At 47.4% G+C, this 57,671-nt stretch carries 44 protein-coding genes, 1 pseudogene and 2 riboswitches (2 of these 47 cut by a window edge); of the genes and pseudogenes, 35 read left to right on the plus strand and 10 right to left on the minus strand.

Annotated elements, in window-relative coordinates; translation table 11 throughout:
* Both ACTHPG_RS14330 and ACTHPG_RS14335 read left to right on the plus strand, forming a co-directional pair.
* On the plus strand, window positions 1-2,063 hold the 3' portion of the coding sequence (locus tag ACTHPG_RS14330; protein ID WP_440390281.1) for a methyl-accepting chemotaxis protein. Its footprint begins 226 nt before the window's first position; 2,063 of the gene's 2,289 nt are visible here — the last part of the coding sequence; its start codon lies beyond the left edge, outside the window; the stop codon is at window positions 2,061-2,063.
* A 262-nt stretch (window positions 2,064-2,325) separates the two neighbouring features.
* The gene (locus ACTHPG_RS14335; RefSeq protein WP_440390282.1) at window positions 2,326-4,023 is read left to right on the plus strand and encodes a peptidoglycan D,D-transpeptidase FtsI family protein; all 1,698 of its coding nucleotides are present in this window, start codon (window positions 2,326-2,328) and stop codon (window positions 4,021-4,023) included.
* Here ACTHPG_RS14335 and ACTHPG_RS14340 read toward each other — a convergent pair.
* Window positions 4,002-5,198, minus strand: a complete 1,197-nt coding sequence (locus ACTHPG_RS14340) for an AI-2E family transporter (RefSeq protein WP_440390283.1) — start codon at window positions 5,196-5,198, stop codon at window positions 4,002-4,004. The genes ACTHPG_RS14335 and ACTHPG_RS14340 overlap by 22 nt on opposite strands.
* A 173-nt stretch (window positions 5,199-5,371) precedes the next feature.
* Between ACTHPG_RS14340 and ACTHPG_RS14345 the strand changes: the two genes are divergently transcribed.
* A complete protein-coding gene (locus ACTHPG_RS14345) occupies window positions 5,372-6,775 on the plus strand; it encodes a polysaccharide deacetylase family protein (RefSeq protein WP_440390284.1) in 1,404 nt (467 codons plus the stop codon).
* Between the two features lie 113 nt (window positions 6,776-6,888).
* On the opposite strand, the gene ilvD is transcribed toward ACTHPG_RS14345, so the two are convergent.
* The 3 genes and pseudogenes from ilvD to ACTHPG_RS14360 form a co-directional block, all read right to left on the minus strand.
* Entirely contained in the window at window positions 6,889-8,574 is a 1,686-nt protein-coding gene (ilvD, locus tag ACTHPG_RS14350; RefSeq protein ID WP_074096200.1) for a dihydroxy-acid dehydratase, read from the minus strand.
* Window positions 8,575-8,890: 316 nt separating this feature from the next.
* Window positions 8,891-9,133 (minus strand): annotated as a pseudogene (locus ACTHPG_RS14355) (KGG domain-containing protein); the annotation flags it as partial.
* Between the two features lie 123 nt (window positions 9,134-9,256).
* Window positions 9,257-10,297 carry an acyltransferase family protein gene (locus ACTHPG_RS14360; RefSeq protein WP_440390285.1) on the minus strand — a complete coding sequence of 347 codons (1,041 nt, stop codon included), beginning with the start codon at window positions 10,295-10,297 and terminating at the stop codon, window positions 9,257-9,259.
* Window positions 10,298-10,518: 221 nt separating this feature from the next.
* Between ACTHPG_RS14360 and ACTHPG_RS14365 the strand changes: the two genes are divergently transcribed.
* The 6 genes from ACTHPG_RS14365 (at window position 10,519) to mgrA (ending at window position 16,029) form a co-directional block, all read left to right on the plus strand.
* Complete coding sequence (locus ACTHPG_RS14365) at window positions 10,519-11,484, plus strand: sugar kinase (protein WP_440390286.1); 966 nt, start codon at window positions 10,519-10,521, stop codon at window positions 11,482-11,484.
* 89 nt (window positions 11,485-11,573) lie between these two features.
* On the plus strand, window positions 11,574-12,239 hold the full coding sequence (locus ACTHPG_RS14370; protein WP_017686833.1) for a bifunctional 2-keto-4-hydroxyglutarate aldolase/2-keto-3-deoxy-6-phosphogluconate aldolase: 666 nt from the start codon (window positions 11,574-11,576) through the stop codon (window positions 12,237-12,239).
* 92 nt (window positions 12,240-12,331) lie between these two features.
* Complete coding sequence (locus tag ACTHPG_RS14375) at window positions 12,332-13,096, plus strand: alpha/beta fold hydrolase (protein ID WP_440390287.1); 765 nt, start codon at window positions 12,332-12,334, stop codon at window positions 13,094-13,096.
* A 64-nt stretch (window positions 13,097-13,160) separates the two neighbouring features.
* On the plus strand, window positions 13,161-13,928 hold the full coding sequence (locus tag ACTHPG_RS14380) for an HAD family hydrolase (RefSeq protein ID WP_440390288.1): 768 nt from the start codon (window positions 13,161-13,163) through the stop codon (window positions 13,926-13,928).
* A 274-nt stretch (window positions 13,929-14,202) separates the two neighbouring features.
* Window positions 14,203-14,943 (plus strand): NAD-dependent protein deacylase, encoded by a 741-nt coding sequence (locus tag ACTHPG_RS14385; RefSeq protein WP_440390289.1) that lies wholly within the window; start codon window positions 14,203-14,205, stop codon window positions 14,941-14,943.
* Between the two features lie 78 nt (window positions 14,944-15,021).
* Window positions 15,022-16,029 (plus strand): L-glyceraldehyde 3-phosphate reductase, encoded by a 1,008-nt coding sequence (mgrA, locus tag ACTHPG_RS14390; RefSeq protein WP_440390290.1) that lies wholly within the window; start codon window positions 15,022-15,024, stop codon window positions 16,027-16,029.
* Window positions 16,030-16,111: 82 nt separating this feature from the next.
* Here mgrA and ACTHPG_RS14395 read toward each other — a convergent pair whose 3' ends face one another.
* Window positions 16,112-17,086, minus strand: coding sequence for an AraC family ligand binding domain-containing protein (locus ACTHPG_RS14395; protein WP_440390291.1), 975 nt, complete (start codon window positions 17,084-17,086; stop codon window positions 16,112-16,114).
* Between the two features lie 153 nt (window positions 17,087-17,239).
* On the opposite strand from ACTHPG_RS14395, the gene ACTHPG_RS14400 reads away from it, so the two are divergent.
* From ACTHPG_RS14400 to ACTHPG_RS14470, 15 genes are all read left to right on the plus strand, one after another.
* Window positions 17,240-18,421: a galactokinase gene (locus ACTHPG_RS14400; RefSeq protein ID WP_440390292.1), complete on the plus strand. Its 1,182-nt coding sequence runs from the start codon at window positions 17,240-17,242 to the stop codon at window positions 18,419-18,421.
* 1 nt (window position 18,422) lies between these two features.
* A complete protein-coding gene (gene galE / locus ACTHPG_RS14405) occupies window positions 18,423-19,412 on the plus strand; it encodes a UDP-glucose 4-epimerase GalE (RefSeq protein ID WP_091020409.1) in 990 nt (329 codons plus the stop codon).
* Between the two features lie 14 nt (window positions 19,413-19,426).
* Window positions 19,427-21,025 carry a UDP-glucose--hexose-1-phosphate uridylyltransferase gene (locus ACTHPG_RS14410; RefSeq protein WP_440390293.1) on the plus strand — a complete coding sequence of 533 codons (1,599 nt, stop codon included), beginning with the start codon at window positions 19,427-19,429 and terminating at the stop codon, window positions 21,023-21,025.
* A 161-nt stretch (window positions 21,026-21,186) separates the two neighbouring features.
* On the plus strand, window positions 21,187-21,774 hold the full coding sequence (locus ACTHPG_RS14415) for an MSMEG_1061 family FMN-dependent PPOX-type flavoprotein (RefSeq protein ID WP_440390294.1): 588 nt from the start codon (window positions 21,187-21,189) through the stop codon (window positions 21,772-21,774).
* Between the two features lie 92 nt (window positions 21,775-21,866).
* Complete coding sequence (locus ACTHPG_RS14420) at window positions 21,867-23,030, plus strand: iron-containing alcohol dehydrogenase (protein WP_440390295.1); 1,164 nt, start codon at window positions 21,867-21,869, stop codon at window positions 23,028-23,030.
* 218 nt (window positions 23,031-23,248) lie between these two features.
* Window positions 23,249-23,785 carry a protease gene (locus tag ACTHPG_RS14425; RefSeq protein WP_440390296.1) on the plus strand — a complete coding sequence of 179 codons (537 nt, stop codon included), beginning with the start codon at window positions 23,249-23,251 and terminating at the stop codon, window positions 23,783-23,785.
* Window positions 23,786-23,849: 64 nt separating this feature from the next.
* The gene (locus tag ACTHPG_RS14430) at window positions 23,850-25,406 is read left to right on the plus strand and encodes a flotillin family protein (RefSeq protein ID WP_440390297.1); all 1,557 of its coding nucleotides are present in this window, start codon (window positions 23,850-23,852) and stop codon (window positions 25,404-25,406) included.
* 166 nt (window positions 25,407-25,572) lie between these two features.
* The gene (glcT, locus tag ACTHPG_RS14435) at window positions 25,573-26,427 is read left to right on the plus strand and encodes a glucose PTS transporter transcription antiterminator GlcT (protein ID WP_440390298.1); all 855 of its coding nucleotides are present in this window, start codon (window positions 25,573-25,575) and stop codon (window positions 26,425-26,427) included.
* A gap of 287 nt (window positions 26,428-26,714) precedes the next feature.
* Complete coding sequence (ptsG, locus tag ACTHPG_RS14440) at window positions 26,715-28,766, plus strand: glucose-specific PTS transporter subunit IIBC (protein WP_440390299.1); 2,052 nt, start codon at window positions 26,715-26,717, stop codon at window positions 28,764-28,766.
* Between the two features lie 77 nt (window positions 28,767-28,843).
* Complete coding sequence (locus ACTHPG_RS14445; RefSeq protein ID WP_036617010.1) at window positions 28,844-29,119, plus strand: HPr family phosphocarrier protein; 276 nt, start codon at window positions 28,844-28,846, stop codon at window positions 29,117-29,119.
* The gene (gene ptsP, locus ACTHPG_RS14450) at window positions 29,112-30,824 is read left to right on the plus strand and encodes a phosphoenolpyruvate--protein phosphotransferase (protein ID WP_440390300.1); all 1,713 of its coding nucleotides are present in this window, start codon (window positions 29,112-29,114) and stop codon (window positions 30,822-30,824) included. The genes ACTHPG_RS14445 and ptsP overlap by 8 nt, the downstream gene beginning before the upstream one ends.
* A 242-nt stretch (window positions 30,825-31,066) precedes the next feature.
* Complete coding sequence (locus ACTHPG_RS14455) at window positions 31,067-32,638, plus strand: helix-turn-helix domain-containing protein (RefSeq protein WP_440390301.1); 1,572 nt, start codon at window positions 31,067-31,069, stop codon at window positions 32,636-32,638.
* Between the two features lie 133 nt (window positions 32,639-32,771).
* Window positions 32,772-33,929 (plus strand): alpha/beta hydrolase family protein, encoded by a 1,158-nt coding sequence (locus ACTHPG_RS14460; protein ID WP_223868805.1) that lies wholly within the window; start codon window positions 32,772-32,774, stop codon window positions 33,927-33,929.
* Window positions 33,930-33,955: 26 nt separating this feature from the next.
* Window positions 33,956-34,936 carry an ABC transporter substrate-binding protein gene (locus ACTHPG_RS14465; RefSeq protein WP_440390302.1) on the plus strand — a complete coding sequence of 327 codons (981 nt, stop codon included), beginning with the start codon at window positions 33,956-33,958 and terminating at the stop codon, window positions 34,934-34,936.
* Window positions 34,933-35,715 (plus strand): hypothetical protein, encoded by a 783-nt coding sequence (locus ACTHPG_RS14470; RefSeq protein ID WP_440390303.1) that lies wholly within the window; start codon window positions 34,933-34,935, stop codon window positions 35,713-35,715. The genes ACTHPG_RS14465 and ACTHPG_RS14470 overlap by 4 nt, the downstream gene beginning before the upstream one ends.
* A gap of 218 nt (window positions 35,716-35,933) precedes the next feature.
* Here ACTHPG_RS14470 and gcvPB read toward each other — a convergent pair whose 3' ends face one another.
* Genes gcvPB through gcvT form a run of 3 tightly spaced genes read right to left on the minus strand, consistent with a single transcriptional unit; the run spans window position 35,934 to window position 40,002 of the window.
* Window positions 35,934-37,517 (minus strand): aminomethyl-transferring glycine dehydrogenase subunit GcvPB, encoded by a 1,584-nt coding sequence (gene gcvPB, locus ACTHPG_RS14475; protein WP_440390304.1) that lies wholly within the window; start codon window positions 37,515-37,517, stop codon window positions 35,934-35,936.
* Complete coding sequence (gene gcvPA / locus ACTHPG_RS14480) at window positions 37,514-38,869, minus strand: aminomethyl-transferring glycine dehydrogenase subunit GcvPA (protein ID WP_440390305.1); 1,356 nt, start codon at window positions 38,867-38,869, stop codon at window positions 37,514-37,516. The genes gcvPB and gcvPA overlap by 4 nt, the downstream gene beginning before the upstream one ends.
* Window positions 38,866-40,002 (minus strand): glycine cleavage system aminomethyltransferase GcvT, encoded by a 1,137-nt coding sequence (gene gcvT / locus ACTHPG_RS14485; protein ID WP_440390306.1) that lies wholly within the window; start codon window positions 40,000-40,002, stop codon window positions 38,866-38,868. The genes gcvPA and gcvT overlap by 4 nt, the downstream gene beginning before the upstream one ends.
* Window positions 40,003-40,221: 219 nt before the next feature.
* Window positions 40,222-40,323, minus strand: a riboswitch (glycine riboswitch).
* A gap of 3 nt (window positions 40,324-40,326) precedes the next feature.
* A riboswitch (glycine riboswitch) is annotated at window positions 40,327-40,449 on the minus strand.
* Between the two features lie 343 nt (window positions 40,450-40,792).
* Between gcvT and gcvH the strand changes: the two genes are divergently transcribed.
* The 5 genes from gcvH to ACTHPG_RS14510 all read left to right on the plus strand — a co-directional run bounded on the left by gcvH (window position 40,793) and on the right by ACTHPG_RS14510 (window position 46,776).
* A complete protein-coding gene (gene gcvH, locus ACTHPG_RS14490; RefSeq protein ID WP_440390307.1) occupies window positions 40,793-41,185 on the plus strand; it encodes a glycine cleavage system protein GcvH in 393 nt (130 codons plus the stop codon).
* A gap of 419 nt (window positions 41,186-41,604) precedes the next feature.
* The gene (locus ACTHPG_RS14495; RefSeq protein WP_440390308.1) at window positions 41,605-43,062 is read left to right on the plus strand and encodes a PTS mannitol transporter subunit IICB; all 1,458 of its coding nucleotides are present in this window, start codon (window positions 41,605-41,607) and stop codon (window positions 43,060-43,062) included.
* Between the two features lie 38 nt (window positions 43,063-43,100).
* Window positions 43,101-45,203, plus strand: a complete 2,103-nt coding sequence (locus ACTHPG_RS14500; protein WP_440390309.1) for a BglG family transcription antiterminator — start codon at window positions 43,101-43,103, stop codon at window positions 45,201-45,203.
* Window positions 45,200-45,634: a PTS sugar transporter subunit IIA gene (locus ACTHPG_RS14505; protein ID WP_440390310.1), complete on the plus strand. Its 435-nt coding sequence runs from the start codon at window positions 45,200-45,202 to the stop codon at window positions 45,632-45,634. Before ACTHPG_RS14500 ends, ACTHPG_RS14505 begins: the two co-directional genes overlap by 4 nt.
* Window positions 45,631-46,776, plus strand: a complete 1,146-nt coding sequence (locus ACTHPG_RS14510) for a mannitol-1-phosphate 5-dehydrogenase (RefSeq protein WP_440390311.1) — start codon at window positions 45,631-45,633, stop codon at window positions 46,774-46,776. Before ACTHPG_RS14505 ends, ACTHPG_RS14510 begins: the two co-directional genes overlap by 4 nt.
* A gap of 69 nt (window positions 46,777-46,845) precedes the next feature.
* Here ACTHPG_RS14510 and ACTHPG_RS14515 read toward each other — a convergent pair whose 3' ends face one another.
* Entirely contained in the window at window positions 46,846-47,097 is a 252-nt protein-coding gene (locus tag ACTHPG_RS14515) for a cysteine-rich CWC family protein (RefSeq protein ID WP_440390312.1), read from the minus strand.
* 147 nt (window positions 47,098-47,244) lie between these two features.
* Entirely contained in the window at window positions 47,245-49,254 is a 2,010-nt protein-coding gene (locus ACTHPG_RS14520) for an endonuclease MutS2 (RefSeq protein ID WP_440390313.1), read from the minus strand.
* Window positions 49,255-49,788: 534 nt separating this feature from the next.
* On the opposite strand from ACTHPG_RS14520, the gene ACTHPG_RS14525 reads away from it, so the two are divergent.
* From ACTHPG_RS14525 to ACTHPG_RS14550, 6 genes are all read left to right on the plus strand, one after another.
* The gene (locus ACTHPG_RS14525) at window positions 49,789-52,125 is read left to right on the plus strand and encodes an AraC family transcriptional regulator (RefSeq protein ID WP_440390314.1); all 2,337 of its coding nucleotides are present in this window, start codon (window positions 49,789-49,791) and stop codon (window positions 52,123-52,125) included.
* Window positions 52,126-52,407: 282 nt separating this feature from the next.
* Complete coding sequence (locus ACTHPG_RS14530) at window positions 52,408-53,361, plus strand: ABC transporter permease (protein ID WP_017686861.1); 954 nt, start codon at window positions 52,408-52,410, stop codon at window positions 53,359-53,361.
* Window positions 53,362-53,408: 47 nt separating this feature from the next.
* Window positions 53,409-54,281, plus strand: coding sequence for a carbohydrate ABC transporter permease (locus tag ACTHPG_RS14535; protein WP_133385864.1), 873 nt, complete (start codon window positions 53,409-53,411; stop codon window positions 54,279-54,281).
* A 61-nt stretch (window positions 54,282-54,342) separates the two neighbouring features.
* Window positions 54,343-55,842: an extracellular solute-binding protein gene (locus ACTHPG_RS14540; RefSeq protein ID WP_440390315.1), complete on the plus strand. Its 1,500-nt coding sequence runs from the start codon at window positions 54,343-54,345 to the stop codon at window positions 55,840-55,842.
* Window positions 55,843-55,866: 24 nt separating this feature from the next.
* Window positions 55,867-56,970, plus strand: a complete 1,104-nt coding sequence (locus ACTHPG_RS14545) for a glycoside hydrolase family 88/105 protein (protein WP_440390316.1) — start codon at window positions 55,867-55,869, stop codon at window positions 56,968-56,970.
* Between the two features lie 108 nt (window positions 56,971-57,078).
* Window positions 57,079-57,671 carry the 5' portion of an extracellular solute-binding protein gene (locus tag ACTHPG_RS14550; RefSeq protein ID WP_440390317.1) on the plus strand. The gene runs 919 nt beyond the window's last position, so the window shows 593 of its 1,512 coding nt (coding positions 1-593); its start codon is at window positions 57,079-57,081; its stop codon lies off the right edge, out of view.

Below are 57,671 nucleotides of genomic sequence, written 5' to 3' on the forward strand. Positions count from 1 at the left end.
TTGGAGGGTCTTCTCTTCAACAGATTAAGAAGGCGAATCCGGTTAAATCCGTAGGGGTTAAACTGTTTTTGATCTTTTTTGCGGGGATTATGATTTTTGTAGTGAGTTTAGGTCTATTATCCTATTCGAAAGCCAAGGGCACGATAGAGAAAAATGCCTCACGTGCCAATCAGGAGACCATTGATCAGACCAAACAGAAGATGGACATCATTTTGGAGAGATTTGTTGATACATCCACACAGATATTCTTTGATCCAGAGATGCAGTCCTTGCTACAAAAAATGTCAGATAAGAATCTGACTGCTTATGATACATTTATAAACTCAAGTTCGATCAACAAGCAACTGTCCAATGTTGCATTTACAAATAAATCTATGGAAGCGATTTATTTGGTGCCTACGGACGATACAAAGTCTATTATGGGTACGGGCAGCAACAGTTCATCCATGGGCAACATCCGCCAGGAAGCATGGTACAGTGAGTTGATTGAGGCGGGCGGTTATCGCTGGCTTCCAACAGAGGTCAAAGAAGATGGCTCAACGCCAACGTTCAAAATTGCACGTTCCATGAAAAACTTGCAGGGGACTACTCAGTCGTATGTTCTGGTCATAGAACTGAAACTGGAAGTTTTGGAGGAGCAATTGAAATCTCTTGATCTAGGGCCAGGGGCTGTTCTTCAACTGATCGCTCCGGATAATAAGGTGGTTGCATCCTCCATTTCGGATCTTACGGGACAAGATACAGAACTTGCATTTGTCAAAGAGTTGACTGAACCAGCAGGCAGCACGAATGCCGAGTATGTGGTAGATGGCAAATCTACGGAAATGCTGGCCGTATACAGTACGATGGATACATCCAATTGGAAACTGGTCGGTATGATACCTACCTCTGTTTTGGTTCAGGATGCAAAAGGCATTCTGACCCTGACCTTGTGGATGGCGCTGGTTGATGCGGGGATTGCAGTATTGATTGGAATCTGGATGGTACGTATGATCGCTCGTCCACTCGGCAAATTGAAAGACCTGATGCAGGAAGGTGCAAAAGGTAATCTTAAAGTTCGTACACCTTATAGCTCCAAAGATGAAATTGGTCAACTCTCGACCGCCTTCAATCTGATGATGGAGCAGATCACCAAGCTGGTTGAACAAACCAATCGTTCTGCGCAGGAAGTATTGGATACCGCCTCTGAACTGAGCAGTGCATCCAAGAAAACGGCTGTATCCGCTTCGGAGATTGCCGTAGCTACAGAAGAGATCGCAGGCGGTGCAGGCAGTTTGGCAACCGAAGCGGAACGTGGCAATGAATTAACTGACAATATCTCTCGTCAGATGCAGAGTGTAATCGCTGCTAATGAACAGATGGGTGACTCTGCTCGTCATGTAGAGAAGTCCAGTCAGACAGGAACACAACATCTGAATCAGTTGATGACCAAAACCCAGAAGACAGAAGAAATGATTGGTGCACTGGTGAATAAGGTTGATTCGTTGAAAGAGAGTACGTCTTCTGTTCTGAAAGTGCTTGAAGTGCTGCAAAACATAACGAAACAAACGAATATTCTTTCCCTGAATGCGACCATTGAAGCAGCACGTGCTGGTGCAGCGGGGCGTGGATTCATGGTGGTGGCTGATGAGGTTCGTCAGCTTGCAGCTCAATCCAGACAATCCATTGAGATGGTCGGAGAGATCACAGACAAAATTATGGCTGAAATGAATGAGACCGTGGATGCTTTGTCCGCAGCCTATCCGTTATTCAAAGAACAGATGGATGCAGTTAAAGACACCAATGTCATTTTTGCTTCCGTACAGGAACAGATGGGTGCCTTTGTGGAACGTTTGGGCATGGTGACAGGTTCTATTGGAGAATTGAACAAATCTCAGGGTACATTATCTGAAGCCATGAGCAATGTCAGCGCTGTGGCTGAGGAATCTTCTGCAACGTCCCAAGAGGTAGCTTCTTTGAGCAGTGAACAGCAAAATATCAGTAACCAACTGGTCAATCTGTCTGGCAAGCTGGAGAATGTGTCCACTGAACTGAAAGATACTTTGTCACGCTTTACGGTGTAATAAAAGAATAAAAGCATGTCCGTGGAATTACGGATTGATCTTGCTGAGGAGCCTGTCCCCTATATGGGACAGGTTTTCTTGTTGTTTACCGGATAATTCCAAGCCGCATAAGCAATAATATGTCAAAACGATAAAAGGTGAGATTGGGATGCATCTCCTTGCGAAACGGCGAATCTATTTCATTTGTATTTTTCTAACTCTTATCTTTGGAATGCTTATATTACGATTGGGATGGGTCCAGATCGTTCAGGTGAATCGGACTATGCCTGGATTTCACCGAACGGTACGTGAAATGTCTGTATTGCAGCGTGAACGCGGGGTGATGCTTGACTCAGGTCGTGGACAATTTACGGATTACAAGGGTAAGGCGTTGACTGGTCAGCTGCAATGGGGTTTGGTCCTTTTTCCACAGGCAGGTCCACTAGAGAAATTACGCAAGCATGGTGGATTAGACGACTCCGAGATGACGCAGTTGGCAGCTATATTACATACGGATCTGAATCAATTGAAGAAGGAATGGAATCGGGAGAGAACACCTCATTTTTGGACGGCAGGTGCACATGAGCCTGCTCATTTGACCGGTGCTCAGGTGGAGCGCCTGCGTAGTTTGCACCTGCAAGGAGCCGGCATCTATCCGATGATGACAAGGTATCTTCCGGGGTATACAGGGATGCAGTGGATGGGTTATCTTGCCGAACTGCCTGAATCCTCCAAAGTTCTAACCGGACATCAGGATGAAGTCAAACAGCCATTTGCCATGAAATCAGGGGCAGCTGGCTTAGAAAGGACTCTCGAACCCCTGTTACGGGGAATTGGCCCTACGCTTGTATCTCGTATGGTCTCAGGTAGTGGGGAGATTATCCCCGATATTCAGCCGCACGTCATTGCACCGGCCAACAGCCATTATCCTTTACGTGTAGAAACGACTGTGGATGCCGGAATACAGCGTGGATTGGAGCAGTTGACAGAAGAATATGGATTACAAGAAGGGGCCGTCGTTGTGTTAGATGCCGCTAACGCAGATGTTCGTGCCATGATTTCCCGCCCTTTCTATCAGCCACAGCATGTGGACCCCAAGCAATCGCTCTGGGGGAATCGAGCTGTACAGGGAGCCATACCGGGTTCTATTTTCAAAATTGTCACTGCCGCAGCCGCTTTGGAGTATCATGCGGTTTCTAACGGTGAAGAATTCCATTGTAGTGGTGAGTACGGAAAATACGGGTTATCTTGCTGGAAAGAGCACGGGCATGGAGACCTGAATCTGGAACAGGGATTTGCCGAGTCTTGCAACATCGTATTTGGGGAAACGGCGCGCAGGCTTAGTATGGAGCAACTGGAGAACACGGCAGACCGTCTGGGACTGGCACGACCTGTTGGTTGGGAGGGGAAACAGATGGCTGGGATGCCCGTCTTGCGACACTTTGATCACGAAGATTACGGGCGCGTGAGAACAGAGGCTGTTTCTTCTGATGATGAAGGTGCGAAAATACAGACAGCAATCGGTCAGCGAGATGTCTTGGTCACACCGCTGCAAGCCGCCAATCTGGTCGTGACACTGTTACATGATGGAAAGGTTAGTGCCCCACGCCTCGTTGAGAGAATCCGCTATGCGGATGGTGGCACCATGCTGGAGATGCCCTTGCATGATGCCCCTTCAGCAGCAGGACAGATTGCTCCCGCCACCGCGCATAAACTCTTATCCTGGATGAATAAGGTAGTCCGTGAGGGAACAGGAAAATCCCTGCAGCATGCGCAGTGGCATGTTGCAGGGAAATCAGGTACAGCTCAGGTACAGAAACACGGAGAGAAGCGTAATCATCAATGGTTCATTGGTTATGGACCGATAGAACAACCCAAGTATGCCGTAGCGGTTCTTGTTCAAAATGTCTCTCCAGACAGCCATCATCAGGCGACAGCTCTCTTCAGGAAGATCATGGACTATTTGGCTGCGTCCTCGTGATCCTTCCCTGGAATAGGCGAAGGAATTGTAGATTCGGCAGAACTTGCTGAGGCCGTGTTACCCGGTGGGTCCATAACCAAGGGAGAGGATTCAAATTCATCTTTTGGCAGGTGAATCCACTTTTGCAGGTACCCTTGTTGTAACAGTTCTTTCAGAAGGATCAGAAGCACTGGAGATAACACTACACCAGCCAGACCGAAGATTGAAAGGGAGATTAGCATAAACGAAAGCATCAAGTACGCCGAAGATACACCAATCGAGTTGCCTGATATTTTCGGTTCCAGCAATTGTCGTGTCAACATCGTCACCGCCAGAATCACAATCAGGCCGATAGCGAGGCTGCTGTTGCCTACAATGAACAAGTAGACGATCCATGGAATGAATACAACAGGAACACCAAGCAAGGGTACCAGATCAAAAACCGCACAGACGGCTGCAATGGTAAAGGCATTAGAGGTTCCCAAAATCAACAAACCTGCATAGATCAATACAAACGTAATGAGCATCATGATCAGTTGTGCCTTCAAATAGGAGCGAATAGTCTTGAACACGTGATTTCGCATGAATTCAATAGCTAACTTCAACGTTTTGGGCGTTTTTGCACGGGCGAACTTGCGCCAGGATTCAATCTCGATACTGAGAAAGAAAGCCAGAATGATCGCAATTCCGAAGTTCGTAATGAACGAAGAGAATGAACTGAGGAAGCCTACAACAAATTGCGCTCCGCTCGTTACCCATTTGGACAGGAAACCGGTCAGTGTTGCAAAGTAATCATTCGCTTTTTCCATAATCCCATCAGGGAGAGCGTCTGACTTGTCCTGAATGAATAACACCAGATTGGTGAATTCACGCTGTATCATTTCAATATAAACAGGGAAATTATCTTGAAGATTGGAAATTTGTGAAATGATAATCAAGCCTACACCAAAAAAGGCGGCGACAATCAATGCAAGAAACAACAAGACGGAGACGGCGGCTCCAAGCGTCTTGGGCAATCCTTTGCGATGTAAAAATTTGGCCAGCGGTTCAATCATCCAATACACGATGAATGAGAGAAAAACGGGTGCAGCCACATGATATAATTGACTGAAACCGTACATGATCACATACACGGTTAATACGAGCAACGCGATATCGAAGACAGTGCGCCCGTATTTTTTGTAAAGCGGTAGCATGGACATGACTCCTTTGATGGTAATAATTAGATTGTATTTATTGTACACGATAGCTATCTTTTTGGGAAAACAGGATTCAAGAAAAGTCTGAACTATGATAAAATTAAAGGCGGTTTATTTTAGATAGTGCATAGCGCACCGTAATTCAGCAGGAGAAGTGGGGAGCTAGCAACATGACAATGATACTTCAGAGTATTCTACTGTGGTTATTGTATCTTTCATCTTTTTACGCCTTTATTCCTAGTTTGATCAGCAGGCTTTTTGGGTTTCGTGTATTCAGACGGGGAAGAAGTGAGACAAAATTTGCATTAACGTTTGACGATGGGCCAGATCCGCACTATACGCCAAGACTGCTCGATCTGCTTCATCATCATCAAGCAAAAGCCACTTTTTTCGTCGTGGGAGAACATGCTGCGAGTCATCCTGAACTCATTCGACGGATACATGACGAAGGTCATCTTATTGGCATTCATAATTATATTCACAAGACGAACTGGCTCATGCGGCCACGTACCGTTCGAGATCAGATTCAGCGAACAGGTCAGATTATTCATGAAGTAACCGGTGTGAAGACTTGTTATTATCGCCCACCGTGGGGCATTATGAATCTGTTTGATTTTTTTAGCAAAAAAGAACGTAAGATTGTATTGTGGTCTTCCATGTTTGAAGACTGGAGAAGCCGAGTGGGTGCCCAGAGATTGACCGAACGGATGCTGAAGGAGCTAAGAGGTGGAGAGGTCATGCTGCTGCATGATCGAGGAACGACCCTCGGTGCTGATGCACACGCGCCGGAGCAGATGCTTCAGGCGCTGGAAGTCGTATTACAGGAAGCTGAACGGTTAGGCCTGCAAAGCGTACGCGTTGATACGTTGATGGGAGGTATCACAGTGAGCGAATCTCAGAACAAAACGCAATTACAAACACCATTGAAGCTATGGAAGCGAATCGTTGTTGCTTTATGGCTGGGTTGGGAGAAGTTGTTCCACTGGGTATATCATCTGCGGACGGCTTCGCCAGAAGATCCAATGTTACATTTTCGATCCCGTGTATATCACGGAGCACGAATGGAGATGAGTGATGGCCATGTCATTCAAAACGGAGATCCGGTCATTGAACTGCATTTTGACAATCAGAAGTTGTTCGAACTTGGGGTGACCTCGCGTTCCAGCATGCATTTGGCCATTCGTATGATTCGGACGATGGAACAGCAATTGCCGGATTTGGCACGCATGGTGGCACTCGAACCTGAGTTACGCTCTGCCAAAGCCATATACGGTGTGAGTATGATTAACAGAGGGCCGGAAAAATTCGGATTCACCATACAAGAATTGCCCCCTGGACCGTTCAGTGCTGCATCCAAAGTATACCTGAAACTGCTCTTAAGTGTGATCCATCCGGCAGGAACCAAACGTCTGAAACAGCGTACCGAACAATTGGTACCCAAGATGATTGCCATGCCGCTGGATCACTTGATTGAACGTTACGGTCAACATACGACACAGGTCGCAGCAACGGTAGAAGAATCCAGAGATGAATCGTTGTTCATTGAACAAGAGATACTGCCAGAGCGGAACTAAACGGACTAATCACATCATATAGCAAAAATAAAAGGGTTGCCCTTCGCCAGATTTGGCAGAAGAGCAACCCTTTATTATTAGATGGTTTTCGATATTCATGCAGAAAACGTGAATTAGATACTCAGTACGCCACCATTGCTTGCATTGGTAACCAGTTTGGAATAACGAGCCAGGTAACCGGTTTTTACTTTCGGTTCAAAGCCTTTCCAACCTGCGCGACGACGTTCAAACTCTTCGTCACTGATGTGCAATTCGATGATACGGTTGTTCAGATCCAGCTCAATGATGTCTCCTTCTTCAACAAAGGCAATGGGACCACCCTCAGCTGCTTCCGGAGAGATATGTCCGATACTGATTCCGCGGGATGCGCCAGAGAAGCGTCCGTCGGTGATCAGACCAACTTTGGCGCCCAATCCCATACCTACGATCTGGGAAGTAGGAGCTAACATCTCAGGCATACCTGGTCCGCCTTTTGGTCCTTCATAACGGATAACAACAACATGTCCTTCTTTTACTTTGCCGTTAGCAATGCCTTCGAGCGCTTGCTCCTGGGAGTCAAAGCAGATGGCAGGACCTTTGTGGTATCCGCCAACCGAAGCATCAACCGCGCCGACTTTGATGATAGCTCCTTGTGGTGCGAGGTTACCAAACAATACAGCCAGGCCGCCCTTTTCGGAATGCGGGTTATCCAGATGGTGAATGACATTGGTATCCTGGATTTCTTTTCCTTCAACGTTCTCGCGGATTGTTTTACCAGTAACCGTAATACAGTCACCATGAATCGCGCCTGGTTTCTTGAGCAATTCGTTCAAAACTGCACTTACGCCGCCTGCATTGTGTACGTCTTCGATGTGAAGATCGGAAGCAGGTGCAAGTTTAGCAAGATGTGGAACGCGGTTAGCTACTTCATTGATACGTTCGATTGGATACTCGATGCCTGCTTCATGAGCCAGTGCCAGTGTATGCAGTACTGTATTTGTAGAGCCGCCCATCGCCATATCCAGTGCAAACGCGTTATCGATCGCTTCTACAGTAACGATATCACGTGGTTTCAGATCCATTTTGATAAGTTCCATCAGTTGCTTAGCGGATTGTTTAACAAACTCACGACGCTCAGGAGCAACAGCGAGGATGGTTCCGTTACCTGGCATAGCCAGTCCCATCGCTTCAGCCAGACAGTTCATGGAGTTTGCTGTGAACATACCGGAGCATGATCCGCAAGTTGGACAACCGAACTGTTCAAGCTCGAGCAAGCTCTTGTCGTCAATTTTACCAGCCTGGTAAGCACCTACGCCTTCAAATACGGAAGTCAGGGAGAGAGCTTTACCATTGCTGTCACGACCAGCTTTCATCGGTCCACCGCTGACAAACACGGTAGGGATATTACAGCGGAGTGCACCCATCATCATGCCGGGTGTAATTTTATCGCAGTTCGGGATACATACCATGCCGTCGAACCAGTGAGCAGATACAACGGTTTCCACGGAATCCGCAATAATGTCACGGCTTGGCAGCGAGTAACGCATACCAATATGTCCCATGGCAATTCCATCATCTACACCGATGGTGTTGAATTCGAATGGAACGCCACCGGCTTCACGAATAGCATCCTTTACAATTTTACCGAATTCCTGCAGGTGAACGTGGCCGGGCACGATATCGATGTAAGAGTTACATACGGCAATGAATGGCTTGCCGAAATCCTCTTCTTTAACGCCCGCTGCACGGAGCAAACTCCGGTGCGGTGCACGGTCAAAACCTTTTTTGATCATATCGGAACGCATCTTCTTGGCTGACATGGTGTATTTCCCCCCAAATATATAATATTGAGCAACATGAATGGAAAAGTAAATGGCAGTGCATCTGTCGTTTAATTTCATCCGTACTCTAAAAAAGGACCGGTTTGCCGGTGTCGAGCTCCCCGTAGTTTGTGAAATTCTTTGCTGCTTTAAACCCGTGAACACCCGGTTTTTCTATTGAGTCTATCACAACCGTCGTCATATTTCTACAATCAATAGAAAGAAGCCTCAAACCATTTTCATGGAATTAGACTTCTTGATTTGCGGGAAAGCTATGATCATGTTTCGATGTGGCAAGGGGAATTCATCAGTTGCTTCCGCCTTTGCGTCCAATCTCACGATAGAATTCCTTGGTATGGGTTTCGGAGGTTGCTTCGCCGCCCTTGCGGCCAATCTGCTTGTAAAAGTCGGTGTCATGGGCATCTGAAGTCGCTTCGCCACCTTTTTTTCCAATCATCTGGTAGAAGCTTCGATCATGGTTCTTGGAAGTGGCTTTACCACCTAATCTGCCGGCTTCCTCACGGCTCATCTTGCGTTCTGACGTCGGTTGACGTGCCATTACAAATCACTCCTTACAACTATAAGTTGTTTTTTGTAGCGCGTATCCCTAATTTACCACATCATTTCCAGCCTGAAACAACACACCAGACCAGAATCGATGGAGAAGAGATCCGTCAGAGCGTTAGGCCGACCGTTTAAACAGCTCATGCCGATTAATAGAAAAGCGGGATATATCCGGTTCAATAAAGGGTTTGAACGTGTGACGTACAGCCGGCAGAGCCAGGGTGACTGCGAAAAGTACGGCGATGACAAGTATGACTGGAATATACGCCGAGCTTCCCATATAACTATAGACCCCAGACCAGATCGCAAGACGAACGAGAAACCCGTGCAGCAGGAATACATAGAGTGTGCGCCGTCCGAGATCCGTCAGTCTGGAAGTCAAGGAAGGTACCCAGGCCAAGAAAAGTGCTGCCGATGCAATCTCCAGCAAGTAGACACCCATTCGGAAGATTCCGGCATACCATTCGTGGTGGCCCAGTTCAGCGTACGTCATGCTGCCGAGTAACCATCCCGATGAAATATTCAAACCGCCATACCCGATCCATACCAAAAGTGCAGCGGAGAGCAGCGCTGAGGTTCTTCGTCCCCAACCGGATAATAAACGAGAGCGAATGGATGCTCCATAGTCATAACCGATGACAAAGAACGGCAGAAAGACAAACGTACGGCTGAAACTGAGCCAGAACCCGTCGATGGGTAGATACCCGGCAATGACACCGAGCGCAATTGATCCAATTAGCCGATAAATCGGTTTCCATGAAATTGTAAGACGAAGCAACAGTCGCCAACAGAAATGACTCGCGAGAAACCATAACAGCAAGTAAGGTGCAAAGAAAGATAGCCGCATATGGGGTGTGTGGAATACGGTGAAATCCATTAATGCGTATAAGGACTGAAACAGTACATACTGTAGTGCAATCTGCTTCAGCACGTTTCGCCCAGAGGCACCTTGAAGTGAGTGTGTCGCAAAATACCCGGTTACCCATACAAAGAGCGGCATGTGAAACGTATATATCCACAGGAACAGAGCTTCCGCTCCTGCAAAGCGTGTGATGAGTGGTTCAAGTGCATTACCAGCTAGGACACAGACGATAAGCATAAAGCGCAGATTGTAAAAGAAAGATTCCTGATCATCCCGGATCAGTGTCTGATTTTTCATGATGTAGCCCCCTTTAGACCCTGGTTGCCAGGTCATTTGCATCTGTAATAAGGGTAATATGGATGTGCATTATCTATTGTGATTTAATTCACATTAGTAAGCGCTATCTATTCTCAAAGCTGTGACAACAAAATGAACGCTACGGGATTGACAACGGTTGCATAGAGGATGACAATAGTAACAGAAGATGAGGAAATGTAAATATAAGGAGGGAAGAAATCATGTCAACGAGTCCCTATCCAAGCCCGGAAATTATTACGTTTGGAGAGAGTATGGGTTTGCTGACTGCCAAGGATACAAGAGGGCTGGAATATGCAGCCACGCTGGACAAGTCTTTCGGGGGTGCCGAGAGCAATCTGGCCATTGGCGTATCCCGGCTCGGTCATACCAGTGGCTGGTTTGGACGTTTGGGCAATGATCCGATCGGCAGCATGATTCTGAAAGCCATTCGCGGTGAAGGCGTAGATGTATCGCGGGTAAGGTTGAGTGATCATGAGCCTACTGGTTTGATGATTCGTGAGAACGCTTCCGGGAAAGCCTCGGTGCATTATTATAGGAAGCTGTCTGCTGCAAGTGCGATCACACCTGAAGATCTGGATCCCGGTTATATTGCCGGGGCAAAGATATTGCATGTTACCGGTATAACGGCAGCGATTAGCCAGTCTGGACTTGCTACGGTAGAGGCTGCCATACATATTGCCAAACAGGCAGGGGTGAAAGTAAGCTTTGATCCAAATCTGCGTCTCAAACTATGGTCTGCGGATGAAGCCCGTCCAGTGTTACTTCGTTTAGCTGAACTGGCGGACTACTTTTTACCGGGTCTGGACGAGATGAAGCTTCTATATAACGAAGATAATGATCAAAAAGTACTTGAGCGTTTATCTTCCATGAATGCTGTGTGCATCGTGAAGGGTGGTCCTGATTTGACCTACGTATTGGCGAATGGTACCCTAACGGAAGTTCCGTACTTTAAGGCGGATTATGTTCTGGATACGGTAGGAGCAGGAGATGGTTTCTGCGCGGGATTTTTATCGGGTTTGTTAAAAGGATACTCCCCGCAGGAAGCAACCCGTCTCGGCAATTTGACCGGTTCCATGGTTATACAGGCTGTTGGCGATTGGGAGGCGCTCCCGACGTGGGGGCAGGTCGAAGCCAAGCTGAACAACGTTGCCCATGTTGAGCGGTAGTCGCTGCTGAAATCATATATGGCTCATCTTCGTTCTTATAATGTAAGGCTTGTATACACAACCACCACATTGACAAGGGAGAGAATGAAATGAAGAAACTTCAGCTGTTACAAAAGATTACGGACAATGGGGTTGTGGCAGTTCTGCGTGCAGATTCTGCTGATCAAGTCATTGCCATGGCCGAGCAAGCGATTGCGGGTGGCATTAAAGTTATCGAGATTACGATGACCGTACCCAGCGCTCTCAAAGCCATTGAAAAATTAAGCCGTGTATACCATTGGAACACACAAGATCCAGAGAAATTCGCAATTATTGGTGCGGGAACCGTGCTAGAACCGCAAACGGCAAGAGCGGCCATCATGTCTGGTGCCGAGTTTGTAGTCGGACCTTCCCTGAATCCGGATACTGTTCAGATCTGCAACCTGTATCGAATTCCGATTCTGCCTGGTGTGATGACAATTGCTGATGTTCAACGCGCATTGGAACTCGGTGTGGACATTGTGAAGTTGTTCCCGGGGAATCTGTATGATCCTTCGATTATCAAAACGATGAAGGGCCCTATGCCGCAGGCAAATTTCATGCCAACTGGAGGGGTTTCCTTGTCTAATCTGGGGGATTGGATCAAGGGTGGAGCAGTGGCCGTTGGTATCGGCTCCGACTTGACATCGGAAGCTGTGAAGACGGGTGACCTGAGTCATGTCCGTCGCAAAGCGGAACAATATATGGATGCTTACCGCAAGGCCAAGGCTGAATAATACTTTTCAATTCGGAGAAAGGGAGCCTGATGAACAAGGCTCCCAATTCTGTGAGCCGCGGCACCTGCGGAAGTGAAGAAAGGTGATTAACGTTGAGAAATCGGTATAATACAGGGCGCAAGAAGAGGGGCATCGGGAAATTCCTGCTCGTACTTCTGGCGCTCATTGTCATTGGATGTGGATTTGTTGCGTGGAAATTATTCACACCCTACGGTCCACAGGAAACAGCTCAAATGGCCATGGAAACAGCCAATCAGGTGACTGTGAGCGAACAAGAGAACTGGATTGATTTTGTGCCAGACAAACCGACGGGTAAGAGCGTTCTTTTCTACCCCGGCGGACTGGTAAAACCGGAAAGTTATGCGCCGCTTGCGCATGAGTTGGCTGCTGCCGGTCATCATACCATTATAGCCAAAATGCCAGTCAATCTGGCAGTACTCAAGCCGAACTTGGCAGATGAGATTCTGGCCGCATATCCTGACGAACAATTCGTTATGGGTGGACACTCTCTCGGTGGGTCCATGGCTGCACGATATGTAGCCGCACATCCTGATGCACTACAGGGCATCTTCTTCTTGGCTTCCTACCCGGATGAAAAAGGAAGCGTAATGACGCTGGGAATACCTGCCTTATCCATTTTGGGTACTAAAGATGAGGTTGTGAATATGACCAAGTATCAGAGTGGACGTATGTATTTGCCAGCGGAGACGGTGTACTACACCATTGAAGGTGGAAACCACGCCCAGTTCGGTGATTATGGTCATCAAAAAGGGGATGGCGAGTCGGAAGTGAGTGGGGAAGAACAGCTGAATCAGACCGTCAAGACAGTGCTGGCCTGGTTAAGTACGATCAAGTAGGTTTTGATTATTCTGCATTAAGGGCTGTATGCATATATAGCATAACTTGATGGAGGTGATACGGATGACCATGCTTCAAGTGAATGGAGCGCAGATCCCATGTACAGGTATCCTGTTTGACAAAGATGGAACACTGCTGGAATTTCTCCAGCTATGGGGACCGTGGGCAGAGACGTTGCTCAATCAGCTACAGTCACGTATGAAGGAGCTTGAAACTTCATTTACAGTTGAACGGGAGCACGTTCTGGGCACCATTCATAATGCAGAAGGTCATATTGTCGGCTATGATCCGCAAGGCCCGCTCGCTATTGCAACTGTTGATGAGTGCACAGGATTGCTTGCCGGGCAGCTATATGCAGCAGGAATGCCATGGAACGAAGCGATCACAACGATACGCCAATTCTCAAGTGTAGCCATGAGATCGGTACGAGAGCGCAAATCGGCTCAGCCGATGTCAGGATTGCTGGATTTCTTGCAGAGTTGCAGAGCAGCAGACATACCTATGGCTGTCGTCACTTCAGATAGTACAGCAGCAGCAGAGACACATCTGGATTGGATGGGAATCCGTTCCTTTTTTACATCCATTGTAGGCTGTGATCGGGTGACCAAGGGCAAACCGGATGGAGAAGCAGCACGCTTGGCTTGCCGTGAATTACATATCGATCCTGCGGAGGCCGTTGTAATTGGAGACAGCAATGGGGATATGCAGATGGGGCGGAACGCAGGGGTAGGCTATTCGCTCGGTTACTATCCGCAGTTAGATCAAGGATCGCACCTGGTTGATGCCCATGCCATTATCCGTCATTATAATGAGATAAGCGTAATTATATAAGCACCATTTAACTGCTTGAACGATATGAATTGATTTAAATATTTACACGAAGCGGAGAGGGCAGAAATAACCTGAAGAAGTGGATCGTTCGTCTAAAAGCTTTCTGAAAGAAAGCTACATCAGAAGCATATGCTATCACCCGATTTACCCTTTATAAAAAAGGAATCAAAAAAATCTGGGGATAACAGCGATCGGAAGGTTGTTCTGTCATCGGAGTGGTCAGTGTAAAATATTCTTTAGTTCAATTTATATTGTATATAAAGGAGGAGAGAGGATGAACGCAACTGAACAACTGGCTGCCTGGATTCAGGAAAGTTCCCGTATTGTTTTTTTCGGAGGGGCTGGGACTTCAACGGAAAGCGGGATTCCCGACTTCCGTTCGGCTGCGGGTCTGTATCAGACGGAGCAGCACTCGCCTTATCCACCTGAAGAGTTGTTAAGTCGACATTTTTTTGATCAACATGCCGATATTTTTTATGATTTTTATCGAGGTAAAATGCTTCATCCAGATGCGGAACCGAATGGGTGCCATCGACTGTTAGCCCGTCTGGAGCAGGAGGGAAAACTTCAGGCAGTGATCACGCAAAATATCGATGGACTCCATCAGAAGGCAGGCAGCAGTAATGTCATGGAGCTACATGGCTCAGTTCATCGTAATGCCTGTATGGATTGCAAGCAGTTTTATGCGCTGAATGATATTATACAATCCCAAGATACCGTACCTCGCTGTACCGCATGCGGTGGTGTGATCAAGCCGGATGTGGTGCTATACGAGGAGGAGCTGGATCAGACGACATTGTATCGTTCCATTGATGCACTGTCTTCCGCAGACCTGTTGCTCGTGGGCGGCACGTCACTGACGGTATATCCAGCAGCCCAGTTAATTACGTATTTTCAGGGAAAACATACGGTTCTTCTTAACGCCACACCTACTGCCTATGACCGTAGAGCGGATTTACTGATTACACAGCCGATTGGTGAGGTAATGAATGATGTGGACCAGCTTCTTGGTTAAACGTATGGACTGAATAACCGCATTCTCCGGCATAGACCGGGCACAAGAGGCGGAACCTGGGGAAAGAAGGGATTCATAATGGTCTACGTAGCAAGCGATACTCGCTATGAAACGATGAAATATAACCGCGTTGGGCGTTCAGGTTTGAAACTGCCAGCGATTTCACTGGGGCTTTGGCATAATTTTGGCGGTATCAATAACGCTGAGAATGGCCGTAATATGATTACCCGATCATTTGATCTGGGTATTACACATTTTGACCTTGCCAACAATTATGGCCCACCAGCAGGTTCGGCAGAGCAACTCTTTGGACAGATACTGGTCCAGGATCTGAAACCTTATCGGGATGAACTGGTAATCTCCACCAAAGCGGGATATTATATGTGGCCTGGGCCGTATGGCGAGTGGGGTTCACGCAAAAATCTGGTATCCAGTCTGAATCAGAGCTTGAAGCGTATGGGCCTGGATTATGTGGATATTTTCTATTCCCATCGCTATGATCCTGAAACGCCTTTGGAAGAAACAATGATGGCGTTGGATCATATTGTTCGCTCGGGTAAAGCCCTCTATGTAGGGATCTCCAACTATCCTGCAGAGCAGACGAGACAGGCCGCCGAAATTCTGAAAGGTCTGGGTACGCCCCTGTTAATCCATCAACCGAAATACTCGCTGCTGGATCGCTGGATTGAAGATGATTTGCAAGATGTTCTGGATGAATATGGAGCAGGCAGTATTGCCTTCTGTCCGCTGGCACAAGGTGTGCTCACGAACAAATACTTGAATGGCATCCCGGAAGATTCACGCGCCAAAGGACCATCGGTATTCCTGAATGAGAACAACATTTCTCCAGAGACGCTCCGCAAAGTGCGTGCACTGAACCAGATTGCAGCTGCCCGTGGTCAGAGCCTGGCCCAATTCGCACTCTCCTGGGTTCTGCGGAATGGCAGAGTAACTTCTGCGCTGATTGGAGCAAGTCGTCCTTCCCAGATTGAAGAGAATGTGGCTGCACTCAGCCAGCTGGATTTCTCTACAGAAGAATTGGAACGGGTCGAATCCATTCTGTCTCCAGAGCCTGATGACAAATAAATAATGTGCAAAAGGTGCATCTTAGCCATATTGGCGGAATGCACCTTTTTTGTCGTATATGATTCTTTGACCGTTATGCTGCTCACCGTTTGTTTTGTTGAGCATTGTTCTGTAATCCCTGATGTCTTGGGCGGGACAGTATTTTCTCTCGATACAGGCTTGGCGCTTCACCGTGAAATCGTTTGAACTGTTTGGAGAAATACAGCGCGTCTGGCAGTCCGACCGATGCAGATACCTGTTCGATAGACAGATCCGGGCGTTCTCTGAGGAGTTGACGCGACTTGTCGATCCGCAGTTTTAGCAGATAAGTGACTGGCGAAAGTCCGGTTTCCTGTTTGAAAATACGGGATAGATACGCACGGTTGTAGCCGAGACTCGCAGACATTTGTTCAATGGAGACAGGATAGGCATATTGGGTGGACATATATTGAATCATCTGTTTCACCGTACGTCGGATGGAGGATTCACCTGGAATTAAGGTTTGGCCCTGCGAAAGGTGATTCTGTGCTTCAGCTAGAATCATATATAACGTACCCAGTGATGTGAAATGGGAGCTTTCTTTGCGCTCGGCAAAAGCATCCTGCATCACGGACAACCAATCGGATATTCCACAAGAGGGCCCGGCATGAAAAACGGACTTCTCCGGGCGGAATCCCGCTTCCTCGGCATGCTGTGCAGCCTGGCTGCCTGTAAAGGCAATCCAGCGATATTGCCATGGGTTGCGGGCATGAGACTGGTAGCTTACCAGTTGCCCGGGATGAATGAGGAAACAATCACCTGCGGATAACTCGTAGGTGTGCAGTTCGGTACGGAACGTACCCGCCCCTTTTTCTACATAATGCAGCAGATAATAATCAAACAATTTAGGTCCGAGGGCGTGACCCGGAAGGGTCTGGCTTGCGCCGGCAAACAGGACATGCAGTGCCCCTTGTTCATAATAAACGGGATTGGAGGCGACTGAATAACTGAGTGCTCCGCTTTTAACGGAAGGTGGTTCCTGTGTTCTTTCAATACTGGATGTAAGAGAGTCTTTCTTGGCGTTGGATCGATCTGCCATAGTTGTTTCCTTCTTTCCGGGATGCTCCGATCATTATACGCCTTAAGGTCACATTTATCCATATGAAACACACATGGTTGCATTACAACGGGTATCGCTTTCTTATATAATAACATTAAGAAAACCACAACAACGAGGCGAGGTGCACCAGCAGTGAACGTAACTGAATTGAAACAAAAGTTTATTGAGAAGTACGGAGATAGTGGAGCGGACATCCGTGTATTTCATGCGCCTGGGCGTGTGAATCTGATCGGTGAGCACATTGACTATAATGGTGGATACGTGCTTCCGGCAGCACTTGAGTTCGGCACAACATTAATGATCCGTGAGCGTCAGGACAACAAGTTGCAGCTGGCTTCGACGAACATGTCTTATGAAGGAGCACTGGATATTCACACCATTGGCAAAGAGAAAACGGAAGAATGGACCGACTATCCTGTTGGTGTCATGGTTGAATTGCAGGGCAAAGGCGTAAATGTAACGAAAGGTTACGACTTCCTGTACCACGGTGAGATTCCGAACGGGGCAGGACTTTCATCATCTGCATCTCTGGAGGTACTTACCGGATTCGCGATACAGTCTCTGGAAGGCGTGTCGGAGATTGATACGGTTCAACTGGCGCTCCTGTCGCAGAAAGCAGAAAATGAGTTCGTAGGTGTTAACTGCGGAATCATGGATCAGTTCGCGGTTGCAAACGGTGCGCAAGATCACGCGATCCTGCTGATGTGTGACACACTGGAGTACGAAAAGGTACCTTTCCGTACAGGTGCCTACAAATTGGTCATCGGTAACACGAACAAACGCCGGGGTCTGGTAGACTCGGCTTACAATGAACGTCGCTCTCAATGCGAGCAGGCACTTGCCATCTTGAAGGAACAGCTGCCTGCACTGAATTACCTGGCTCAATTGACGCCAGAGCAGTTCGTAACACTACAGGATCAGATCAAGGATGAGAAAGTAAGACAGCGCGCACAACATGTTGTGGAAGAGAATGCACGTGTGCTCGCATCGGTCGAAGCATTGCAGCGTAATGATCTGGGAACCTTCGGCAAATTGATGAACGCTTCTCATGAATCACTTCGCGACTTGTACGAAGTAAGCTGTGATGAACTGGATGTTATGGTTGAAGAAGCTCAGCGGATTCCAGGCACGCTTGGTGCCCGAATGACTGGCGCAGGATTTGGCGGTTGTACCGTATCGCTTGTGCATGAAAATGATGTCGAGCGTTTTGTAAGCGAAGTGGGCGCTGCATATGAAGCACGTACCACTCTCAAAGGTGATTTTTATGTGTGTGGCGTAGGTGACGGTGTTAAAGAATTGAAGGAGGCGAAGTAAAATGGCAATTTTGGTGACAGGTGGAGCAGGGTATATTGGTTCTCACACGGTAGCGGCATTGTTGGAACGTGGGGAAGAGGTTGTTGTACTGGATAACTTGCAGACAGGGCATCGTGAAGCGTTGCTCGGCGGTAAATTATATGAAGGGGATCTGCGTGACAAGGAAATTCTGGCAAAGCTGTTCGCTGAGAATTCAATTGATGCAGTCATTCATTTTGCAGCGAACTCACTCGTTGGCGAAAGTATGAAAGACCCGGTTAAGTATTATGACAACAACGTGTTTGGTACACTGTGTCTGTTGGAAGCGATGAATGCAGCAAATGTACGTCGTATCGTCTTCTCTTCCACGGCAGCGACCTACGGTGAGCCTGAGAAAGTGCCAATCGAAGAAAGCGATCGTACAGAGCCAACCAACGTTTACGGTGAAACGAAACTGATGATGGAACGCATGATGTCATGGTTCGATAAAGTTCAGGATATCAAATACGTGTCTCTGCGTTACTTCAATGCAGCCGGTGCTCATGAGAGCGGTAAAATTGGTGAAGATCACCAACCAGAGAGTCATCTGATTCCACTCGTACTGCAAACAGCATTGAAACAACGCTCGCATATCGCGGTGTTTGGTGACGACTATGCAACAGAAGACGGAACATGTATCCGTGACTACATCCACGTGAGCGACTTGGCTGATGCACATCTGCGTGCAGTAGATTATCTTCGCAAAGGTGAGAACAGTAATGTGTTTAACCTGGGTAACGGCACAGGATTCTCGGTAAAACAAGTGATTGAAACAGCTAAAAAAGTAACGGGCCTCGATATCCCGGTTGTACAGGAGCCACGTCGTGCAGGTGACCCCGCAGTGCTGGTCGCTTCATCTGCAAAAGCGAGATCCGTTCTGGGCTGGAATCCAAAATGGACCAATCTGGAAGATGTCATTCAAAGCGCTTGGAGCTGGCACCAATCACGTCCTGACGGCTACGGAAAAAACTAGGAGGCGAACACCTTATGTCACAGACTCATATTGCAGCAGGTGCCACAGAGCGGACACCGGAGCAGCAGGAAGCACTGCATGCCATTGAACGTCTGGTTGCATTTGCCTTGCAGAAACAGTTAATCGAGGAAGCAGATTGGGATTACAGCCGCAACCTTCTGCTGGAACAATTCGGATTCTCGGAGCCTTATGCCGGCGAGTTGGGCACCGCTGTGCCCGATGGCCCACAGGCTATGCTGGATACATTGATTGATTATGGATTTACCATTGGACTCATTCCTGAAAATAGCGATACGTTCCGTGATTTGCTGGATGCCAAAATCATGGGTCATCTCATGGCACGCCCATCCGAAGTGGTACGCGCCTTCCGGCACACGGAGCAGACAGAAGGCATTGAGGCGGCTACATCCCAATTCTATGACTTGTCGATTAACTCCAACTACATTCGGATGGACCGGATCTCGAAGAACGTATACTGGACACAGGACACAGCCTATGGAGACATGGAGATTACGATTAACCTGTCGAAACCGGAGAAAAGTCCCAAGGAAATTGCCATGGCGAAATTGCTTCCGCCACCGGTCTATCCGAAATGCCAGTTGTGTCGCGAAAATGTAGGTTACGCGGGTCGTGTGAATCACCCGGCCCGCCAGAATTTGAGAGTTATTCCACTGGAGCTTAACAACGAACCGTGGTTGTTCCAGTACTCGCCATATGTGTACTACAACGAACATTGCATCATTTTCCATCATGATCATGTGCCGATGAAACTGACCAAAGATACGCTGCGCAGACTGCTTGCCTTTGTCGGGGAGTATCCGCATTACTTTATCGGATCCAATGCGGATCTGCCGATTGTAGGTGGATCCATTTTGACACATGACCATTTCCAGGGTGGTCGTCATACGTTCGCCATTCAAAATGCACAGCCAGAAGCGGTCTTCCGCCATGCAGATGCACCTGGACTTACACTGAGTCTCGTAAAATGGCCGATGTCCGTGATGCGTCTGTCTTCACACGATCCTGCAGAGCTGCTTGAAGCGGGTAACGCAGTATATGAAGCGTGGAAGCTATATAGTGATTCTGCTGTGGATATCGAAGCATTCAGTGAAGTGGACGGCGAACAAGTACCGCACAATACGGTAACACCGATTGTTCGTCGTAGTGCAGATGGTGGTTATGAGATGGATCTCGTTTTACGGAACAATCGTACAAATGATGTGCATCCTGAAGGGATTTTCCATCCGCACCGTGAGATGCACCATCTCAAGAAAGAGAACATTGGTCTGATCGAAGTGATGGGACTTGCCATCCTGCCAGGTCGTTTGAAAGAAGAACTGGACAGTATCGCGGATATCCTCGCTGGAGATGCCAAGCTTGCTGAGGAAGCCAAAGCTTCTGAGCATGTCTTGAACAAACATCTGGGCTGGGCTGAAGAATTGATTGAGCGTTTCGGGCCTAATCTGGATAAAGAACAAGCCGTTGCGATTGTACAACAGGAAGTCGGTTTGAAATTTGCAGAGATTCTGGAGCATGCAGGTGTCTACAAACATGATGAAGCAGGACGTCAAGCTTTCCGTCGTTTTGTGAGCAGCATGGGATACACTGAATAGGAATCAATAGAATGAACCAAACCCAAGAACACACGCTCAATCAGGAGGGGTGTTCTTGGTCGTTCTTAACATTTGTACGCATTGGAATGAACTCCCGGGCAAGTTATAATGGAGAGAAGTCCTAGAGCGACACAATAAATTGAGGAAATGGGGTTAATCACTTGGAAAAGCAGGCATTGGATATTCCGTTGATTACAGATGCTGAGGAACTGCAAGGCATGGTGGGTGAACCCCATGAACATGTGCGTAACAAGGCAATATCATTTGTGGATTCACATGTTCAGAACTTTCTATCCATGTCACCATTATTTTTCCTTTCCACGTCCGATCATGATGGGAAAAGTGATGTGTCACCACGGGGCGATGGAGCTGGCTTCGTCAAAGTGTATGATACATACCGGCTCGTCTATCCCGAACGCCCAGGCAATCGGCGGATCGATTCCTTGTTGAACATGTTGTCTAACCCAGGTATTGGTATGCTTTTTTTGATTCCGGGTCTGAATGAAGTGCTGCGCATTAATGGTAGAGCATCGATCACCAAGGATGAGGAATTTATCGCTAGCATGGGATGGAGTGGCAAAACGATAGGTGCTGCTGTCATTGTAGATGTGGAAGAGTGTTTTATCCATTGTCCACGGGCATTCAAACAGGCTGGATTATGGGCATCTGAAACTTGGGTAGCACCTGAAGATTTGCCTTCCACCAGTGAGATGTTCCGAGCCCATCTGGAGATTAACGGGTTGTTATAAAGTGAGTGGCTATCGATTTGTTTTTCTATAAACGGGGTACTATAATTGGAGTTGCACAAAAATTCTAAACTCCATTGGAGGCGACAATAGATATGAGATCTTTTCAATTTTATAATCCAACCCGTCTGATTTTCGGTAAAGGGCAACTGGAAGCATTAAAGACAGAAGTACCGAAATACGGTAAACGGGTTCTGCTTGTATATGGTGGCGGCAGTATCAAACGCAGTGGGCTTTACGATCAGGTGATCGGATTGCTTAAGGAAGCCGGAGCAGAAGTGACTGAACTGGCTGGCGTGGAACCGAACCCGCGTCTTTCTACGGTGCATAAAGGGGTAGACCTTTGCAAAACGAATAACATTGACCTGATCCTGGCTGTAGGTGGCGGTAGTGTTCTGGACTGTTCCAAAGCTATTGCGGTAGGTGCTAAATATGACGGCGACATGTGGGATTTTGCTCAGCGCAAAGCTGTTGCACAGGACGCTCTTCCACTGGGTACGGTATTGACGATGGCAGCAACAGGTTCGGAGATGAACTCCGGTTCGGTTATTACGAATCAGGATACCCAAGAAAAATTGGGTTGGGGCAGTGCATACTCATTCCCTGCATTCTCTATCCTGGATCCGGTGAATACATACACGGTTCCACTGGACCAAACGGTATACGGTATGGTCGATATGATGTCTCACGTATTGGAGCATTACTTCCATCTGGATGCCAATACACCGGTTCAACTGGGCTTCTGTGAGACGATTCTGCGTACTGTCATGGAAGCAGCACCGCGTCTGGTTGAAGATCTGGAGAACTATGAACTGCGTGAAACAATCCTGTATTGCGGAACAATGGCACTGAATGGCGTGCTGAATATGGGTCTCGCAGGGGACTGGGCAACACATAATATTGAACATGCCGTATCCGCAGTATATGATATCCCACATGGTGGTGGACTTGCGATCTTGTTCCCACACTGGATGAAACATAACCTGGATGTCAATGTGGACCGCTTCAAACGTCTGGCAATTAATGTATTTGAAGTGAATCCTGAAGGCAAGTCGGACAAACAGATTGCTGAAGAAGGTATCGATGCGCTGAGCCAATTCTGGACATCCATTGGTGCCCCTAACCGTTTGGCTGATTATGATATCGATGATAGCCAGATCGATGTTATGGCTGATAAAGCCATGTTGTTTGGTCCATTCGGTAACTTTAAGAAACTGCAACGGGAAGATGTTGTATCGATCTACAAGGCCTCTCTGTAATTGTATAATCACTGACAAGAGTAGACACATCCTGTTGTTCAATAGCCGCAAGTCTCCTTCATGGGGACTTGCGGTTTTTTTTATGTAATACCCATTATCGACTCCAGAATACATTTGAGGAAAGATTTTGAAACATTTTAATGTTAACTACGTATTTATTTACATGTGGAATGCCCAGTTAGGATGAATTTGCGGCAGAGGAGAGGAGGAACAAGGGGATGGAGACAATTTATTGGGGGTGTCTAATCGGAGGAGCAATATTTGCGGTTGTCAGCCTAGTGCTAGGTGACTTGATTGACGGCTTGCTGGACGGAGCCTTCGAAATGCCAGGTCTTGATTTTTTCAAACCCGTTGTGTTAGCGGGTTCCATTACAACATTCGGTGGGGCAGGCATTATGTTGACACGTTACAGTTCATTAAGTGCCATGTCGGGTCTAATATTATCCCTTCTTATAGGTATAGCTGCAGCCATGCTGGTATTCTTCGCATATATCAAACCGATGCGTAACAGCGATGTCTCGATTGCATTTTCAATGAAAGAGTTATCTGGGAAAATCGGGGAAATTACCATTCCGGTGCCGGAAAAAGGTTTTGGCGAAGTGATGATCCGCTTTGCATCAGGTAGCACGATTCAAACGGCATCCAGTTTTGAACACCTCCCCATTGCGGTGGGAGCCCGTGTAGTTGTAGTGGATGTTGTAGATGGCGTATTGCGTGTGTCAGAATGGGATGAAAATGTACTTAAAGATTTATAACGTATTTCAATCACTTAAGTAGCTTAAGCACTCATCATGATTAAATTAAGGGGAGAGATGTGGAATGGAAAATTTGAATTTGAATTGGGATGTATTATTGATTCCAATAGTTGTGGTTGCTGTAATACTGATTCTGGGTTTGGCTTTCTGGGCGAGATACAAAACAGTTGGACCGGATGAGGCTATGATCGTTACGGGATCATTCTTGGGTAGCAAAAATATCTCTGATGATGATTCTGGCCGAAAAATTAAGATTGTTCGTGGTGGCGGTGCATTTATCCTGCCGGTATTCCAGCAATCCGAATTTATCTCCTTGTTGTCCCACAAGTTGGATGTCTCCACACCTGAAGTGTACACGGAGCAAGGTGTTCCGGTTATCGCTGATGGTGTCGCTATTATCAAGGTGGGTGGCGCTGTAGAGGACGTTGCTACCGCAGCCGAGCAATTTATCGGTAAACCTGTGGATGCGCTGAGAAGCGAAGCACAGGAGGTACTGGAGGGGCATTTGCGGGCCATCCTCGGTACAATGACGGTAGAAGAAGTATATCGGAACCGGGATCGATTCGCACAAGAGGTTCAAGGCGTAGCCGCTAGAGATCTGAAGAAAATGGGACTGCAAATTGTCTCATTCACCATCAAGGATGTTCGTGACAAACAGGGCTATCTGGATGCTCTCGGTAAACCGAGAATTGCTGCAGTGAAACGGGATGCCGAGATTGCTGAAGCGGAAGCGATGCGTGATGCCCGTATTCAGAAGGCCAATGCGGAAGAGCAGGGACAAAAAGCAGAGTTGCTGCGGGATACCAATATCGCCGAGGCAGCCAAAGAGAAAGAACTGAAAGTAGCCACGTTTAAACGGGATCAGGATACAGCCAAAGCGGAAGCCGATCAGGCGTACCATATCCATGAAGCACGTGCTAGACAAACCGTAGTCGAAGAGGAAATGAAGGTCGAACTCGTTCGTAAGGAACGGGAAATTGACCTTCAGGCTAAGGAAATCATCGTTCGTGAGAAGCAATATGACGCCGAAGTAAAGAAAAAGGCAGAAGCAGATCGTTATGCAGTAGAGCAGGCTGCCGAAGCAGACAAAGCTAAAAGAATGCGTGAAGCAGATGCAGTACAGTACTCCATTGAAACACACGCCAAAGCTACAGCTGAACAGAAGCGACTTGAAGGTCAGGCTATGGCGGATGCTGAACTTGCAAAAGGTACAGCGGACTCCGAAGTTATCCGTTTGAAGGGACTTGCAGAAGCTGAAGCGAAGGAAAAACTGGCCGAGGCGTTCCAGAAGTTTGGCGAAGCGGCTGTACTCGATATCATTGTCAAAATGCTGCCTGAACTGGCTGGCAAAATTGCAGAGCCGATTGCATCTATTGATAAACTGACGGTGGTAGATACAGGTAAGGGTGAAGGTGCCACACGAGTGAGTAACTATGTTACCGAACTTATGGCTACAGCTCCAGAGATGCTCAAGAGCGTATCCGGCATTGATGTAGAGCAGCTGATTAAAGGCCTTACCAAGTCCAAATCACCTGCCCCAGTTGCCATTCAACAGAGCGAGGCTGTTACAACTCCTTCTATAATCGACAAGATTGTGGAAAAAGCTGGAGTTGACGAGTAAGAAGCACTTCGAATCTTGCATGGTTGCTCTATTGACCTTAAGGCGAATTTTTGTTACTTTTTAAGCGAGACGTCCGGCGCGGTTTGCCCGCTCCGGGTGTCTTTTCGTTCGTAACAGGGTGTGACTTAATCGCACCTAAGAAGGTGTGAAAAAAGAGGTGCAAACAATGAGCAGCCTGCATGTAGATAAAGCGCTAAATAATAATGTAATCATTGCACAGCATCCTGAACACGGGGAAGTCGTTGTTATTGGTAAAGGCATTGGCTTTAACCGAAAGCCGAGTGATCACATTCCATTGATGGCTGTGGAGAAAATGTTCATTTTGAAAAACCAGCAGGAGCAAGAGCAGTACAAACAGCTTCTTCCACAGGTGGATGAAGCACTGATCGAGATTATTAACGAAGTTATTACGTATATTGCAGAGCGTACGGATGTTCCTCTGAATGAACATATCCATATTGCATTAACCGATCATATTTCTTTCGCGTTAAAACGCAAGGAGCAGGGCATTGTCATACAAAATCCATTTTTATATGAAACCCGCGAGATTTATCCTGAAGAATATCGAATGGCGGATTACGCTGTTCGTCTGATCAAAGAGAGAATGGGCGTTGATTTGGGGATGGACGAGATTGGTTTTGTTGCCCTTCATATCTATAGTGCAATGACCAATCAAAATATATCCCAGGTACGTGAACATTCACAATTGATCACTGATTTGGTGAACCTGGTGTCCGATCAACTCGATTATTCGTTTGAAACGGAATCGCTTGATTACTCGCGTTTGCTGACTCATCTTCGTTTCGCCCTAGAGCGTGTTCGCCGTGGAGACAAAGTGGAAGAACTTCATAAGTTGGATTCCCTGCTTAAGTTGGAGTATCCCGAAATGTACTCGCTTGCATGGAAACTGACCAAAGTGATGGAGAAAAGGCTGAAGCTTCCAGTTTACCCTGCCGAAGTAGGGTATTTGACCATTCATCTGCAACGGCTTAATCAGCGGAAGGAAGAAGAGAATAAGTGAAATCATTCCAGTGATGGAATGCCAGAATTATTTTTTTGGTGTAAAGGCTTGCAATGGATTGTAACTGGTGCTACAATGGTGTCCGTAATCAAGCAACTGAATAAACATAAGCGACGTGTTACTGACTCGATCAGGCATGAGTTAATTAAAGTGTGATTGTTCTTTCCTTGTACAGGGTATGCTATACCCCAAGGTTGGCACAGTTAACTTTATTAATTCATGCCTTTTTTGTGTTTCCTTGCTTGCATCACGACATACAAACTTAGACGAAAGGGAGATACGACGCGATGTTTAAAAAGCTTTTTGGTGTATTGCAAAGAGTTGGTAAAGCTCTTATGTTACCTGTAGCCATTCTGCCAGCGGCAGGATTGCTGCTCGGAATCGGTAACATGCTGGTTAATCCAGATTTCTTGCAATATGTAACGGCGCTCGACACCCCTTGGGTGAATTCGATCGCAACAATTATGATGAACGCGGGTCAGATCGTATTCGATAATCTGGCATTGCTGTTCGCCGTCGGTGTAGCCGTCGGATTGGCTGGTGGCGAAGGGGTTGCAGGTCTCGCGGCCATCATCGGTTATCTGGTTATGAACGTCACATTGGGTACCGCGGTAGGGGTTACTCCGGCAATGATCGGTGAAGTGCCAGGCTATGCCAGCATTTTGGGTATCCCAACATTAAGTACAGGCGTGTTCGGAGGTATTATCATAGGTATCGCCGCCGCGCTGTGTTACAATCGATTTTTCAAAATCGAACTGCCGTCTTACCTGGGTTTCTTTGCCGGTAAACGATTCGTTCCGATTATCACTTCGGTTGTATCCCTCTTGCTTGGGTTACTTCTCGTAGTTATCTGGCCACCGATTCAAAATGGGTTGAATGCTGTGTCTCACTTCATGGTAGATACAAGCCCGACATTGTCGGCATTCATCTTCGGAGTTGTGGAACGGTCACTAATTCCGTTTGGTCTTCACCACATTTTCTACTCTCCATTCTGGTTTGAGTTCGGTGAGTACGTGAACAAAGCTGGAGATGTCATTCGTGGTGACCAGCAAATCTTCTTCAATCAATTGCGTGATGGTGTGAACCTCACAGCGGGAACGTTCCAAGTTGGTAAATTCCCGTTCATGATGTTTGGTTTGCCAGCGGCCGCTCTTGCGATGTACCATGAAGCAAGACCGGAACACAAAAAGTATGTTGCAGGTATCATGGGTTCAGCCGCGCTGACCTCGTTCCTGACAGGTATCACAGAACCACTTGAATTCTCGTTCCTGTTTGTAGCACCAATCCTGTTCGCAGTGCACTGTATCTTTGCAGGTTTGTCTTTCATGACCATGCAAATTCTGGGTGTTAAGATCGGTATGACCTTCTCCGGTGGGTTCATTGACTTCCTGATCTTTGGTATTATTCCGAACCGGACACCATGGTGGGACGTTATTATTGTCGGATTGATTCTTGCGGTAATCTATTACTTCGGTTTCCGGTTTATCATTCGCAAATTCAATCTCAAAACACCAGGACGTGAAGAAGCAACGCCTGAAACCGAATCTGGCGGAGGATCTGGTTCAACGGATGACCTGCCTCATAACATTCTCGAAGCTTTTGGTGGCAAAGAGAATATCAAACATCTGGACGCTTGTATTACTCGTTTGCGGATTGAAGTTAATGAGAAATCCAATGTGAAAAAAGATCGTTTGAAACAATTGGGTGCATCTGGTGTGCTTGAAGTGGGTAATAATGTTCAAGCCATCTTCGGAACCCGTTCCGACACGATCAAATCTCAAATGCAGGATATTATCGCAGGTCGAACACCAGCGCCAACGCCAGTAGCTGCCAAGCCAACTCCAGAAGAGGAGAAGGCGCAGGGTGAGCAAGGCGAGCGCATCGTTGCTGAGGACATCGTAATGCCAGTCAATGGTGAATTGCTGGACATCTCGAATGTACCTGATCCCGTGTTTGCCGAGAAAATGACAGGTGATGGTTTCGCAATTTTGCCACATGATGGCACAATAGCTTCTCCTGTGTATGGTAAAGTGTTTAATGTATTTCCAAGCAAACATGCCGTGGGTATCATGTCCGACGGAGGCAAGGAAGTGCTTGTTCATATAGGTGTCAATACGGTGAAGCTGAAGGGTCAAGGCTTTAACGTACTGGTACAGGAAGGTGATCTGGTATCGGCGGGTCAGCCGATTATGGAAGTTGATCTGGAGTATGTCAAAGCGAACGCTCCATCGATCATTTCACCAGTTATCTTCACCAACCTGCCAGAAGGCTCCACGGTAACCCTGAAGAAGAGTGGAGTGCTGAAAGTTGGCGATCAGCCAATCATTGAGATAAAATAAGAAGTGTTACGACAATGGCAAGCAAGTGTAAATATATGCAATGCCTAAACCAAACTACTGAAAGTGAGATGATTGTAATGCAACAAACATTCAGAATTACAGACGAAGATGGTATCCACGCACGCCCGGCGACAGCCCTGGTTAATACAGCAAACAAATTCAAAGGTGCAGAATCCTTTGCAGAAGCTAACGGTAAAAAAGTAACTTTGAAATCCATCCTGGGTGTTCTTTCCCTCGGATTGGAACAAGGCGACACCATCAGCATCATCGTTGAAGGTGAAGGCGAAGCTGAAGCTCTTCAAGCTTTGACTGACGTTATGGTTAACGAAGGGTTGGGCGAAATTAATGCTTAATGTCTCCGGGATCGCGGCTTCGGCGGGTATTGCTATCGCCAAGGCGTTTATCTTGGAGCATCCTGACTACTCTGTAGAAAAACGCCAAATTACCGACGTTGACGCAGAGATCGCGAAACTCGACTCAGCTCTGGGCAAGTCCCAGGCTGAGCTTGAGGCGATCAAAGAGCGTACTTTACAAGAGCTTGGCGAGAAAAAAGCTGAGATTTTTGCTTCGCATTTGCTCATTCTGAATGACCCGGAATTGATTGATCCGGTTAAAGCAAGTATTGCCGATAACATGATCAATGCGGAATTTGCACTGAACGAAACGGCATCGCAATTTATCTCCATGTTTGAGAACATGAAGAGTGCATACTTACAGGAACGTGCAGCAGATATGCGTGACGTTACCAAACGTGTGCTAAATCACTTGCTTGGTATCGACTTTATGAGTCCGGCTGAGATTAACGAAGAAGTGATCGTGCTTGCGGAGGATCTGACGCCTTCCGACACGGCTCAATTGAACCGCCAATTTGTTAAAGGTTTCGCAACCAATATTGGTGGACGTACTTCTCACTCCGCGATCATGGCTCGCTCTCTTGAAATTCCGGCTGTCGTTGGAACAAAGGACATCCTGGCTCAAGCGAAGCAAGGCGATATGATCATTGTTGATGGTCTGGATGGTCACGTGCTGGTTAACCCTACGGATGAAGTTATTGCTGAATACCGTTCCAAACAGGAGCAGTATGATGCACAACGTGCTGAGTGGAGAAAATTACGTGATGAGCCAACAGTAACAGTGGACAACGTTCATGTTGAACTTGCAGCCAACATCGGTACACCGAATGATGTAACGGGTGTTCTGGAGAACGGTGGCGAGGCTGTAGGCCTGTACCGTACCGAGTTCTTGTACATGGGCAGAGACAAGCTTCCTTCCGAAGATATTCAGTACAATGCATACAAAGCGGTACTGGAAAAAATGGAAGGCAAACCTGTCGTTGTTCGTACCCTCGACATCGGTGGAGACAAAGAGCTTCCATACCTGGATCTGCCAAAAGAAATGAACCCATTCCTCGGCTTCCGCGCAGTTCGTCTGTGTCTGGACCGTCTGGATATCTTCCGTACACAATTGCGTGCATTGCTGCGTGCAAGTGTACATGGAAACCTGCGTGTTATGTTCCCAATGATCGCAACACTGGGTGAATTCCGTGAAGCAAAAGCTGTCTTGCTCGAAGAGAAAGAGAAGCTGGTTGCTGAAGGTATTGCTGTTTCTGACAGCATTCAACTCGGAATCATGGTCGAAATTCCTTCGACGGCAGTTCTCGCAGATCAGTTTGCCAAAGAAGTGGATTTCTTCAGTATCGGAACGAACGATCTGATTCAATACACTATGGCTGCAGACCGTATGAACGAACGCGTATCGTATCTGTACCAACCTTACAACCCGGCCATTTTGCGTTTGGTTAAAATGGTTATCGATGCAGCACATCGTGAAGGCAAATGGGTTGGCATGTGCGGTGAGATGGCAGGAGACGAAACAGCAATTCCATTGCTGCTCGGTCTTGGATTGGATGAGTTCAGCATGAGCGCAACCTCCATTCTGCCAGCCCGTAGTCAGATCACCAAGCTGTCCCGTGCGGATATGCAGGAACTGGCTGCTAAAGCTCTGGATATGCAAACGGCTGAACAAGTCGTTGAATTGGTTCAAAGCATTCAAGCGTAATTTTGCCGGGGTTTCCTCCGGATTTGAGGTTTTTCTTTTTCCGATAATGAGCTGCATTCATGCAGCGATTTTGCCGGTATCCGCTGTTACAGCGGGTACTGGCTTTTTTTGTTTTGAGTGTTTCTTCTTTTCTCCAGATAAGCTAGATTTTCCAGTTTGTATATTGAGTGAAAATCATTATCATTAAGGTAGATAACCATAATTAAAAATACATATCATGCTGTGGGGAAAGTAGGGTTGCGATGAAAGGCAATGAGAAGAAGGCAGTTCAATTGCTTAAATATAGCAGTATCGATACGTTTGAAGTGTCCCGGAATGGAGAATCTGTTCATCCCGTTGCAGGTGAACACACGGCTATCCTGTGTATGGGCGGCACGGGAACACTACTCACCAATGAACACATTTCGCCACTAAACCAAGGAGAAGTTTATTTACTTCCTTCAGGGGATGGGTTCAGGCTGATGGCTGATGAGCAAGTGTTAACAGGCTTTTTGATCCGGTTTGAAATATACGAGATTGTCGGGGAACAGCAAGTAATCACAAGCAAAGATTGTATGAGAGGCTTATTCTGGTGTAAAGACCAACAACAACTCGCCATCTCATGCAGTCGATTGATTCAATCTGACGCTGCTGGCGAAGAGGATCAATTCAGCAGACAGGCCGAATTATATGGTCTGATGTCTTCGCTTGTTCAAGCCGAAGTAAAATCACAGAGCATAGAAACTACGGCTGCTGCCATTACACGCGTATCCGAATTTATGAGTGAACATCTGGAGCATGAACTGAAGCGTAATGAACTGGCCAAGCTGGCTGGACTGAGCCCGGGATATTTTTCGTGGGCATTTCAACATTATATAGGAAAGACGCCTACAACGTATCTGATGGACATCAGAATGAAACGTGCAAGAGAACTGCTTTTATCAGGTGACGGTGTAAAAGAGACCGCAGTTCGTGTCGGCTACGAAGATGAATTTTATTTTAGCAGGAGATTCAAACAGAAGATGGGCCTTTCACCAATCGCTTTTGTCAAAAGCCGTAGATACAGCATCGCAAGTGTATCTGATCCGATCTCGGGTAGTTTACTGGCGCTTGGTCTGCTTCCAAAGGCGGCGGCTTTTTATCCCAATCACGAGTTATACAATCGCATGACCCGGCTGCACTCTTATGAGCTTGGGGAGGGGGCAATTTGGCAAGAAAATGTGGAAAGATTACGTGTGGCGGAGCCCAACCTTATTTTTTGCACTGACAGTCTGGCAGAACAGGCACGAAAAGAGCTGGAGCATATTGCGCCTACGGTCCCCATCCCGTGGTTATCGGCGGACTGGCGACAACAGCTGCGAACCATTGCAGAAGTGATGGAGCAACGAGAAGAGGCTGAGGGATGGTTGGCAGAATACGACAGAAAAGCAGAGACAGTCTATCACAAAGTTAGACGTAAAATTGGTGGAGCTACCGTAAATATATGGCGAATTACTGATACGGAGTACCGGATTTATGGAAAACGTAATGCTGGCGCGGTCCTCTATAATGATTTTGGACTGACGGCTACACATCGTCTCGACGAGATCACTGTTTTTGAATCAGTGACGAAAGAAGCACTGGAAAACTACGATGCAGACATCCTCATTATCATGGTGGATTCCACAGAGCAGGCAGTCAAGGAATGGAGGGCACTTCAGATCAGCGAACAATGGCAACGTTTGGCAGCGGTGAGACATGAGCATGTGTATGAGGTGGGAACCGAAAAATTATTCGAGTATTCAGCTTGGTCGCATGATCGGGCACTTTCTTACTTTATGCGGTTATTTGGCTGACCAAAGTCCAGTTCAATCCGTTTAAATATCCATGTTTGGACGGAGCATTGAATGATATGATAATCATTGAGAAAGAAAATCATTATCAATTCAAGGAGGTGACTGTTCCATTTCTGGAAAGCCGCCTTGGAATCTGGAGCAATTATACGAAGTACCTGAACGATTCCAACTCTCCGAAGATCTACATACCGGAGTTAATTCCTTATTCTATGAGGGTGTTTCATACAAAGGACGTGCTACTCGCATATTTGCCTACTATGGAATCCCGGACTCAATCTCTCCGGACGAGGAAGTGCCAGCTCTTATATTGGTCCATGGTGGAGCTGGCACAGCATATAAGAGCTGGGTGAAAGAATGGATGGCAAGGGGGTATGCTGCGATTGCCATGGATCTGGAAGGACATGTTCCATACGGGGATGAGGAACACACAGAACGAATGGAATGGCCTTCACATCCATGGAGCGGACCAGTGAAGCAAGGTGTATTTGCCGATTACGAGCAGCCTGTAGAGGACCAATGGATGTATCATGCGGTAGCTGCCGTAATAAAGGCCCATTCACTTCTCGGCTCCTTCAAAGGGGTGGATAAACATCGAGTAGGCATAACCGGAATTTCCTGGGGAGGGATCATCACAAGTTTGGTAGCAGGACTGGATACTAGGCTTTCTTTTGCCATGCCTGTTTATGGATGTGGGTATTTATATGAACCAGGTTCCTATTATGGAATGGGCTTTGCTTCTATGCCGGAGGTAGATGCTGAACGTATTCGTTTATTATGGGATCCCTCTACTTACCTCTCCGGGAGTCGACTACCGATGTTGTGGCTTAACGGGAGTAATGATACACATTTTCCGCTATCCATTTTCAACAAGTCCTATGAAGAGCATCTCAACTGTTACCCGATTAACAGACATAGCAGATTAAGTCTTCATCCGGGTCTTGGGCATTCATACAAGGATGCATGGACATGCAGTGAGGTCTATGCATTTGCTGATAGTATCGCTAAGGGGGGACCGGCACTTACTGAGATACGTGGAGAACAGTTCGAGGGTGATTGGTTCAGCGTACATTATGCCTCATCCGTTCCGATTCTGGAAGCTACGTTGTATTGGTGTAAGGACGATAGGGATTGGAGGATTACCAAATGGGAGACGATCCCCGCATCGTTGGATGCAATAAACAACAAAGCAATGATACGTCTTCCAAAGCATGCTGTTTCGTTCTTTGTGAATATGAGAAATGAAAAGGGCTGGATTACGAGTACACGCGTCATGAAAATAAGAAAAGAATAACCAATGAATAAGGGGATTTGTATAAAATGAAACGACGGAATCAACGCAATTTAACTATAACCGCAGTTTTGCTTGCAATGCTAGTTCTGATCGTGGCCTGTGGCAACGAAGTCAAACCAGGTGTGTCTGCCGAGGAACCAGCGCCACAGGAACAATCTGCATCTAATGATACTAATGATGCTACTTTTACATTTAAGGATACAACCGGAGAGCAGACGTTATCTCAAGAACCGGTGAATATCGCTTCAACAGTGACATATTTGACGGATCACCTGATCGCGCTTGGTATGACACCGAAAGCCACGGTGAAGTCACAAAACGAAGATTTCCCGTTATATTTGAAACCTTTCTTGAATAATGTGGAGATCATTGGTGAACAAGGTAAAGTTAGTGCCGAGAAATTGCTATCTCTTGGGCCAGATCTAATTATGACGGATACGAACAGCGAAGAGCAGTACGAGAGTTACGCCAAGATTGCTCCAACGGCGATGCTGGAGAATGGGTATGTAGCACCTGACTGGCAGACGGCATTTCGCGCAACTGCTGCTTCGTTTGGTCTGAACGATAAAGCTGAGGAAGTAATCACTGCCTATGAAAAAGAGAAAGCGGAGGCGATCCAGAACGTACACGCCAAAGCGGAAGGTAAGACACTTATGGTATTGCGTATCAGAAATGATGTTCGTTACTACGGAGATATGGATTATAGATGGCTTTACGACGATTTTGGCTTCTCCAGACCGGATGTTTTCCCGGAGACAAGTGCAGAAAGTCGGTATGAGGTGCTATCGAATGAAAAACTGCCAGAGATTAATCCGGATTACATCATCCTGATCAATGATAATGACGAAATCTATAATAATCTGGAGAGTCTTGGAATTTGGAAAAATATGAAGGCCGTGAAGAATAATCAGGTATTCCAGGTGGCGTCGGATTCATGGTTTGGTGGTTACGGACCTAATGCGGCGACTTCCATGCTGGATGACCTGACTCGTTTGTTCGGTCAATGATGCGCGAGGGGATACGTGAGGAACTGAGGGTCCACTTTAATCTTGTAGACAAACTGCATGGTGTGCCTGTTGCATCCTTATATGGCGATTCTATTCTGGACCCGGAGAAAATGAGCAGCTTCTTGTCCACCTACCAACAGTTAATCGAGGGGCATGACCAAACGGTCGCCGCAGCCTATTTCACCAGTTGGTTTGGAAGTGTAGCAGCTGCACTGCAATATATCGTCACGGTGTATGATGCAGCTCCCAATCTCTCGCTTGCCAATCTCAATGTACATTTGATGCAGGAAAAGGGATATACGCGAATTACTTTTCAACTTGAAAAACTGGAGGTTGACCTCGCTCCGAATGATTCGGAAGGAAGAAGCGTCTGGATTGAAGCAGAATTCAACCGTTTCTACAGTCGGACTGCACGTCCTTTAATAGAGTGTTTGTCCTACGTTTCGGGGTTGCATGTCAGCATGTTGTGGGGGCAGTTGCCAACGGCTTTGGAAAACTACAGGGAGAACATCTGTGAAGCATTTCAGCACGAAGAAGCTGTCATGCGCAAGTTAACTGCTGTTGAACATGTTATGCAAAATGTGCTGACTCCTAATGTGTTTGGGCTGGGAAAGAATCCGCTATGTGTCAGAACTCGCATGATTGATCATCCCCTGGAACCATCGAAGAGACTTGCGATCAAAAATGTATGTTGTCTTCAATACTTACGGCAAGGTCGATCCTATTGTTACACTTGTCCGCGTTTGGGGAAGAAGGAACGGGCTAATTGGAAGTCTTAGACTGAAAGAATACAGGACAGTGATAGGGGCCTAATCGGAGAAGAAAAAATAACAGCCGCGCTTCTGCGTGGCTGTTATTTTTTAAAACGGATAACTAATGTAAATGTTCCCTGTACTTCGTAATTATTTCACCCACCAGGCGGATACCGTACAGATACGAATGGTATGCTCAGGAAGGGATATTGTAGGAGCACTACGTATACAGGTTATTACTTGGTTTAACTGCAAGCGCAGTTCAGTACAGGTTTGCGGGCAGCAGTGGTCTCATCCAGACGAGTCACCGGTGTGCCATAAGGTGCGTTGAGTACCAATTCAGGTGTCTCTTCCGCTTCTTTGGCAATCCGTATCATCGTATCAATGAACCCATCCAGCGTTTCCTTGCTTTCAGTTTCCGTTGGCTCGATCATGATGCATTCCTCCACATTGAGCGGGAAGTATACCGTAGGCGGATGATATCCAAAATCAAGTAATCGTTTGGCAACATCCAGTGTACGCACACCATATTGCTTCAGTCCCCGACCCGACATGACAAATTCATGTTTGCATACACCTGGATACGGAATCTCATAGTAAGGTGCAAGACGGGCCATCATATAGTTGGCATTCAGTACCGCACACTCCGATACACGACGCAAACCTTCTGGTCCATAGGTGCGAATGTAGGCATATGCACGTACCAGGATACCGAAGTTTCCGTAGTAGGCTTTGACCCGACCAATCGATTGATCACCTTCACGATCAAATGCATACATACCATCTTCATTCTTGATCACCATTGGTTTAGGCAGGAACGGAATCAGACGGCTCTTCACGCCAACGGGTCCTGCACCTGGTCCACCACCGCCATGAGGCGTACTCATCGTTTTGTGCAAGTTCAGATGCACCACGTCAAAGCCCATATCACCCGGACGCGTAATGCCCATAATGGCATTGGAATTGGCTCCATCGTAATACAACAAGCCACCAGCCTGATGCACGATGGATGCAATCTCCTGAATATCTTTCTCGAACAGACCAAGTGTATTCGGGTTGGTTAGCATCAGTGCTGCCGTATCCGAACCAACAGCTGCTCGCAGTGCATCGAGATCCACCAATCCATCTGCGCGCGATGGAATCGTCACCGTTTCGAATCCTGCAACCGTTGCACTTGCAGGGTTGGTCCCGTGAGATGAATCGGGCACGATGACTTTGGTACGTTGTTCACCACGACCTTCGTGGTAGGCACGAATCATCATAAGTCCGGTCCATTCCCCATGGGCACCAGCGGCTGGTTGCAGGGTTACCGCATCCATACCTGTCAGCCCTGCAAGGTCGTTTTGCAATGTATATAACAGTTCAAGTGCACCTTGAATGCTGGATTCATGCTGATAAGGGTGGATTTTGGCGAAGCCATTGTAACGTGCAACATCCTCATTAATCTTCGGATTGTATTTCATCGTACAAGAACCCAGCGGATAGAATCCGTTATCTACGCCGAAGTTGCGACGGGACAGCGCAGTATAGTGTCTGATAACATCTACCTCAAATACTTCAGGCAGTGCCGCTGCTTCCGAACGGAGCATTTCCCGGGGAATCAACGTGTCAACAGCCTGACGAGGAACGTCACATTCCGGCAGGGAATAAGCGACGCGTCCAGGACTGCTGAGTTCAAAGATCAATGATTGTTCCGGAGCAGGAGATAAGGACTGTGCGCTGAATGTTGTAGCTGTCTCAGATTGAGCCGTAGTGGAGACAGAGGCGCCCATTTCGGATTGTCCTTGTACCGTTGTTGTCGTTGTCGTTGTCGTCGTTTCCTGAGTCACAGCGATCCCTCCAATGCTCGTGCGAATTCGTCGATCTCTTCCTTACTGCGTCGTTCGGTAACAGCAATCAGCATATGTCCGGCAAGCTCCGGATAATCACGTTCAAGCTCATAGCCACCGATAAAGCCCGCATCCAGCAGTTTCAATTGAAGGGCATCCACGTCGGTTCCTTCAGGCAGCTTAATCACAAATTCATTGAATGTTGGGGCATTAAACGTTAGGCTAACGCCGGGAATCGCAGTTAATGTATTCAGGGTGTAATGACTCTTTAGCAGATTCAGATCTGCGACATCAATCATGCCTTGTTTACCCATAATGGACATATAGACAGATGCGCTGAGCGCAAGCAAAGCCTGGTTGGAACATATATTGGATGTCGCCTTTTCGCGGCGAATGTGCTGTTCACGCGCTTGCAATGTCAGTACAAAACCGCGCTTGCCGTTGCGATCCGTAGTCTGGCCTACAATTCGACCAGGAATTCGGCGCATATGAGGCTGGGATACGGCGAAATATCCGCATGTCGGGCCGCCAAGTGAAGCGGCGATACCAAGGGGTTGCGCATCGCCAACAACGATGTCGGCACCCAGCTTGCCTGGGGCTTCCAGCAGACCCAGCGATAGCGGGTTGGCACTCACGACGAGCAGACCCTTGTGCGCATGCACGAGGTCAGCGGCTTGCTTTACATTTTCTACGGCACCAAAGAAGTTCGGACTCTGAATCATGACAGCAGCGGTATCATCCGATATGGCGGCTTGCAGGGCATCCCAGTCAGTGACTCCATCCTTATAGCCGATCTCGACAATCTCCAAACGGAGTCCATGCGCATAGGCCTGCAATACCTGACGGGCTTCCGGATGAACGGTACGGGATACGATCAGCTGTTTGCGACGAGTTGCCGCTGCGGCCAGATTGCCTGCTTCTGCAAAGGCAGTTGCGCCGTCATACATGCTGGCATTGGCTACAGCCATACCGGTTAATTCACAGATGTAAGACTGAAATTCGAAAATCGCCTGAAGTTCACCTTGGCTGATCTCAGGCTGATAAGGTGTGTAGGCAGTGTAGAACTCCGAACGTGAAATGACATGATTAATGACCGAAGGGACATGATGATCGTATATGCCTGCACCGAGGAAGCTGGCGTGTGTTTCAAAATTGGCATTGGCGCCAGCCTGTTTGGACATGTGACGTGTCAGTGCATATTCATCAAGTTTCGAGGATACGGGCAGCTCACCCTGATAACGAATCTCTTGGGGAATGTCCTGAAACAGTTCCTCCATCGTATCCACACCGATGGTTGCGAGCATGGCGCTCTGATCTTGCTCGGTCATGGGAATGTAACGGTGCTTGCTCATGCTTGATCAGCTCCTTGAGTAGGTGTCTTTGACGTACGTGTCCGTTTGTGAAAAGGGGTCTTTACGACCTCGGCTTTCAGTTTCTTACCGCGGATCTCAATCTCAAGCGGGGTCCCCAGCGCAGCATAACGGCTGTCGATGAGGGCAAGCCCCAGATTACGCTTCAATGTAGGGGATTGCGTACCTGTCGTCACTTCGCCAATCTGAACGCCTTCAGCGTAAATCGGATAGTGGGGGCGGGGAATGCCACGCTCCAGCACTTCGATGCCGACCAGTTTGCGGGCGGGACCGTCATTTTTTTGCTGTAACAAAGCTTCGTGTCCGATAAAGGGTCCAGCATTCAGCTTCACAAACATGCCAACACCAGCTTCAAGCGGAGAGATGGTTGCCGACAATTCCTGTCCATATAGAGGAAGCTTCGCTTCAAAGCGCAGTGTATCCCGGGCACCAAGTCCGGTTGGCACCAGCCCATGACCTTCACCGGCTTTCATTAATCCATTCCACACTACAGCAGCCTGATCTGCTGGAACATATAGTTCAAAGCCGTCTTCACCGGTATAACCCGTACGGGACAACAGCAACTTTACACCACATACTTCGGCATTCTGCACAAAACGAAACGGTTCAATGGAGCTTACATCTGTATCTGTAACTTTTCCGATAATATCTACAGCCAGTGGACCTTGCAGGGCGAGGAGCGCTGTCTGCTCCGAATCGTTGGTCATGCTTACGCCAGGGATCAGGTGCTCTTGCAGCCATGCCCAATCCTTGTCGATGTTGGAGGCGTTAACGACGAGCATATAATGCTGATCTTCCAACTTATACACGAGCAGATCGTCAACCACACCGCCATCTGGATAACACATCAGGGTATATTGGGCTTGACCCGGAACCAGCGTGGTCACATCATTGGTCATCATTTGTTGCAAAAATGTTTCAGCCTGCTCACCCTGTACCGTGAATTCGCCCATATGGGATACATCGAACAGTCCGGCACGCTCACGCACCGCTTCATGTTCTTTCTGGATTCCGCTGAATTGCACCGGAAGCTCCCAGCCTCCAAAATCAATGCACCGTACGCCTTCATATTGCTGATATAGTGAAAAGAGTGGTGTTCTTAGCAAATCGGACATCCAATCACCTCGTCATGGGCCGTCAAAAACGGCCGAATATACAATCGTGGATCAATGAACCAGGTTATTTTTTTAATTTTCAGCTAGAAGTCATTCGTAGATAAGTATGGTAAGGCAGCTATGGCAGCGCCGATTGGAATCCTGTTTTTCGTTTTTTGGGAAAAAGGAAAAGGACAGGCCAAAGAATCGGCATGCCAAGTAGCACGCTGCATTCTAAGGCTCTGTCCCTTGTACCTGAGAGTTACCCCGCCGCATTAGTAAAGCAGGTTTCCCCTTGGGTGATCATGACGCCCGCACAGGGCGAATAGATGCTCTCCAGAGTTGCGTCCCGTAAAAGTCCTTTTGCCTGAGAGATTCACCCCCGCTTATCGGTGGTTTACTCCTTCGGCGTTACCTCATGTACATCCCGAACCGGGTGGTATGGGTAATCTCTCCCTTTACATTCATCCGCGGGTATAACATAGTCCAATAAACACAATTACTCCTCTCATTAAAACGTGAATCCACTACCGATGTCAAGAACGATATCATAGATAATGATTAAAAACCGAATGTTTATTTTGAATTTTATTTTATCGTTCGTGTATTTAAAAAGGTTACGCTTACTATTCTAATATTCACCAGTATATGTAGAAAGAGTGTATTCAGGTTACGGTTTGAGGAGGCCAATATCAAATAAATTGTGAGGTATCTTGACATTTGATTCAAAAATATCATACGCTATGTTCTGGGAAAAAGGTTAAGGCCAAAGAACGCATGCACTCATTAATGAAAAGCGAGGCGGATATCGATGAGCGAATTGAAAAGTGATTTCCTGTACAGTGAAGAGCACGAATGGGTGCAAACCGTAGGGGAGGATACTGTACGTATTGGCATTACCGAGTTCGCGCAGCATCAGCTGGGTGACATTGTGTTTGTGGAATTGCCTGACCTTGAATCCAATGTAAAAGCAGAAGACAGCATTGGAACGATCGAATCGGTCAAAACGGTGTCGGACTTGTTCTCTCCCGTCACAGGTTCAATTATTGCAGTCAATGATTCATTGCAAGATTCACCTGAACTTGTGAACAGTTCTCCTTACGAGGAAGGCTGGATGATTGAGATTCGTGTTGAGGGAGATCTGACAGCAGCTTTATCTTCATTGATGAATGCAGAAGCGTATCGTAAACATACGGAAGAATAGGATCTACGAACTTGTACTTATTGACATATATTTTATAACAAAATAAAATGAGCTTTATATTGTTTTGACCTGTGTGAGCCTGATGCTTGCACAGGTTTTTTGTGCTTTCCAAGAATGATTTTGATTGAGAATTCAAGCAAATTGTGGATGTAAGTCCTCTGATTGGATCAAGCTATAGGGTAGGATATGATATTGGGAATGACAAATGTCATAGGCAATAAAATCCTTGTGTACCAATGGTTTCAGCGATTATGCATCAATAAAAGCGATTACATAACCTAATGTTGTCATCATTGTTCATGACGAAAGTACGCTTTCATTTCATTGAATAGAAGAGCATTCTCGCTTAGGATTACAGCAGGGGAGAAATGATACCCCTTTCATAAATCATAATCACTTGATCCAAGGAGGATAATACAATGAGTAATTTGGACCAATCGTCCAATTCCAAAGGTGGGCTACGGGTAGGTGTGCAGCGTTTTGGCCGATTCCTGAGCGGTATGGTCATGCCGAATATGGGTGCATTTATCGCCTGGGGATTAATTACGGCTATGTTTATTAAAACAGGCTGGTTCCCTAATGAGACGCTTGAACAGCTAGTCGATCCGATGATCAAATATTTGCTGCCACTGTTGATTGGTTACACCGGGGGTACGATGGTGCATGGTCAGCGTGGTGGTGTCGTGGGTGCCATTATGACCATTGGGGTCATCGTGGGCAGTGATATTCCGATGTTCCTCGGTGCCATGATTGCCGGACCACTGGCAGCATGGATCATCAAAAAGTTCGATAAATCCATTGAAGGTAAAGTTAGAGCCGGATTCGAAATGTTGGTTAATAACTTCTCAGCCGGTATTATTGGCGGGATCCTGGGGATTTTTGCTCTACTGGGTATTGGGCCAGCTGTAGAAGCGATTAGCAAAGTATTGTCTGCCGGGGTGCAAGGTCTGATGAATCTGGGCTTGCTACCGCTGGTCAACCTGATTATCGAACCAGGTAAAGTATTGTTCCTGAACAATGCAATCAACCACGGTATTCTGACCCCGATTGCAACCGATCAGGCAAGAGAATTAGGACAATCTGTTCTATACATGCTTGAATCCAACCCGGGTCCGGGACTTGGTATCTTGCTTGCTTACTGTTTCTTCGGACGCGGAATGGCCAAATCTTCTGCACCGGGTGCCGTTATCATTCATTTCTTCGGGGGAATTCATGAGATCTACTTCCCTTACATTCTGATGAGACCGATTCTGATTCTTGCCGCAATTGCGGGTGGCGTCGCAGGTACATTAACATTCATGCTCACTGGAGCAGGACTTGTTTCAGCACCATCACCGGGTAGTATTATCGCGTATTTCCTCTTAACACCAAAAGGTGGATACCTGCCGATGCTTGCAGGAGTGCTTGTAGCAGCCGTCGTTTCTTTCCTGGTTGCAGCAGTGTTGCTGAAAACAGGTAAACAAAAGGACGAAGATCTGGAGTCTGCATCCAGTCGGATGAAAGACATGAAGAGTCAAGGAACCGTGCCAAACGCTGGCATTACGGCTAATAATCATCGTGAAGCAGACAGAGCCGGGGATATCGCTTCTTCTACATTGAAAACAGATGTGAAGAAGATTGTTTTCTCCTGTGATGCAGGCATGGGGTCGAGTGCCATGGGCGCTTCCATTCTACGCAAGAAGATGAAGGCAGAGGGGATTGACGTTACGGTAACCAATACGGCTATCAGTGATATCCCGCCGGATGCAGATGTGGTAATCACACAACAAATATTAACGGATCGTGCCCGCTCCGTTGCGCCGAACGCAGAACATATATCCATCGACAACTTCCTAAAAAGCCCGGAATACGATGCGCTCGTTGAACGTCTAAAGTAATTGCACGCATTCGTTTTCCCTGAGCCGGAGGCTGAGCTATGAGTATTACCAAAAGACAACGTGAAATCGTGGAGTTTCTGCTGGAGCATCCACATGAAGTCACTGCCGGCGAAATCGCCGTTGAAGTAAAGGTCAGTACCCGAACGGTTCACCGGGAGCTTCAAATGATTGAACAATGGCTTGAACCTATAGGCATGAGGCTGGAAAAAAAATCAGGAACCGGTATCCGAATCGATGCCAGTTCCGATGATCTGGCTGTATTGCGCCAGCAATTGGACGGTAAAGAATATGTGGAGTTTACGCCGGAAGAGCGTAAGCTCTTCATGCTTTGTATCCTGCTTGATGAACCGGAGCCTGTAAAGTTGCTTGCCCTGGCTTCGGATCTGAAAGTGACCGTATCTACCGTAACCGCTGATCTGGACGATCTGGAATCACGCATTCGTCAGGCGGGACTGAAGCTGGTTCGCAGGCGTGGATATGGCGTCAAGATTAACGGAAGTGAGACCATTCATCGCACAGCCATAGCTGCGCTTGCTCTGGAATTTCTGGATGAGTCCGACCTGTTCGGAAGACAACCAGAACAAGGAGGCTCCATCGTAAACCAAAAATTGCTGGATATGATTGGACACGGTGATGTGCTTACAGTAGAAAACGCGTTATGGCAGCCAGATATTGAATGGCTGGAAAACATTCCGGAGCGTCAATACATGAAGCTGCTGATTCAATTATCCGTAGCGGTTGTACGTATTCGTAAGGGCTTTGGCATCGGCCGTATGTCTCCACGAGAGAATACGGGAGATGCAGTTGCAGTGCAGGATGAGATGAAGGTTCCACCTTATATGGCTTCACGTTTGTGTAGTGTGTTATCCACTCAGCTGGGGCTGGCATTCTCCCAAGATGAGCAAGCTTATATTCACAGACTCTTAATGGAGACCGAGCAGCGGATTCACTCTTCGCGGCTGTTGCCAATAGACGATTTGATTTTACTGGACAGGGTACATTCACTGATTGATCAGATGCAGGCGAGAACGCATTACACCTTTCATGAGGATCGTTTGCTTCGTGAAGGTCTGCTTGCTCATATGCAACCTGTAATGGAGCGAATTGAAGGGCACCAGATGATTCGTAATCCGCTATTGCAGCAGATCCGAAAGGATTATGATTCACTTTTTGAAGATGTCAAAAAATCTGTGGGGCAAGCTTGGCCAGGCACAGACGTTCCGGATGAGGAAATTGGTTTTCTGGTCATGCATTTTGGGGCTTCCATCGAGAGATTACGTGTATTGAAACGGGAGATCCGGGCGATCATCGTGTGTACAAGCGGAATTGGATCATCACGGATGCTGTCTAGCCGTCTGTCCAAGGAGATTCCCGAGATTCGCATCATGGATAGCGTCTCCTGGTATGAGGCTGCCCGGATTCCTACAGATCAATATGATCTGGTGTTATCCACTGTCGATCTGCCGATGGAGGAGCATCAGTATTACAAAGTGAGTCCACTGCTTACGGCAGAAGAGAGCGAACGTCTGCGTCATTTTATCCGGACAACAACGTTACAACGGCAGCATAACAAGCCGCATGAAACAGAGGTTCAGACGACAAGTCGTTACTCGGACCCTGACGGAATGGAAGCTATTTTAGTTGAAATCGTTCGAATCATTGGCAAGTTTCAGGTGTATCCGCTGGATAACCAGGATATCGGTTTCTATAAGACCGTATATGCGATGTGTAATGTACTCCATGGATCTGGTGTGCTGAAGGAACCGCAGGAGGTCGCAAAACGGTTGGAGGCACGTGAAGCAGTGGGGAGTCAGAAGATTCCTGGCACAAGACTTGCGCTGTTTCATACACGGAGTGAGGGGATTTACAGGCCGTCCATTAGCTTGTTTCAGCTCACTGAGCCACTTCTTCGTACGCCGGATGATCCGGTAGGAGTTACCCATATCCTCTTGATGCTCGGTCCCAGAGAACTATCCAAGGAAAGTCTGGAGGTTCTCAGCGAGATCAGCGCCCTGTTATTACAGGAAGAGATGATTACATTACTGGAAAAGGGAATCAGGGATGAACTCATTCATTACCTGTCCCAGGAACTGGTTGGATTTTATCGCAGTAAAACCGAAATTGGAGGTCAAAAATTATGAGTATGTTAACAACAGATAAAGTCATCATGAATGCGACGGCTCAGGACAAATACGAAGCGATTCGCATGGCAGGACAGATTCTGAAAGACGCGGGACATATTACCGCTGATTACATTGAAAAGATGATTGAACGTGAGGAGATTGTCTCGACTTATGTAGGGAACGGCCTAGCTATTCCGCACGGTACGAAGGAATCCAAAGCATTCATTTTATCCACAGGCATCTCTGTCACTCAGTATCCACAGGGTGTTGATTTTGGCGAAGAAAAGGCTTATATGGTCATTGGTATCGCGGCTCAAGGCGGGGAACATATGGAAATCTTGACTAGCATCGCGGTGATCTGTGCTGAGGATGAGAACATGGAGGCCCTGCGTCTGGCCAAAACAGCCGAAGAAGTTATCGCGATTCTGGAAAGTGAAATGGAGCTATGAAGGCCCTACACTTTGGCGCAGGTAACATTGGACGCGGGTTTATTGGGTTAATCCTCTCCCGTGCAGGGTATGAGGTTGTTTTCTCCGACGTTAATCAGGAATTGGTGAACGCTCTCCACCAACGGGGGCAGTATACGGTGGAACTGGCTAACGAGAGCAAGGATCAGGAGACTGTGACAGGCGTAAATGCAATTGATGGAACCCAACTGGAGTCGGTTGCCCAAACCGTTGTGGAAGCGGATCTCATCACAACCGCAGTGGGCGTGGGCGTTCTGAAACATATTGCACCAGGTATTGCGAAGGGACTTGAAAAAAGACTGAATTCCGGTCCTGCACAAAACCCTCTTCACATTATTGCTTGCGAGAACGCAATTGGAGCCAGTACACAATTGAAAGAGCATGTATATGCTCTGCTCAATGAGGAGGTACGTTCCCTTGCGGATCAATACATTTATTTTCCCGATTCGGCCGTAGACCGGATTGTGCCTATACAGCATCATGAAGATCCGTTACATGTACAGGTGGAGCCTTTTTACGAGTGGGTGGTGGATCGTTCCCAGATGGCTCCTGCATTCAAACCGGTTGAAGGCATTGTATATGTCGATGATCTTGAGCCTTATATCGAACGTAAACTGTTCACTGTAAATACAGGACACTGTGTTGCAGCGTACATCGGTAATGTGCATGGGTATGACACGATTCAGAAGGCTATCGCCGATGAAAAGGTAAAATCCATTGTATACGGGGCTTTGCAGGAAACCGGAGAAGTTCTGGTGAAACGGTTTGGATTCAACCGGGAAGAGCATGAGCAGTATATTGTCAAAATATTGGGACGGTTCGTCAACCCGTATCTCACCGATGAGGTTACTCGTGTGGGTCGTTCCCCGCTGCGCAAGCTGTCTCCGAATGATCGTCTGGTGCGTCCCGCTCTTCAGGCTTATGCGGATGGAACCGAAACGACCTATCTGGCCATGGGTATGGCAGCAGCCTGCAAGTTCGAGGTCTCCGATGATCCGGAAGCAGTGGAACTGCAGGACATGATCCGCCAGAAGGGGATTGCAGCTGCGCTCCATCATTATACATCCATGGATGAGCATCATCCGGTGCTGGAACAGGCTGTTGCCCAGTATAACCAAATGTAAGAGCAAGGTAGACAGCTAACAGCATAGGTAGTATAGATACGGCATAATAAAAAAAGAGCCATACAGTTGTTAACTGTGTGGCTCTTCTTTTGGTTGGTGTTTATTAGCATGGTTATCCAGACAGCGTTGGCATATGCACGATTTTCGGCGCTGCTCTGGCGGAATGCGGTCAAATACACCCTCGGGGAAAGTTGCCCGGTTACACCAGCATTCCGAATGAGGATGTCCTGCGGCATAGGAACAGAGATTAGCTTCACCGCATAAAGGGCAGACAAGAACATCAATATGGATGTGCTCCTGATCATCTTGTTCTGAAGACATGGGGTACTTCCCTCCCTGTGGAATAGCTACAAACTGAAGTTAAACATACTGGTCCCAGTATAACAGAAATGCGCCGGTATACACGGAATTCCCTGTACTTCACTGTACATATAAATCCCAATTCACGACCTCTGTTTCTCCCATCGTCTACTCTTCGGGCGGTAATTCGATCTGTAGACCTTCCACATGTTTACGTCCCATCAATTTGCGTTTCTTGCGGTTTTCTTTTGTCTCCAGCACAATGTCCAGATCATAGTCATCGCCCGGATAAAGTTCATTGGCAGATATATGCAGGGTCAGGCGTTTCTTATGAATTTTGACCTTGCGTCCACGCAGCATGACACCGATATTTCCACGGCTATCCTCCACATCACAGACAATGCCCGACTGATTGAGATAGGCCGCATACACCCGATCCCCTTTGCGAAAGGTTTTCGCCGGAGCAGGAGAATCCGACTCTCTGGTTGTTGTCTTTTTATGTGAACTGGCGGACTTCCTTGTATCCATTGCATGCTTCGACTTGCGCTTCGGCAACTCTGCTGGATCGTTTGTTTCTGTAACAGGACGATTAGGCTTCAGGACCGGAGTTGCCAACGGAGGTAATGTGAACCCCAATGTACGATCTTTCGAAATGCTTTGATCCGACAGAGACTTGGAGCGCTCGATAATTCGCCGTGGCATGCCCAGCTTTAATGCGATGGAATATGCATAGCTCTCACCAGCTTCTCCGATACGCAATCGGTACAGCGGCTGGAGAGAATCGGTATCAAATTCCATACGGGCATTTTCGAATCCTGGCGTGGCCGCTGCAAAATGTTTGATTTCCCCAAAATGGGTTGTCGCCACAACGGTTGCTCCGCGTCTGTGCAATTCCTCCAGCATGGCAATGGATAGTCCCACGCCTTCACCGGGATCTGTGCCGGAAGCCATCTCATCAATGAGTACCAGAGTTGATGTATTGGCCTGTTCCAGGATGCCAATCATATTGCGAATATGTGCGGAGAATGTACTGAGCGCTTGTTCCAAACTCTGCCCGTCACCAATATCAACCGCTACCTCGTTATAAACTGCCATCTCGCCACCTTCCTCCACCGGAATGAGCAAACCGGATTGCATCATGAGGGTTAGCAAACCAAGTGTTTTGAGTGCGACCGTTTTACCCCCGGTATTTGGGCCGGTAATAATGAGCGACGAATACATCCTGCCAATGGCAAAATCAAGGGGAACCATGGAAGAACCCATGAACGGATGCCGGGCATGTTGAAGGGTAATGTTGCCCTGAGTATTGACTTGAACGGTACGTCCGTCCATGGTGGCCGCATATTTGGCTTTGGCAAACAGGAAGTCCAATACACCTACCGTTTCGGTATTCAGTGCGATTTCACGGTTATACGATTCGGCCAGGGAGGTTAAATCACCGAGAATTCTCATCTCCTCTCTGGACTCCTCCGCTTGTAGAGCGGCCAATTCGATCTGCAGACTTACTAACTCAACAGGTTCAATATATACGGTTTGCCCGCTTCCGGATTCATCCAGCACACTGCCTTTCACCTGTTTGCGGAACTCTTTCTTAATGGGCAGGACTGTCCTTCCTCCGCGCTGACTGATGACATGCTCCTGCATAATGGAACGATGTTTACTCACCAGAGAATCAAGCTTTCGTTTCATACGCTCCTCATTCACCGTCATTTTTTTGCGAATACGAGTCAGCTCCTTGCTTGCTTGATCCTGAATGCGTCCACTATGGATGCAGCGCTCGATCTCACGCAGCAAAGGTTCGATCAGAATCATGGATGCTGCATAGCGACTAACGGTGGGAGCGGCCCCAGATTTGCCCTCCATGTACTTCATGAGTTGTGCACAGCTCCGCAGGAACTGAGCAAGATGACTGAAGTCACGTTCACTGAATAGATAACCGGTGCCAAGCAGATCCATAATCGTTTCCATTCCGTCGAGTGAAGGGAGGGGGATACTGGCCCCGAAACGAATCAACGCAGCCGCTTCTGCTGTTTCTTCCAGGCGCAGCTGGATCAGGCGAGCATCTACCATCGGTTTTAGTTCTCTGGCATAACGTTTGCCCAGATAAGACAGGGCGCAGTCTGCAACGTTTTTTTGAATTTGTGGATAACCCAGACTGTTTAATGTGTTCTCATTCATGCGTAATCTCTCCTTGAATTCGAATTGGGATTGCAGTTGCAGTTGACGTGCTGAAACATATTCCTGGAAAACGCAAAAAGGGCAGAGAATGAACAAACGTCATTCTCCGCCCTAAATGTATGGGAAAGCAGAGTCCACTACAGGTCTATAGTAAAAAAATCCGCGCTGAACACAGCGCGAAAATAGACCCGGACAAGTACAATCCCGGAGGCGATTTATGATATCCGCTGTTCTTAACTAAGTACAGGGATCTGGCGCATCATGAAATACACGTATGCCATATAGGCACAAGCGCAATGAAAGGCCAAACTCCTGAATATGAAACTTGGTTAGTTAAGAACATTCACCGACATTAAAAATCTCTCCTTTGATTGAGGAATATGCAACCAATATAAACTGGAAATTGGTTTGAAGTCAACCTTTAGAATAAATGAGTGGACTTGAATAAGAATGGGTTTTAAAATAACAATAGTAAAATAATCCAATGAAAGCGATTTATTTTAATAAACATACGTATAAAGGAGGATGCTCTTCTTGCCGAAGTATTTACTGCGTTTGCTTTGCTTTACCCTGATCCTCGGAGCCCTTCCAGTCATTGTAATTGGTTCGGTCTCGTATACGATTGCATCACGTGACATTGAACAGAAAGTGCGTGAAAGCAATCTTCAGATATTGCATCAGACCCAGATGCGGGTAGAACAAGTTCTGCGCAGCCTGCAATTATCATCCATCCAGTATGTCAATTCGCCTTTGGTACTACAAGCGATGAAGAAACCGTTGGATAGCAGTGAATTTCAGGAGATTCGAGATCTGACATCCGGTTTCAACAACTTGCAAGCGGTTACGAACATCGATCAGGCTTACCTGGTTAACCTGGATGAAGATTGGGTCGTGTCGATGCGTTCTTTTGGCAAATTGGATGATTTCAGCATTCGAGACCGGATTGGCTCGTATCTGACTTACACCAACAGCCTGTTCTGGGTCACTCAGAATGCCAGTTCAGCCAAAGAAAGCGTACCTGTGTCGGCAGGTATGGGTGAATTGACACCGGAACAGGCACCAACCCTCATATCCTCGGATAATGTGGTCAGTATGGTATTCAAAATCCCGATGATGCCAACCAATGTGAAACCGAAGGGGTTTCTTGTGATTGATATCGCCGATTCGGAACTGAGTACATATTTGAGCCGAAATACGAATGCTGGAGATATGTACGTTCTGGATCGGGAGCAGAAGTATTTTCTGAACGATGTGCAGCATGGTGGGAAATATGACGCGCTGAATAAGGACATTCATGAAATGGTGCAAACGACAGGCCAGCCAGAGGGTTTCTTCAGTGCAGAGGTGGAAGGTAAGCAAGTGGCGGTTAGTTACAGGCAATCTCCGCTCAATGGCTGGTTATACGTGTCCGTTGTATCTCTTGGACAGATCACGGCCCAATCACAGAAAATTGCATTAGTCACCGGCGTTGCTACGCTGGTCATGTTATGTGTAACGGGACTGGTCGCTATATACGGTAGTCGGCGGATGTACTCACCGATCTCGAGACTGCTGCAATTTACGAAGGGACTGGATTCCCCAGTTGCTCCGTCAGGACGCCGTCAGGATGAATTTATCTATATTGAGGAGCAATTGTCAACCTTGTTCAGCTCGGAAAAAACAATGCGTGAGCAGATGAAGGGGCAGCATGTGCACTTACAGGAGTTTTTTATGACCAAGCTGCTAACAGGCAAAATCTCGGAAGAAGATTTCAGATATCAGGGAGAATTGTACGATTTCCCGACAGGGTGGGCAAGTCTTGGTGTACTCATGCTCCAGATCGATACCTTGGAAGGGACCCGATATGAGGAACAGGATCGAGATCTGCTGCTGTTTGCTGTTAACAATATGGTAGGTGAACTTCTTCCTTCCGCAGTTCGGTTCACCCCCGTTATGCTGGATGATGCTCAGGTCACGGTACTTGCTTCCGAATTGACGGATGAGGTGAAGCTGAAGGAATGGATGCACACCCAGGCAGACTGGATTCGTGAACGTGTCGTGACCTATCTGAATCTGCCTGTGAGTATCGGTATTAGTCATTCATACACTTGTATTGGAGATACGCCAAGAGCGGTTCAGGAGAGCCGTGAGGCTCTGCAAGGCCGGGTGAGTCTGGGCAGCCGTATTATTTTGCATTACGAGGATATTCAGCCACGTGGTCAGATGGAGGCCGCGTTGTATACCCAGTTACGGATGATTGAGGATCAGCTCGCGTCTGCGCTCAAGCAAGGAGATGAAGAGAAGACGGACACCTACTTTAAGCAATATTTGGGGCTGCTTGCAGACAAGAAGCTTCATTTCAGTGAATATCCGGTCATTATGGTTCAGTTATTGTCTCGTGTATATCAACTTGTGCAGGAGCAAGGCGGAGATGTAGCCGAAGTACTGGGTGAAAAAGCATCGATGTCACATTTGCTGAAGTTGTCCACATTGGATGAAATGACCAATTGGTTCCGCAAGCGGCTGTTCCTGCCCGTCATCCGTTTCTGGCGAGAACAGGAAGAATCCCAATACATGAATATTGCAAGGCGCATGATTCGCTTGATCGAGGAACGTTACGATCGTGAATTGTCCCTGGAAGCCTGTGCAGCAGAGCTTAATTTCCACCCTGTCTACCTAAGTCGGGTATTCAAGAAGGAAGCGGGAGTCAATTTTACGGAGTATCTCGCAGAGTATCGTATGGAAAAAGCGAAGACCTGGCTGCAAACAACCAATCTTAAAATATCGGAGATTGCTGAGAAATTAAACTACACCAATCCAACCGCATTTATCCGTACGTTTCGCAAAATCACAGGAACAACCCCCGGCAAGTACCGGGAGCAGCAGCGATAAAACAAACCTGCTCTGCCTGCCATGGCAGGCAGGCTTTTTCATGTCCAGATGCAGGGAGAAGACCGCATTTATCCATGAAGTTAAGACAGGAATATGGAGGTTGAAAGCAGTTCATTGCATTGTCAGATTCCATGAGGGAAATGAGCTAAACCCTTGCTACATAAGCAAAAACAAAAGGCTAAAACGAGATGATAGCCAGTCATTCGTTTATCCTCCACAATGAAGACATGAATTCAGGAAGTGATCTTTTGTAATCGTTTCCAATGTGGGGAGGAAGACAATATGAAAGCCGAAACGGCGGCTCGAACACGGCCCGCTACCCGCAGTGACAAAAACCTGCTGTGGAGGGACATTATCAAAAACCGGTGGCTTTATATCATGTTAATACCGGGTGTGCTTTACTTTGTTATCTTCAAATACATACCCATGTATGGCATCACGATGGCTTTTCAGGATTACACGCCTTACAAGGGCATCTTGGGAAGTGACTGGGTAGGGTTCAAGCATTTCCAGCGTTTCTTCGGAGAACCGCAGTTCTGGACATTGTTTCGAAATACGTTTTTACTTGCCATTTATAACATTGTGTTCTTTTTCCCACTGCCGATTGTACTGGCACTTATGATGAATGAGGTTCGCCGTGAACGGTTCAAACGATTTGTACAAACGCTTGTTTATGTTCCACACTTTGTTTCCTGGGTTGTTGTTGTGGGTGTGTTCTACATGCTGTTCACAACCGAGGGTGGTGCGATTAATGAATTGCTCTATAATCTGACTGGACAAAAAGTGGCGTTCCTGCTTGAACCAGGTTGGTTCCGAACCATGATTGTCGGACAATCCATCTGGAAAGAAGTCGGTTGGGGCACAATTATCTTCCTGGCAGCACTTTCCGGTGTTGATACACAGCTCTATGAAGCTGCACGGATTGATGGTGCCAATCGCTGGCGCCAAACCTGGCACATTACGTTGCCGGCCATTCGCAGTACAATCGTCATTTTGCTCATTCTGCGTCTGGGCAATTTCCTGGATACAGGCTTTGAACAGATCTTCCTGATGCTGACTCCGACGAACCGGGATGTGGGCGAGGTATTCGATACCTACGTGTACACGAAGGGACTTACACAGGCACAGTACAGTTATAGTGCTGCTGTCGGGTTGTTCAAATCGGTCGTCGGGCTGGCGCTTGTCCTTGGTGCCAATACGCTGGCCAAAAAATTCGGGGAGGAAGGCGTCTACTAACCTTTTGGGTGACAGACGTTCTTCACCAGACAGGAGTGAACATTAAGATGCAACAGGATAAAACGTGGGGCAACCGGATCTTTGATTTTGTGAATCATGGCTTGCTGCTGTTGATTGGAATTGTGACGGTCATCCCGTTCATTTATATTTTGGCCGTCTCGTTTACCAGTCCGCATGAAGTGGCTAAGGGAGGATTTATCCTTTTTCCAAAAGAGTTCTCTCTGGCGGCGTACCGTTACATTTTCTCTACAGATACCTTGATTCGCAGTCTGGGTGTATCGGTCTATATTACGGTGATTGGTACCTTCATTAACCTGCTGTTTACGTCACTTATGGCGTATCCGCTCTCCAGAAGATATTTGCGTGGACGCCAGCCCATTTTGCTCGGTGTATTGTTCACGATGCTCTTCAGTGGCGGGATGATTCCAACATATTTTGTCGTGAAATCCTTACACCTGACAGATACGTTATGGTCGCTGATGTTACCTACTGCTATTAGTGCATTTAACTTGATTGTACTGAAAAACTTCTTCCAGGCCATTCCCGACGAACTGGAGGATGCAGCCAAAATTGATGGATGTAACGATGTCGGCGTATTGTTCCGGATTGTCCTGCCTTTGTCCATGCCAGCGATGGCGACATTTTCACTCTTTTACGCGGTGGCCCACTGGAACAGTTTTTTCAGCGCTGTTATCTATATCAACGATAGTGAGAAGTGGCCTGTCCAAGTCTGGCTGCGTGAGATTGTCATTCTGGCACAGAGCCGAATCGGAGACACAAGTATCGAAGAGACCGAGATCCAGCCGCTTACCATTCGCATGGCGGTTATCGTATTCTCCACAATTCCGATTATGCTGGTATATCCATTCCTGCAAAAGCACTTTGCCAAAGGAGTGATGCTGGGTTCGGTGAAAGGTTGAGTCGTCACAGGGTTCAAAGTCAGTACATTAGGACTGCATAAAAAAGGGAGGTTTTCATGTGATGAAAGCAACAAAAAAGAAAGCCGTAGCTGTCTTAAGCACACTTGCACTGGTGACAGGTTTGCTGGCAGGATGCGGATCAGACGAGGGTCAGGCTGCCGAGGGCGGCGTACAAAATGTGTCCATAGCGATTGCGCAAGTGGGTGATGTGCCAAGCAAAGGCAATGAAGTTCAGCAAAAGATTGAACAGTATACCAACACCAAACTGGATATCCAGTGGATTCCGGCTTCAGCTTATAATGACAAAATTAACGTGATGATCGCTTCAAGTGATATGCCGAAAATTGTGAAAGTGCAATATAACCCAACGGTGACCAGCGCGATGCGCAATGACGTATTCTGGGAAGTTGGTCCATTGCTGAAAGACTACAAAAATCTGTCGGCCCAGAACGAGCGTTTTTTTGACAACATCAAAGTAGAGGGCAAAATCTACGGGGTTCCAGTTTTCTCGGATATCGCGCGGGCTACGGTGATCTATCGCAAGGACTGGTTCGAGAAGCTGAATCTGAAGGTACCAACTACACCGGATGAATGGTATGAAACGATTAAAACACTGGCCACCTCCGATCCGGATGGAGACGGTCAGGATAATACGTTTGGACTGATGCTTTTCAAAAAATATAATGAGGACCAATATTCCTTCACGACGCGCCTTGGTGTAAGTTTTGGTGCTCCTAACAAGTGGAAGGTCGAGGATGATGGCAGCTTCACGCCGGAGTTCATGACACCGGAATATATGCAGGTATTGGATCTGTTGAAACGGTTGTACGATGAGAAACTGCTGAACCAGGACTTTGCCGTATTTGACTCTACCGAAGCGGAGAAAAAGTATGATTCCGGCGTTGTCGGTATCCGTGTTGGTGTTGCTCAGAACGGAAAAAGTCAACAGGAGCGTCTATCCAAAAATAATCCGGATGGTGTGGTAGACATCGCTGGTTTGCTTGGACCGAACGGAGATCGTGTTGCAGGACAGACGGGTAACTCAGGAATTCTGGCATTCCCTAAATCGACGGTGAAATCGGAAGAAGAACTCAAGAATCTGCTCTCCTTCCTGGATAAACTGATGGACCCTGAGATGGCGACCTTGCTGATGCGTGGTATGGAAGACAAACATTACACCAAAGTGGGCGATGATCAGGTGGAGATGAGTGACTTCGATGCATTCCAGCGTGAAGTGAAGCCTTATCGTGACAACTTTCCTTATGTCGAAGGATACAACGTACCCAAATTGAAGGATACGGAACTGGGTGAAAAAGGTACGGCACTTGCCAAGGAACTGGCGGAGCACGCTGTGCCAAATCCTGCGCTGACGTTATATTCTCCAACGTATGGTGACCGCGGGGCAGACCTGGATCAGGTGATTGCAGATGCACAAACCAAATATATCATGGGCAAGATCGATCTCAGTGGCTGGGAAAAGGAAATCGAGAATTGGGGCAATGCTGGTGGAAACAAGATTCGTGAGGAATATGCCGAAGATTATAAAAAACAGGCTCAATAAAGAGCCGGAAGCGGAGGCTTGATCATGAAGGAGACACTGCAATTCACATCGGTGCGAATGGCACAGCAATTCATGGAAAGTTATCGCAACCATGAGCTGTACTCCACTTGGCATTATGAGAACGGCTGCCTGCTGAAAGCGCTGGAGGAGCTGTATGCGCACACGGGAGAGCAGAAGTATTTTGACTACATCCGTGAGCTGATGGATCATTTCGTTCAGGAAGATGGATCGATTCGCTCTTATACGATCGAGGAATATAACCTGGATCAGATCAATCAGGGAAAATCACTGTTCCTGCTGCATGAGAAAACGGGTGAAGAAAAGTACCGCAAAGCTGCGGAGTTGCTAATGACTCAACTCAAAGGGCAGCCACATACGAGTGAAGGCGGGTTCTGGCATAAGAAGATTTACCCTTTCCAAATGTGGCTGGATGGTTTGTATATGGCTACTCCTTATCTCACCCAGTATGGCGCAGTGACGGGTGAAGAGAAGTGGTTCGACAAGGCGGCTCTACAGCTCTTGCTGGTGGAGCAACGTACACGTGATCCGCGTAGCGGTCTCTTGTACCATGCCTGGGATGAGAGCAAAGAACAGCGCTGGAGTTCGGGGGAAACGGGCTGTTCTCCACATGTCTGGAGTCGGGCGATGGGCTGGTATGTGATGGCGGTTGTGGATACATTAGATCATCTGCCGGTAGATCATCCGCAGCGCGGGCAGATCGTGGGTATCTTCGAACGGGTAGCAAACGCTCTGCTGCATGTGCAGGACCAACAGACCGGACTATGGCCACATCTGCTGGATCAGCCGGGACGAGAGAGGAACTATCTGGAGGCCTCCGGCACCTCAATGTTTGTCTATGCATTGGCCAAGGGTGTACGTAAAGGATATCTGAGTGGCAAGTTCAGAGTGGTTGCGGAAAAAGGGTATCAGGGTCTGCTGCAGCATCTGCTGCAAACGGACCGTGAAGGCGTGCTGTCCCTGACGCAGTGTAACGGCGGAGCAGGTCTCGGAGGAAGCCCGTATCGTGACGGGTCCTACGAGTATTATGTGACTGAATCCATTCGGATCAATGATCCGAAGTCGGTTGCTCCGTTCATTTTGGCAGGGGTGGAGATCGAACTGGCGTAATGCTGGTTCTTTTCTTCAGATTATTTATGATAGCGCATACATGGTTGATATGTGTGAAATGAGGCAAGTTTGCTGAACAATTTGGCTATCCAAAAGGAGAGATGGTTCATGAGTCCAAAAGGTCCAATGTCCCGTTTAGGTGGAATCGTTGTAATTGGTGCAATGTCCGCTGGACTGCTTGCAGGTTGCGGGGGAGAAAAAGCACCTGCTGCAGGGGAAGGTAAACTTCCCATTTCCATCTCTTTAATGCAGGTAGGTGATATACCGGCGAAGGAGAACGGGATTGAACAGAAGATTGAGGAGTATACCAATACGGATGTCAATGTACAGTGGATTCCGCAGTCTGCTTTTGATGATAAAGTGAACGTGATGGTTGCTTCAGGCGAGATGCCGACCATTATGCGTGTGAATTATGTACCGACAACGTTTAACGCCGCCAAAACGGGATTGTTCTGGGAACTGGGGCCATATTTGAAGGATTATAAAAATCTGTCTGCCCAATCCGAGGCTTATTTTAACAATATCAAAATTGAAGGCAAGGTCTACGGAATTCCGAACTTCCGGGATATTGGACGAACTGCGATCGTATATCGCAAGGACTGGTTCGATACATTGAAGCTGGATATACCGAAAACTTTGGATGACTGGTATGAAGTGATGCGCTCTATTCGCAAGGATGACCCGGACGGGAATGGTAAGGA

The organism is Paenibacillus sp. SAF-068 (genome assembly GCF_051967555.1).
GTDB lineage: Bacteria > Bacillota > Bacilli > Paenibacillales > Paenibacillaceae > Paenibacillus.

Bases quoted from the DNA above. Each gene is read 5' to 3' on its own strand.
- ilvD (WP_074096200.1), bottom strand. From the start codon at position 8,574: ATGTCAGCCAAGAAGATGCGTTCCGATATGATCAAAAAAGGTTTTGAC.
- ACTHPG_RS14530 (WP_017686861.1), top strand. From the start codon at position 52,408: ATGAAAGCCGAAACGGCGGCTCGAACACGGCCCGCTACCCGCAGTGAC.
- ACTHPG_RS14360 (WP_440390285.1), bottom strand. From the start codon at position 10,297: ATGAAAAATCAGACACTGATCCGGGATGATCAGGAATCTTTCTTTTAC.
- ACTHPG_RS14495 (WP_440390308.1), top strand. From the start codon at position 41,605: ATGAGTAATTTGGACCAATCGTCCAATTCCAAAGGTGGGCTACGGGTA.
- ACTHPG_RS14370 (WP_017686833.1), top strand. From the start codon at position 11,574: ATGAAGAAACTTCAGCTGTTACAAAAGATTACGGACAATGGGGTTGTG.
- gcvPA (WP_440390305.1), bottom strand. From the start codon at position 38,869: ATGAGCAAGCACCGTTACATTCCCATGACCGAGCAAGATCAGAGCGCC.
- ptsG (WP_440390299.1), top strand. From the start codon at position 26,715: ATGTTTAAAAAGCTTTTTGGTGTATTGCAAAGAGTTGGTAAAGCTCTT.
- ACTHPG_RS14455 (WP_440390301.1), top strand. From the start codon at position 31,067: ATGAAAGGCAATGAGAAGAAGGCAGTTCAATTGCTTAAATATAGCAGT.
- ACTHPG_RS14540 (WP_440390315.1), top strand. From the start codon at position 54,343: ATGAAAGCAACAAAAAAGAAAGCCGTAGCTGTCTTAAGCACACTTGCA.
- ptsP (WP_440390300.1), top strand. From the start codon at position 29,112: ATGCTTAATGTCTCCGGGATCGCGGCTTCGGCGGGTATTGCTATCGCC.
- ACTHPG_RS14470 (WP_440390303.1), top strand. From the start codon at position 34,933: ATGATGCGCGAGGGGATACGTGAGGAACTGAGGGTCCACTTTAATCTT.
- gcvH (WP_440390307.1), top strand. From the start codon at position 40,793: ATGAGCGAATTGAAAAGTGATTTCCTGTACAGTGAAGAGCACGAATGG.
- ACTHPG_RS14395 (WP_440390291.1), bottom strand. From the start codon at position 17,086: ATGGCAGATCGATCCAACGCCAAGAAAGACTCTCTTACATCCAGTATT.
- galE (WP_091020409.1), top strand. From the start codon at position 18,423: ATGGCAATTTTGGTGACAGGTGGAGCAGGGTATATTGGTTCTCACACG.
- gcvT (WP_440390306.1), bottom strand. From the start codon at position 40,002: ATGTCCGATTTGCTAAGAACACCACTCTTTTCACTATATCAGCAATAT.
- ACTHPG_RS14425 (WP_440390296.1), top strand. From the start codon at position 23,249: ATGGAGACAATTTATTGGGGGTGTCTAATCGGAGGAGCAATATTTGCG.
- ACTHPG_RS14345 (WP_440390284.1), top strand. From the start codon at position 5,372: ATGACAATGATACTTCAGAGTATTCTACTGTGGTTATTGTATCTTTCA.
- glcT (WP_440390298.1), top strand. From the start codon at position 25,573: ATGAGCAGCCTGCATGTAGATAAAGCGCTAAATAATAATGTAATCATT.
- ACTHPG_RS14430 (WP_440390297.1), top strand. From the start codon at position 23,850: ATGGAAAATTTGAATTTGAATTGGGATGTATTATTGATTCCAATAGTT.
- ACTHPG_RS14465 (WP_440390302.1), top strand. From the start codon at position 33,956: ATGAAACGACGGAATCAACGCAATTTAACTATAACCGCAGTTTTGCTT.
- ACTHPG_RS14500 (WP_440390309.1), top strand. From the start codon at position 43,101: ATGAGTATTACCAAAAGACAACGTGAAATCGTGGAGTTTCTGCTGGAG.
- ACTHPG_RS14520 (WP_440390313.1), bottom strand. From the start codon at position 49,254: ATGAATGAGAACACATTAAACAGTCTGGGTTATCCACAAATTCAAAAA.
- ACTHPG_RS14535 (WP_133385864.1), top strand. From the start codon at position 53,409: ATGCAACAGGATAAAACGTGGGGCAACCGGATCTTTGATTTTGTGAAT.
- ACTHPG_RS14510 (WP_440390311.1), top strand. From the start codon at position 45,631: ATGAAGGCCCTACACTTTGGCGCAGGTAACATTGGACGCGGGTTTATT.
- ACTHPG_RS14445 (WP_036617010.1), top strand. From the start codon at position 28,844: ATGCAACAAACATTCAGAATTACAGACGAAGATGGTATCCACGCACGC.
- ACTHPG_RS14545 (WP_440390316.1), top strand. From the start codon at position 55,867: ATGAAGGAGACACTGCAATTCACATCGGTGCGAATGGCACAGCAATTC.
- ACTHPG_RS14385 (WP_440390289.1), top strand. From the start codon at position 14,203: ATGAACGCAACTGAACAACTGGCTGCCTGGATTCAGGAAAGTTCCCGT.
- ACTHPG_RS14410 (WP_440390293.1), top strand. From the start codon at position 19,427: ATGTCACAGACTCATATTGCAGCAGGTGCCACAGAGCGGACACCGGAG.
- ACTHPG_RS14515 (WP_440390312.1), bottom strand. From the start codon at position 47,097: ATGTCTTCAGAACAAGATGATCAGGAGCACATCCATATTGATGTTCTT.
- ACTHPG_RS14335 (WP_440390282.1), top strand. From the start codon at position 2,326: ATGCCTGGATTTCACCGAACGGTACGTGAAATGTCTGTATTGCAGCGT.
- mgrA (WP_440390290.1), top strand. From the start codon at position 15,022: ATGGTCTACGTAGCAAGCGATACTCGCTATGAAACGATGAAATATAAC.
- ACTHPG_RS14365 (WP_440390286.1), top strand. From the start codon at position 10,519: ATGTCAACGAGTCCCTATCCAAGCCCGGAAATTATTACGTTTGGAGAG.
- ACTHPG_RS14420 (WP_440390295.1), top strand. From the start codon at position 21,867: ATGAGATCTTTTCAATTTTATAATCCAACCCGTCTGATTTTCGGTAAA.
- ACTHPG_RS14340 (WP_440390283.1), bottom strand. From the start codon at position 5,198: ATGCTACCGCTTTACAAAAAATACGGGCGCACTGTCTTCGATATCGCG.
- ACTHPG_RS14380 (WP_440390288.1), top strand. From the start codon at position 13,161: ATGACCATGCTTCAAGTGAATGGAGCGCAGATCCCATGTACAGGTATC.
- ACTHPG_RS14505 (WP_440390310.1), top strand. From the start codon at position 45,200: ATGAGTATGTTAACAACAGATAAAGTCATCATGAATGCGACGGCTCAG.